The sequence below is a fragment of the Microcella indica genome (assembly GCF_013414345.1).
Taxonomy (GTDB): domain Bacteria; phylum Actinomycetota; class Actinomycetes; order Actinomycetales; family Microbacteriaceae; genus Microcella; species Microcella indica.
Map to the genome: position 1 here is coordinate 2,374,672 of NZ_CP058670.1, position 55,240 is coordinate 2,429,911.

55 protein-coding genes, 4 tRNA genes and 2 pseudogenes (2 of these 61 running past the window's edge) are annotated in these 55,240 nt (G+C 68.8%); 23 read left to right on the forward strand and 38 right to left on the reverse strand.

Annotation, left to right across the window (positions count from 1 at the left end; genetic code table 11):
• Positions 1 to 317 carry the beginning of an IS256 family transposase gene (locus tag HUJ41_RS11545; RefSeq protein ID WP_179872659.1) on the reverse strand. The gene continues 931 nt to the left of window position 1, outside the view, so only the first 317 of its 1,248 coding nucleotides appear in the window; the start codon lies at positions 315 to 317; its stop codon lies off the left edge, out of view.
• Between the two features lie 545 nt (positions 318 to 862).
• On the opposite strand from HUJ41_RS11545, the gene HUJ41_RS11550 reads away from it, so the two are divergent.
• Entirely contained in the window at positions 863 to 1,144 is a 282-nt protein-coding gene (locus HUJ41_RS11550; protein WP_179872660.1) for a hypothetical protein, read from the forward strand.
• A 4-nt stretch (positions 1,145 to 1,148) separates the two neighbouring features.
• Here HUJ41_RS11550 and HUJ41_RS11555 read toward each other — a convergent pair whose 3' ends face one another.
• Together HUJ41_RS11555 and HUJ41_RS11560 are read right to left on the reverse strand one after the other, a co-directional pair.
• Positions 1,149 to 2,039, reverse strand: a complete 891-nt coding sequence (locus tag HUJ41_RS11555; RefSeq protein ID WP_179872661.1) for a DUF2441 domain-containing protein — start codon at positions 2,037 to 2,039, stop codon at positions 1,149 to 1,151.
• Between the two features lie 35 nt (positions 2,040 to 2,074).
• On the reverse strand, positions 2,075 to 2,659 hold the full coding sequence (locus HUJ41_RS11560) for a hypothetical protein (RefSeq protein WP_179872662.1): 585 nt from the start codon (positions 2,657 to 2,659) through the stop codon (positions 2,075 to 2,077).
• 528 nt (positions 2,660 to 3,187) lie between these two features.
• On the opposite strand from HUJ41_RS11560, the pseudogene HUJ41_RS11565 reads away from it, so the two are divergent.
• A pseudogene (locus HUJ41_RS11565) lies at positions 3,188 to 3,448 on the forward strand (tyrosine-type recombinase/integrase); the annotation flags it as partial.
• Positions 3,449 to 3,494: 46 nt separating this feature from the next.
• On the opposite strand, the gene HUJ41_RS11570 reads toward HUJ41_RS11565, so the two are convergent.
• Positions 3,495 to 3,585, reverse strand: a tRNA-Ser gene (locus HUJ41_RS11570).
• Positions 3,586 to 3,671: 86 nt separating this feature from the next.
• On the opposite strand from HUJ41_RS11570, the gene HUJ41_RS11575 reads away from it, so the two are divergent.
• The 3 genes from HUJ41_RS11575 to radA are packed head-to-tail and all read left to right on the forward strand — an operon-like array spanning position 3,672 to position 7,098.
• On the forward strand, positions 3,672 to 4,343 hold the full coding sequence (locus HUJ41_RS11575; protein WP_179872663.1) for an SGNH/GDSL hydrolase family protein: 672 nt from the start codon (positions 3,672 to 3,674) through the stop codon (positions 4,341 to 4,343).
• A gap of 4 nt (positions 4,344 to 4,347) precedes the next feature.
• Positions 4,348 to 5,715, forward strand: a complete 1,368-nt coding sequence (locus HUJ41_RS11580; protein WP_179872664.1) for a chromate transporter — start codon at positions 4,348 to 4,350, stop codon at positions 5,713 to 5,715.
• A gap of 36 nt (positions 5,716 to 5,751) precedes the next feature.
• Positions 5,752 to 7,098: a DNA repair protein RadA gene (radA, locus tag HUJ41_RS11585; protein WP_179872665.1), complete on the forward strand. Its 1,347-nt coding sequence runs from the start codon at positions 5,752 to 5,754 to the stop codon at positions 7,096 to 7,098.
• Between the two features lie 53 nt (positions 7,099 to 7,151).
• Here the strand turns inward: radA and HUJ41_RS11590 are convergent, their stop codons facing one another.
• The 4 genes from HUJ41_RS11590 to HUJ41_RS11605 form a co-directional block, all read right to left on the reverse strand.
• The gene (locus HUJ41_RS11590; RefSeq protein ID WP_246299237.1) at positions 7,152 to 7,562 is read right to left on the reverse strand and encodes an SseB family protein; all 411 of its coding nucleotides are present in this window, start codon (positions 7,560 to 7,562) and stop codon (positions 7,152 to 7,154) included.
• A gap of 51 nt (positions 7,563 to 7,613) precedes the next feature.
• The gene (locus HUJ41_RS11595) at positions 7,614 to 8,246 is read right to left on the reverse strand and encodes a hypothetical protein (RefSeq protein ID WP_179872666.1); all 633 of its coding nucleotides are present in this window, start codon (positions 8,244 to 8,246) and stop codon (positions 7,614 to 7,616) included.
• A 135-nt stretch (positions 8,247 to 8,381) separates the two neighbouring features.
• Complete coding sequence (locus HUJ41_RS11600; RefSeq protein ID WP_246299239.1) at positions 8,382 to 8,915, reverse strand: amino-acid N-acetyltransferase; 534 nt, start codon at positions 8,913 to 8,915, stop codon at positions 8,382 to 8,384.
• A 93-nt stretch (positions 8,916 to 9,008) separates the two neighbouring features.
• Positions 9,009 to 11,507, reverse strand: coding sequence for an ATP-dependent Clp protease ATP-binding subunit (locus HUJ41_RS11605; RefSeq protein WP_179872667.1), 2,499 nt, complete (start codon positions 11,505 to 11,507; stop codon positions 9,009 to 9,011).
• Between the two features lie 202 nt (positions 11,508 to 11,709).
• On the opposite strand from HUJ41_RS11605, the gene HUJ41_RS11610 reads away from it, so the two are divergent.
• The 4 genes from HUJ41_RS11610 to HUJ41_RS11625 all read left to right on the forward strand — a co-directional run bounded on the left by HUJ41_RS11610 (position 11,710) and on the right by HUJ41_RS11625 (position 14,542).
• Positions 11,710 to 12,366, forward strand: coding sequence for a hypothetical protein (locus HUJ41_RS11610; RefSeq protein ID WP_179872668.1), 657 nt, complete (start codon positions 11,710 to 11,712; stop codon positions 12,364 to 12,366).
• Positions 12,366 to 13,082: a hypothetical protein gene (locus HUJ41_RS11615; RefSeq protein ID WP_179872669.1), complete on the forward strand. Its 717-nt coding sequence runs from the start codon at positions 12,366 to 12,368 to the stop codon at positions 13,080 to 13,082. Before HUJ41_RS11610 ends, HUJ41_RS11615 begins: the two co-directional genes overlap by 1 nt.
• Positions 13,082 to 13,318 (forward strand): helix-turn-helix domain-containing protein, encoded by a 237-nt coding sequence (locus HUJ41_RS11620; protein WP_179872670.1) that lies wholly within the window; start codon positions 13,082 to 13,084, stop codon positions 13,316 to 13,318. Before HUJ41_RS11615 ends, HUJ41_RS11620 begins: the two co-directional genes overlap by 1 nt.
• 225 nt (positions 13,319 to 13,543) lie before the next feature.
• Complete coding sequence (locus tag HUJ41_RS11625) at positions 13,544 to 14,542, forward strand: pirin family protein (protein WP_179872671.1); 999 nt, start codon at positions 13,544 to 13,546, stop codon at positions 14,540 to 14,542.
• A gap of 48 nt (positions 14,543 to 14,590) precedes the next feature.
• Here the strand turns inward: HUJ41_RS11625 and HUJ41_RS11630 are convergent, their stop codons facing one another.
• The 16 genes from HUJ41_RS11630 to tilS all read right to left on the reverse strand — a co-directional run bounded on the left by HUJ41_RS11630 (position 14,591) and on the right by tilS (position 28,148).
• A complete protein-coding gene (locus HUJ41_RS11630) occupies positions 14,591 to 14,776 on the reverse strand; it encodes a hypothetical protein (RefSeq protein ID WP_179872672.1) in 186 nt (61 codons plus the stop codon).
• A gap of 81 nt (positions 14,777 to 14,857) precedes the next feature.
• On the reverse strand, positions 14,858 to 15,445 hold the full coding sequence (locus tag HUJ41_RS11635; protein ID WP_179872673.1) for a hypothetical protein: 588 nt from the start codon (positions 15,443 to 15,445) through the stop codon (positions 14,858 to 14,860).
• A 255-nt stretch (positions 15,446 to 15,700) separates the two neighbouring features.
• Positions 15,701 to 15,847 (reverse strand): hypothetical protein, encoded by a 147-nt coding sequence (locus HUJ41_RS11640; protein ID WP_179872674.1) that lies wholly within the window; start codon positions 15,845 to 15,847, stop codon positions 15,701 to 15,703.
• A 57-nt stretch (positions 15,848 to 15,904) separates the two neighbouring features.
• Entirely contained in the window at positions 15,905 to 17,419 is a 1,515-nt protein-coding gene (gene lysS / locus HUJ41_RS11645; protein ID WP_179872675.1) for a lysine--tRNA ligase, read from the reverse strand.
• Between the two features lie 207 nt (positions 17,420 to 17,626).
• Complete coding sequence (gene panC / locus HUJ41_RS11650) at positions 17,627 to 18,493, reverse strand: pantoate--beta-alanine ligase (protein ID WP_179872676.1); 867 nt, start codon at positions 18,491 to 18,493, stop codon at positions 17,627 to 17,629.
• Positions 18,486 to 19,235 (reverse strand): Rossmann-like and DUF2520 domain-containing protein, encoded by a 750-nt coding sequence (locus HUJ41_RS11655; protein ID WP_179872677.1) that lies wholly within the window; start codon positions 19,233 to 19,235, stop codon positions 18,486 to 18,488. Before HUJ41_RS11655 ends, panC begins: the two co-directional genes overlap by 8 nt.
• Positions 19,232 to 20,917 carry a PH domain-containing protein gene (locus HUJ41_RS11660; protein WP_179872678.1) on the reverse strand — a complete coding sequence of 562 codons (1,686 nt, stop codon included), beginning with the start codon at positions 20,915 to 20,917 and terminating at the stop codon, positions 19,232 to 19,234. Before HUJ41_RS11660 ends, HUJ41_RS11655 begins: the two co-directional genes overlap by 4 nt.
• Entirely contained in the window at positions 20,914 to 21,432 is a 519-nt protein-coding gene (locus HUJ41_RS11665) for a PH domain-containing protein (RefSeq protein ID WP_246299240.1), read from the reverse strand. Before HUJ41_RS11665 ends, HUJ41_RS11660 begins: the two co-directional genes overlap by 4 nt.
• 28 nt (positions 21,433 to 21,460) lie before the next feature.
• Entirely contained in the window at positions 21,461 to 21,925 is a 465-nt protein-coding gene (locus tag HUJ41_RS11670) for a DUF3180 family protein (RefSeq protein WP_179872680.1), read from the reverse strand.
• Positions 21,922 to 22,479: a 2-amino-4-hydroxy-6-hydroxymethyldihydropteridine diphosphokinase gene (gene folK, locus HUJ41_RS11675; protein ID WP_179872681.1), complete on the reverse strand. Its 558-nt coding sequence runs from the start codon at positions 22,477 to 22,479 to the stop codon at positions 21,922 to 21,924. Before folK ends, HUJ41_RS11670 begins: the two co-directional genes overlap by 4 nt.
• A complete protein-coding gene (folB, locus tag HUJ41_RS11680; protein WP_179872682.1) occupies positions 22,476 to 22,850 on the reverse strand; it encodes a dihydroneopterin aldolase in 375 nt (124 codons plus the stop codon). The genes folK and folB overlap by 4 nt, the downstream gene beginning before the upstream one ends.
• Complete coding sequence (gene folP, locus HUJ41_RS11685) at positions 22,847 to 23,749, reverse strand: dihydropteroate synthase (RefSeq protein ID WP_179872683.1); 903 nt, start codon at positions 23,747 to 23,749, stop codon at positions 22,847 to 22,849. The genes folB and folP overlap by 4 nt, the downstream gene beginning before the upstream one ends.
• On the reverse strand, positions 23,746 to 24,330 hold the full coding sequence (gene folE / locus HUJ41_RS11690; protein ID WP_152584041.1) for a GTP cyclohydrolase I: 585 nt from the start codon (positions 24,328 to 24,330) through the stop codon (positions 23,746 to 23,748). Before folE ends, folP begins: the two co-directional genes overlap by 4 nt.
• Positions 24,331 to 24,339: 9 nt before the next feature.
• Positions 24,340 to 26,397, reverse strand: coding sequence for an ATP-dependent zinc metalloprotease FtsH (gene ftsH / locus HUJ41_RS11695; RefSeq protein WP_179872684.1), 2,058 nt, complete (start codon positions 26,395 to 26,397; stop codon positions 24,340 to 24,342).
• 123 nt (positions 26,398 to 26,520) lie between these two features.
• Entirely contained in the window at positions 26,521 to 27,078 is a 558-nt protein-coding gene (hpt, locus tag HUJ41_RS11700; protein WP_179872685.1) for a hypoxanthine phosphoribosyltransferase, read from the reverse strand.
• Positions 27,079 to 27,107: 29 nt separating this feature from the next.
• A complete protein-coding gene (gene tilS, locus HUJ41_RS11705) occupies positions 27,108 to 28,148 on the reverse strand; it encodes a tRNA lysidine(34) synthetase TilS (protein ID WP_179872686.1) in 1,041 nt (346 codons plus the stop codon).
• Between the two features lie 78 nt (positions 28,149 to 28,226).
• On the opposite strand from tilS, the gene HUJ41_RS11710 reads away from it, so the two are divergent.
• Complete coding sequence (locus HUJ41_RS11710; RefSeq protein ID WP_179872687.1) at positions 28,227 to 28,721, forward strand: inorganic diphosphatase; 495 nt, start codon at positions 28,227 to 28,229, stop codon at positions 28,719 to 28,721.
• A 137-nt stretch (positions 28,722 to 28,858) separates the two neighbouring features.
• Here HUJ41_RS11710 and HUJ41_RS11715 read toward each other — a convergent pair whose 3' ends face one another.
• On the reverse strand, positions 28,859 to 30,199 hold the full coding sequence (locus HUJ41_RS11715; RefSeq protein WP_179872688.1) for a C40 family peptidase: 1,341 nt from the start codon (positions 30,197 to 30,199) through the stop codon (positions 28,859 to 28,861).
• Between the two features lie 9 nt (positions 30,200 to 30,208).
• Positions 30,209 to 31,519 carry a M23 family metallopeptidase gene (locus HUJ41_RS11720; protein WP_179872689.1) on the reverse strand — a complete coding sequence of 437 codons (1,311 nt, stop codon included), beginning with the start codon at positions 31,517 to 31,519 and terminating at the stop codon, positions 30,209 to 30,211.
• Positions 31,520 to 31,887: 368 nt separating this feature from the next.
• Between HUJ41_RS11720 and HUJ41_RS11725 the strand changes: the two genes are divergently transcribed.
• The 3 genes from HUJ41_RS11725 (at position 31,888) to HUJ41_RS11735 (ending at position 32,214) form a co-directional block, all read left to right on the forward strand.
• Positions 31,888 to 31,960 (forward strand) — tRNA-Glu (locus HUJ41_RS11725).
• A 29-nt stretch (positions 31,961 to 31,989) separates the two neighbouring features.
• Positions 31,990 to 32,063, forward strand: a tRNA-Asp gene (locus HUJ41_RS11730).
• A 75-nt stretch (positions 32,064 to 32,138) separates the two neighbouring features.
• Positions 32,139 to 32,214: transfer RNA gene (locus HUJ41_RS11735), tRNA-Phe, on the forward strand.
• A gap of 310 nt (positions 32,215 to 32,524) precedes the next feature.
• Here HUJ41_RS11735 and HUJ41_RS12955 read toward each other — a convergent pair.
• Complete coding sequence (locus HUJ41_RS12955; protein WP_431356469.1) at positions 32,525 to 32,710, reverse strand: phosphoribosyltransferase-like protein; 186 nt, start codon at positions 32,708 to 32,710, stop codon at positions 32,525 to 32,527.
• Positions 32,711 to 32,834: 124 nt separating this feature from the next.
• Here HUJ41_RS12955 and HUJ41_RS12875 point away from each other — a divergent pair.
• Positions 32,835 to 34,132 (forward strand): annotated as a pseudogene (locus HUJ41_RS12875) (ISL3 family transposase).
• Here the strand turns inward: HUJ41_RS12875 and HUJ41_RS11745 are convergent.
• Together HUJ41_RS11745 and HUJ41_RS11750 are read right to left on the reverse strand one after the other, a co-directional pair.
• Positions 34,110 to 36,623, reverse strand: coding sequence for an HD domain-containing protein (locus HUJ41_RS11745; protein ID WP_348531835.1), 2,514 nt, complete (start codon positions 36,621 to 36,623; stop codon positions 34,110 to 34,112). The pseudogene HUJ41_RS12875 and the gene HUJ41_RS11745 overlap by 23 nt on opposite strands.
• 8 nt (positions 36,624 to 36,631) lie before the next feature.
• The gene (locus HUJ41_RS11750) at positions 36,632 to 37,066 is read right to left on the reverse strand and encodes a hypothetical protein (protein ID WP_179872691.1); all 435 of its coding nucleotides are present in this window, start codon (positions 37,064 to 37,066) and stop codon (positions 36,632 to 36,634) included.
• Between the two features lie 231 nt (positions 37,067 to 37,297).
• Between HUJ41_RS11750 and HUJ41_RS12960 the strand changes: the two genes are divergently transcribed.
• The 4 genes from HUJ41_RS12960 to HUJ41_RS11770 all read left to right on the forward strand — a co-directional run bounded on the left by HUJ41_RS12960 (position 37,298) and on the right by HUJ41_RS11770 (position 41,591).
• Positions 37,298 to 37,573, forward strand: a complete 276-nt coding sequence (locus HUJ41_RS12960; RefSeq protein ID WP_179872692.1) for a helix-turn-helix domain-containing protein — start codon at positions 37,298 to 37,300, stop codon at positions 37,571 to 37,573.
• Between the two features lie 206 nt (positions 37,574 to 37,779).
• Positions 37,780 to 38,175 carry a (deoxy)nucleoside triphosphate pyrophosphohydrolase gene (locus tag HUJ41_RS11760; RefSeq protein WP_179872693.1) on the forward strand — a complete coding sequence of 132 codons (396 nt, stop codon included), beginning with the start codon at positions 37,780 to 37,782 and terminating at the stop codon, positions 38,173 to 38,175.
• Entirely contained in the window at positions 38,168 to 41,086 is a 2,919-nt protein-coding gene (locus HUJ41_RS11765) for a DUF3427 domain-containing protein (RefSeq protein WP_179872694.1), read from the forward strand. Before HUJ41_RS11760 ends, HUJ41_RS11765 begins: the two co-directional genes overlap by 8 nt.
• A gap of 43 nt (positions 41,087 to 41,129) precedes the next feature.
• Complete coding sequence (locus HUJ41_RS11770; protein WP_179872695.1) at positions 41,130 to 41,591, forward strand: iron chaperone; 462 nt, start codon at positions 41,130 to 41,132, stop codon at positions 41,589 to 41,591.
• A 9-nt stretch (positions 41,592 to 41,600) separates the two neighbouring features.
• Here HUJ41_RS11770 and HUJ41_RS11775 read toward each other — a convergent pair whose 3' ends face one another.
• On the reverse strand, positions 41,601 to 42,329 hold the full coding sequence (locus HUJ41_RS11775; protein ID WP_179872696.1) for a dienelactone hydrolase family protein: 729 nt from the start codon (positions 42,327 to 42,329) through the stop codon (positions 41,601 to 41,603).
• A 44-nt stretch (positions 42,330 to 42,373) separates the two neighbouring features.
• Positions 42,374 to 42,880 carry a rhodanese-like domain-containing protein gene (locus HUJ41_RS11780; protein WP_179872697.1) on the reverse strand — a complete coding sequence of 169 codons (507 nt, stop codon included), beginning with the start codon at positions 42,878 to 42,880 and terminating at the stop codon, positions 42,374 to 42,376.
• A gap of 101 nt (positions 42,881 to 42,981) precedes the next feature.
• Between HUJ41_RS11780 and HUJ41_RS11785 the strand changes: the two genes are divergently transcribed.
• Positions 42,982 to 43,248: a glutaredoxin family protein gene (locus HUJ41_RS11785; protein WP_179872698.1), complete on the forward strand. Its 267-nt coding sequence runs from the start codon at positions 42,982 to 42,984 to the stop codon at positions 43,246 to 43,248.
• Positions 43,249 to 43,291: 43 nt separating this feature from the next.
• Here the strand turns inward: HUJ41_RS11785 and HUJ41_RS11790 are convergent, their stop codons facing one another.
• Complete coding sequence (locus HUJ41_RS11790; RefSeq protein WP_179872699.1) at positions 43,292 to 43,765, reverse strand: methyltransferase family protein; 474 nt, start codon at positions 43,763 to 43,765, stop codon at positions 43,292 to 43,294.
• A gap of 94 nt (positions 43,766 to 43,859) precedes the next feature.
• On the opposite strand from HUJ41_RS11790, the gene HUJ41_RS11795 reads away from it, so the two are divergent.
• Positions 43,860 to 44,006, forward strand: a complete 147-nt coding sequence (locus tag HUJ41_RS11795) for a hypothetical protein (RefSeq protein WP_179872700.1) — start codon at positions 43,860 to 43,862, stop codon at positions 44,004 to 44,006.
• 10 nt (positions 44,007 to 44,016) lie between these two features.
• Here the strand turns inward: HUJ41_RS11795 and HUJ41_RS11800 are convergent, their stop codons facing one another.
• Positions 44,017 to 46,179 (reverse strand): acyl-CoA dehydrogenase family protein, encoded by a 2,163-nt coding sequence (locus tag HUJ41_RS11800; RefSeq protein ID WP_179872701.1) that lies wholly within the window; start codon positions 46,177 to 46,179, stop codon positions 44,017 to 44,019.
• A gap of 201 nt (positions 46,180 to 46,380) precedes the next feature.
• Here HUJ41_RS11800 and trxA point away from each other — a divergent pair, with 201 nt between their 5' ends.
• A complete protein-coding gene (trxA, locus tag HUJ41_RS11805) occupies positions 46,381 to 46,764 on the forward strand; it encodes a thioredoxin (RefSeq protein WP_179872702.1) in 384 nt (127 codons plus the stop codon).
• Positions 46,765 to 46,773: 9 nt separating this feature from the next.
• On the opposite strand, the gene recQ is transcribed toward trxA, so the two are convergent.
• The 3 genes from recQ to cysK are packed head-to-tail and all read right to left on the reverse strand — an operon-like array spanning position 46,774 to position 50,309.
• Entirely contained in the window at positions 46,774 to 48,744 is a 1,971-nt protein-coding gene (gene recQ, locus HUJ41_RS11810) for a DNA helicase RecQ (RefSeq protein ID WP_179872703.1), read from the reverse strand.
• Between the two features lie 59 nt (positions 48,745 to 48,803).
• On the reverse strand, positions 48,804 to 49,373 hold the full coding sequence (epsC, locus tag HUJ41_RS11815) for a serine O-acetyltransferase EpsC (RefSeq protein WP_179872704.1): 570 nt from the start codon (positions 49,371 to 49,373) through the stop codon (positions 48,804 to 48,806).
• Complete coding sequence (cysK, locus tag HUJ41_RS11820; RefSeq protein WP_179872705.1) at positions 49,374 to 50,309, reverse strand: cysteine synthase A; 936 nt, start codon at positions 50,307 to 50,309, stop codon at positions 49,374 to 49,376.
• A gap of 219 nt (positions 50,310 to 50,528) precedes the next feature.
• On the opposite strand from cysK, the gene HUJ41_RS11825 reads away from it, so the two are divergent.
• Entirely contained in the window at positions 50,529 to 51,545 is a 1,017-nt protein-coding gene (locus HUJ41_RS11825) for an EamA family transporter (protein ID WP_246299244.1), read from the forward strand.
• 201 nt (positions 51,546 to 51,746) lie between these two features.
• Here HUJ41_RS11825 and HUJ41_RS11830 read toward each other — a convergent pair whose 3' ends face one another.
• Positions 51,747 to 53,690: a DEAD/DEAH box helicase gene (locus HUJ41_RS11830; protein WP_179872706.1), complete on the reverse strand. Its 1,944-nt coding sequence runs from the start codon at positions 53,688 to 53,690 to the stop codon at positions 51,747 to 51,749.
• Positions 53,691 to 53,956: 266 nt separating this feature from the next.
• Between HUJ41_RS11830 and HUJ41_RS11835 the strand changes: the two genes are divergently transcribed.
• Positions 53,957 to 54,433 carry a GNAT family N-acetyltransferase gene (locus HUJ41_RS11835; protein WP_179872707.1) on the forward strand — a complete coding sequence of 159 codons (477 nt, stop codon included), beginning with the start codon at positions 53,957 to 53,959 and terminating at the stop codon, positions 54,431 to 54,433.
• Between the two features lie 10 nt (positions 54,434 to 54,443).
• On the opposite strand, the gene HUJ41_RS11840 is transcribed toward HUJ41_RS11835, so the two are convergent.
• Positions 54,444 to 55,240 carry the 3' portion of an ion transporter gene (locus HUJ41_RS11840; RefSeq protein WP_179872708.1) on the reverse strand. The gene runs 124 nt beyond the window's last position, so 797 of the gene's 921 nt are visible here — the last part of the coding sequence; the start codon falls outside the window, past its right edge; it ends in the stop codon at positions 54,444 to 54,446.

The following is a 55,240-nucleotide window of genomic DNA, read 5'->3' on the forward strand; positions in this document are numbered from 1 at the left end:
ACGGTGATCAGAGCCGCCTCGGAGCGTTTCCTGCGCTCCAGCAGCCACTCCGGAAAGTAGGTGCCCGATCGTAGTTTCGGGATCGCGACATCGATCGTGCCGATGCGAGTGTCCAGGTCACGGTGCCGGTAGCCGTTGCGGTGCGTCACCCGATCAGGGCTGGGCTTGCCCCACTCGGCGCCGACCACAGCGTCGGCATCAGCGGACAGCAGGGCGTTGATCATGGTCTGCAGCAAATGCCTCATCAAATCCGGCGACGCCTCCGAGAGGGCTTCACCCAGAACGGTCGCAGGGTCGACAATGTGTGGAGCGGTCATCGTGTTGATGCCTTTCGAGTGGAGGTAAGAGACTTCTCGAAGGATCACACGGTGACCGCGTCCACGTCAGCAACGACGTGCGCGACCACCGTGCGTTACACCACTATGTGGGACTCCACTACGCGCACAACGTCATCGCGGAACTCTTTCGGATAGGGCTTAGGCACGATGGCATCCTTCCAGGCCCACCCCCTCGGGCAAGCCATGTCAGATGTCACCTATCCGTGCAGCAGACCCAACCGGCGCTCGAACGTCGGCAAGTAGTCCCTGCCGAAGCAAGGCTGTGAAGTAGTGCACCCGGACAACCTCGAATTCGGGAAGTAGTTCCTTCGCTAGTTCGAAGAGGTCGAGCCACTTGAGGCTCGGAGCAGAGTCGAGGCACCTCCGATACAGGTTGAAGCCATCGACGTAAACTAGCGCGGTCGGCTTCGCTGTCATTCCCTCATCATGACGCACAATGCAGGCCCGCGTTCAAGCGGGCTGACGGAGCGCGGTTGTACATTTGCCCACGCGCGGGCCGGTGCGCTCCACCACTCAGGAGCATCATGGCCCGCCACTGGCACCCCATCCTTGCCGCGCACGAATTCGCGCCCGGTGAATGGATCATGGTCGACCCCGCCGCCAGGCCCTACGCGGTAGTCCGCGCGCTCGAGGTCGGCGGGGAACACGGCTACCGGGTCGTGACCTGGGCGGAACGGTCAGAGGATCGCCAGCTCGTCGGCTACTGGCAGACACTCAGAGCGGCATGTGCGGCCGCGCACCGGCACTATCTCACAGCGCACGGCCCCGGCGAGTTCGTCGGCTACCCGGATCTCAGGAACGGTTAGTGGTTCATGAACGACTATTCCGAGGGGGCCCGAAGAGTGAGGTCCAAATGCTCGCGGGAACATCAAAGTCAATCGGTGACCAATCTGGCAATACGATGTCGTTTGGCTGACCGTCCCTGCGAAAGGCGCGTCCCAGTATCTCTGTTGGCGGTGTGTCTTTGAAGAACTGCTCGACACGCGCCGCGTATCCAGGGTCTTTGAGCGCCTCGGCAACCGTGATCCACCTAATTCTGATGAGGTCGTTATCGACGAGGTGTGCGAATCCTCCGACGTAGCCGAGATCATTGCCGAGGAGGGCCGCGATCCGCGCTTGCTCCAGTAGCCATAGGCTCTGCGGCCACCGAGACTCGATCTCATGGAGCGCGCGGAGACGAACGGCTGTGCCCACGATCCTCGCTTCACCGTCGACCAAGAGTTCCCATTTGGGCGTGGAATTGAACGCATCTCCCCGCGCATAGGACTCGGCCTGCTGAATCGCTGGGCTAGCACCCATTTCGTCGATCCATTGCGAGTCGTGACGCGAGAGGGTCGATCCGTTCTGAATACGAATCTCAACGAGGTTCTCAGCTCGCCAACCCCAAGCCCGAGCGCGATCGATTGCGATGTCGTAGTCGTCGAATGCGAAGAAGGACGTGAGTCTGGAATTGGCGTCGGGACTGACGCGTGCCCTGGTTTTCTCAAGCAGAAGTTCGCGCTGAAAGCGCTGCTCGCGGAGCTGTCGAGTGCTTGCGTGCAGGAAGTCAACGAGCCATGGAGACAAGAGCTCTCGCTTCACTCGATGAGGAGTCTTGATGACACCCCGGTATGCGTGCCAAGCCGCCATCGGGTGATCGAGGTTCAGGTGAACCCACGCGTTTCGCATGGTGCCGAAGTTTCTCCCGCCGTCACTTTGCACGTAATGATCTTGACACGGTGGCGGTCAGTGCCGACCTATAGGCGCAGATTGAGCGCCGACACTAGCGAGTCAATCCGCTCGTTTGTCGCCGTCAACCGTGCGTCGAGATCCGACCCGACCACCAGAGCAGCCACCGCGCCGAACAGTTCATAGTGAACGCCGCGCGGTTTGCCTTCCTCGTCAAACATGACGAACAACTCCAACCCTGCCGCGATCAGATCCTCAGCGATCAGCCCCACCTCATCCGGCACTTCGTAGTCGGGGTTGTATGCCGGGTTCTCCGGGTTGTCTCGAATGTCGAGCTGCCCCCGATACTCGAAGATTCGCGGGGCGACCTTCAGCATGTCCGCAGCCGAGAACGGCACCGGGCGCACATTCCGCTTCTCAGCCAACGTCGACGGCGCGTAACCGTACCGACCAGACGCAATGTGCTGCCATGCCGGCTGTCGAGGCCCAGCGATCGTCGACAGATCCAATAGGGCCGCACCGGTCGACCGCAGACCAGCGTCGAACACACCATCACCCGACGTGCTGACCGGCCCCTCCCACTCCACACCAGACGCCGCGAGCTCATTCACCGTCTCCGCGAGGCCATCGACGAGAGTCTTGATCTGAGCCACCGCCTGCGCCGTCTGCGTTCCCGTAGGCATCTCCAACTCACGCACGCGCCGCTCAAGATCACCAATCGTGCGCGTGAACTCATCCAGTCAGCCCATCGACGGCACCGTGTAACCACCAGCCATGTCTATCCTCCAAATCGATTCGCCCCGAGAGTCGGGACACCTGCCGTCATCGACGGCCCTCCATACCCATGTGCCTCATCCACTCCGACACCTCAGCGCCGTCCGAACCCGGCACCCCCGCGTCCCGCAGTCGCTTCAAGTCCACCGAGGGGAAACCGCCCCCAATCTGCCGCGTGAACCCGTTGGCTCGCGCCCACGCATGCGTCGCGTACTCGTGCCGATTCAGCGGCCGCGCCTGCATACGGTCATGCCACTCGAGCCCATGAGCGTCCAGCCACCGCCGCGTCGACTCCTCCGACCTCCACACAGGGTCAGCCTTCGACAGCAACTCAGCCGGCACGACCTCCGACCCCGGCACGTAACTACGACGCCGAGCCATGGTCACCCTCCAAAGGCTGAACGTCCGCCGTACGTCGCGCCCAGGCGATCGACCCTGACTTCCCGAAGGTGACTCTGCACGACCTCCGCCACACGGCCGCGGGCCTCGCAGTGAGCGCTGGCGCGCACGTCAAGGCTGTGCAGAGGATGCTCGGGCACGCCTCCGCAGCGATGACCCTCGACACCTACGCCGACCTGTTCGACGCCGACTTCGACGCCGTTTCGGATGCCCTCGACGAGCTGCGCGCTCGGACAGTTGTGGGGGATTCGTGGGGGAAACAGGTCTAGAACGAAGAAAGAGCCCCGGAATTCCGCGGAATCTCGGGGCTCTCGCTGGCGGTGACGGTGGGATTTGAACCCACGGTAGGGGGTTACCCTACACAACTTTTCGAGAGTTGCACCTTCGGCCGCTCGGACACGTCACCGCGGGAGAGTGTAGTACAGGGGCCTGCGCGGGTCGAACTGAGCGCGGGGTGCGGGCGGGCATCCGGTGATCGATACGATTCGTATCGTGACCGCCTCTCTGCGCACGCCGTGGCTGGAAGCGCGCCGTGCCGCGTGGCGGCGGCGCGCGCAGCAGCCGGGCGAGTTGCTGTACGTGGCGCTCGGCGATTCGGCCGCGCAGGGCGTGGGCACGAGCGACCTCGACGCGAGCTATGTCGGGCTACTCGCGGCCCGGCTGCAACGGAACACCGGACGCAGCGTGCGCATCGTCAACCTCAGCCGCTACGGCGCGCGAGTGCGCAACGTCAACGCCGAGCAGCTCCCCCTCCTCGCGGACCTGAGACCCGACCTCGTGACCCTGGGCGTGGGGGCCAACGACATGCGTCGCTTCGATCGCGACGAGTTCGGTGCCGCCTTCGAGGCCCTGTTGGGCGCACTCCCCTCGCACGCGATCGTCTCCGACATCCCCTGCTTCTACAGCGGCGCCCGAGAGTTGGATGCCGTCATCGCCTCCCGTCTGATCGCCAACCTCGTGCGCGCCCAGGGACAGGCGCTCGCGCCCTTGCACCGAGTCACCGAGGTTCGTCGCGGCTGGGGCAGCGTGCCCGACTTCTCGTGGGATCAATTCCATCCGAGTGCGCGCGGCTATCGCGTGTGGGAGTCGGCATTCGCGGGGGCGGTCACTCGCCGTGCCTCCCGCCTGCCCCCCGTCAACCCGTCTCACGATCCGACAGGGTGACGTAATGAGAGGCGACGACACCCCCAGATCTGAACCCGCCCCCCGCCGCCGCACGCCGCTGACGCACATGCTCTCGATGGCGAAGGTCGGCGTCATCGGCTTCGGCGGCGGCAGTGCGCTCATTCCCGTTATGGAGCGCGAACTCGTCCACCCTAAGAAGCTGACGACTCGCGAGTTCACGCAAGACACGGTGATCGCCAACGTCACCCCTGGAGCTCTCCCCGTCAAGATCGCGACTGTCTCGGGAACGCAGTTGAGCGGCACCGCGGCCGCGACGGGCGGCGCCGTCGCCGTCGCCATGCCGGGGGCACTGGCCACGGTCGCCCTTCTCGCACTGTTCTCGGCGCTCGGCCCCGGCGCGATCAGCGTCGTGGAGTTCGCCTCCCTCGGCATCTCGGCGTTCATCCTGTACCTGCTCGGGCACTACACCCTCAAGGTGCTGGCCCCCGGAGGCCGCGTGCAGTGGACGGGCGTGGCCATCGCCGTGATCGCTTTCCTGCTGTCGGGCGCGGGTCGCGCAGTCACGCTCATCGTCGATGCGGCCGGCGGCGAGCAGCCCGTGAGCCTGCCCGAACTCTCGGCGCTCGGCCTCGTGCTCATCTCTCTGGCCGGCATCGCGATCGTCTCCGTCTGGCAGCTGCTGCGCGGGGGCCGGGCCGTCGTTTCCGACGTGCAGGAGGGCGAAGCGGTGCCCGTCGGAGCTCGTCGTGCCCTGCGGGCGGCCCTCGTCATGAGTATCCTCACCGCCGTGGGATTCGTGGCCGCCTTCGTCGTCGTGCCTGCTCCATCGACGCTGTCGTTCCTGGGTCTCATCCTCGTCTCGACCGTGTCGTCGTTCGGCGGTGGCGAAGCCTACGTGGGGGTCGCCGACGGCTTCTTCGTCGCCACCGGGCTCGTCGATTCAACGCTGTTCTACGGTCAGATCGTTCCCGTCGCCAATGCCCTGCCCGGGCCGATCCTCGTCAAGATCGCGGCAGGGGTGGCCTACGGGGTGGGGGCCGCCACCGGGTCGGTGCTCGCGGGAGTCGTGTTCGCGATCGCGGCCTTCCTCATCACGGTCGGCAGCTGCTCGGCAATCGCCCTGCTCGTGCTCGCCGGCTACGACCGCGCGCGAAACTCGCTCTTCGTGCGCAACACCTCGGCCTACATCCTCCCGGTGATCTGCGGGCTGCTCGCCGCCACAGCGCTGTCGCTGCTGCACGCCTCGGCGGGCATCGCCGAGGGCGCGGGTGTGCCAGCCGTCGCCGCCATCGTCGGCAGCGTGGCCCTCGCTCTCCTCGTGCCCCTCGTGCACAAGCTCGCGCGCGTGCCCGACATCGTGCTCATCATCGCCTTCGGTGCGCTGTCGCTCACCGTGCTCAGCCTCGTCTGAGCGGCCGACGTCGGCGCTCGGCCGTACTCTGGTGCCATGGCCCGACCGACCGCGAACTTCGTCTGCACGGAGTGCGGCTGGACGACCCTCAAGTGGGCGGGCCGCTGCGGCGAGTGCCAGCAGTGGGGCACCGTGATCGAGAAGGATGCGCCGACGCGGCACACCGCGCCGGCCCGGGTCGCCGAGGGCCGGGCTGCCCGCCCCATCACCGACATCGCTCCTCGGGATGAGAGTCACACGCCCACGGGCATCCTCGAACTCGACCGGGTGCTCGGCGGCGGCATCGTGCCGGGCGCCGCCATCCTGCTCTCCGGTGAGCCCGGCGTCGGCAAGTCGACGCTGCTGCTCGAGGTCGCCGCTCGCGCGGCGAAGCGGGGTCAGCGGGTGCTGTACGTGAGCGCGGAGGAGTCGGTGGCCCAGGTGCGCTTGCGGGCGGGTCGCACGGGCGCGCTCAGCCCCGAACTGTTCCTGGCGGCGGAGACCGACCTGGCCACGATCCTCGGCCAGCTCGACGAGGTACGGCCCGAGCTGCTCATCGTCGACTCCGTGCAGACGGTCGCGTCCTCCCTCGTGGACGGGCTCGCCGGAGGTGTCTCGCAGGTGCGGGAGGTCGCGGCGACGCTCATCCGCGTCGCGAAGGACCGCGACCTGCCCGTCGTGCTCGTCGGGCACGTGACGAAGGACGGCACGATCGCCGGGCCGCGCCTGCTCGAGCACCTCGTCGACGTCGTGTGCCAGTTCGAGGGCGACCGCCAGACGGCGCTGCGCTTCGTGCGCGCGCTCAAGAACCGCTACGGACCGACCGACGAGGTGGGCTGCTTCGAGATGACGGGCGACGGCATCGCGGAGGTCGCCGACCCGTCGATCCTGTTCCGCTCGGGGTCGACCACACCGGTGAGCGGCACGTGCGTCGCGATCGCGATGGAGGGGCGCCGCGCCCTGCCCGTCGAAGTGCAGGCGCTCATCGTCGCCTCGAACGCTCCGCAGCCGCGGCGGGTCGTCAACGGCGTCGACTCCTCGCGCGTCGCCATGCTGCTCGCCGTGCTCGAGCGCCGCTGCGGCATGCCGCTCAGCGGCTTCGACGTGTACGTGTCCACCGTCGGCGGCATTCGCCTCACCGAGCCCGGCGCCGACCTTGCGATCGCTCTCGCCATCGCGAGCGCCCGCCGCGAGAAGGCGCTCGACCCGCACCTCGCCGCGATCGGCGAGATCAGCCTCGCGGGCGAGATCCGCGCGGTCGCCGGGGCACCGCAGCGCGCCGCCGAAGGCGCACGGCTCGGCTACACGAGCATCGTCGACGCGAGCGCCGTGCACGTGCGCGAAGCTGTGCGGCTCGCGTTCGCGAGCGCCGCCGACGAGCCCGCGGACATCCCCGAGTTCTGAGGGCCCGCTCAGTCCTGCTCGGCTCAGTCCTGCTCGGCTCAGTCACAGTAGGCTCAGACGCGCAGCGCGTCGAGCACGTCCTGCGGCTCGGCCTGCATTGCGTGCGGGCCGGCCACGTCGAACCACACGGCTTCGAGCACGCCGAGGTTCTGCTCGAGAAACTCGAGAAGCGTCGCCGCGTCGTACGGCAGCACCCGGTGGTCGGTCTCCTGCGGCACCATCGCCACGTACGTCTCGGGGCTCGAGAACAGCAGCAGCATGTACTTGTCGCTCTCCCCGCGCCGAAAGACGCGCACCTGCGGCGGCCCGTCGACGGGCAGCAGCGGCACGATGACGTGATCGTTGCGCAGCGCGAAGGCGACGGCCGCGGCATCCTGCTTCTCGAGGGCGGCGGCGAGCTGCTGCTCGGGCGGCAGGCTCGAGGGCGGCAGGGCGGGCTGAGCGGGGCGCTTCTTCTTCGACATCGCTACCAGCCTACGCAGGCGATGCGGGCGCTGCGATGCGGATGCTCCGCTCTAGTTGAGCAGGAAGGGCACGTCGCCCTCGCTCTCGAACTCGCCGACGCTCACACTCAAGCGGTAGGTCGCGCCTCCAGCGGTGACCTGCTCGCGGTCGGCGTCGCAGTCGCCGGGGCTCGAGCGGGTGCGGCTCCACGAGAAGGGCGTCGTCGACTTCTCTTCGCCGGGTTCGAGCACGGTCGGCGCCGCGACACCCGGGTCTTGGCAGTCGGTCGATGCCCAGATGCGGTCGGGCCCGGAGACGATCACATATTCCTGCACGTCGCTGCCCGCCTCCATCGTGCACGGAGCCGCGCCCGTGTTGAGGAGGGTGAGGGAGAGCATCGGCTGCTGCTCGGGCCCGTAGCTGTTCGAGTCGGTCACGGGCGTGACGACCACCTGATCGGGCGTGCACGGTGCTGGCCCACCACCGGTGCCCTGCGCGTCGGGGTCGGTCTCGGCCTCGTCGGTCTCGCTCACCTCGGGGTCAGCGCCCGCACCGGGGTCGGTCGCGGGGTCGCCCGTGCCGGGCCGCACGACGATGAGGATGATGATGACGATGACGGCGAGCAGGCCGAGGCCCACGACGAGGCGCCGCCGCCAGTACACCTGCGGCGGCTGCGGGCCCACAGGGTGACGCAGCGTCGACATGCGCTCAGAGTAGGGCCGTCACGGGCGCCGGGCGTGTCGCCACCCGGCGTGTGCGCAGAACTCCCAGCCCGGCCGCGCCGGACGAGGCGCCCCGCCGTGCCCCACCGCGCCGTGCCCCACCCCGCCGCGCGCGGCCTACAGCTCCTTGAGCAATCGGCTGTTGCCGAGCGTGTTCGGCTTGACGCGCGAGAGGTCGAGGAACTCGGCGACACCCTCGTCGGGCGAGCGCACGAGCTCGCTGTACACCTCGGGGTCGACGAGCAGCTCCTCCCCGATGGAGACGAAGCCGTGCCGGCCGAAGAACTCGGTCTCGAAGGTGAGGCAGAACAGTCGCCGCAGGCCGAGCTCGCGCGCCTGCTGCTCGAGCCGCTCGTAGATCTCATGGCCGACGCCCGTGCCGCGCCAGCGCTCCTGCACGGCCAGGGTGCGCACTTCGCCGAGGTCCTCCCACAGCACGTGCAGCGCCCCGCAGCCGATGACCTCGCCGCTGTCGTCGTCGATGGCGACGGAGAACTCCTGCACCGACTCGAAGAACACGACGAGCTCCTTGCCGAGCAGAATGCGCTCCTGCACGAGCGGCTCGACCAGTGCGTGGATGCCGCGCACGTCGGCGGTGCGCGCCTGCCGCACGCTGAACCCCCGGCGCCCCAGAGAACCCTGTTCCGTCACTCCCTCAGCCTAGAGCCGACCCGCCCGCTCAGAACGACGGCCGGGCCCGCCCCGAAGGGCAGACCCGGCCATGAGCGGGATGCTCGAGCGCTGCTACTCGCCGGCGGGCAGCTCCCCGGCCGACGGTGCGGGGCCCGCGTCGACCGCGGCGAGCTCCTTCTGCGTGGTCGTGAAGGTGAACTGGCCATCGACGAAGTCGACCGCGACGTGGTCGCCGCCGTTGAGTTCTCCGTGCAGGATGCGCTCGCTCAGCGCATCCTCGATCTCGTGCTGCACGGCGCGACGCAGCGGCCTGGCGCCGAGCGTCGGGTCCCAGCCGATCTTGATGAGTTGCGCCTTCGCGGCTTCGCTCACCTCGAGCGTCATGTCCTGATCCATCAGGCGCTCGCGCAGGCGCCTGATGAAGAGCGCCACGACCTGCATGAGCTCTTCCTGGCTCAGCTGCGGGAAGACGATGGTCTCGTCGACGCGGTTGAGGAACTCGGGCTTGAAGTGCTTCTTGAGCTCCTCGACCACCTTCGAGCGCATCGCCGTGTAGGACGCGGCGGAGTCGCCCTCGATCGTGAAGCCGACCGGGCCGCCCGTGATGTCCTTCGTGCCGAGGTTGGTCGTCATGATGATGACCGTGTTCTTGAAGTCGACCACGCGACCCTGACCGTCGGTCAGGCGACCCTCTTCGAGCACCTGCAGCAGCGAGTTGAAGATGTCGGGGTGCGCCTTCTCGATCTCGTCGAAGAGCACGACGCTGAACGGCTTGCGGCGCACCTTCTCGGTGAGCTGGCCGCCCTCCTCGAAGCCGACGAAGCCGGGAGGGGCTCCGAACAGGCGCGAGACGGTGTGCTTCTCGCCGTACTCCGACATGTCGAGGGAGATCAGTGCGCCCTCGTCGTCGAAGAGGAATTCGGCGAGCGCCTTGGCGAGCTCGGTCTTTCCCACACCGGTCGGGCCGGCGAAGATGAACGAGCCGCTGGGGCGCTTCGGGTCTTTGAGGCCGGCGCGCGTGCGGCGGATCGTCTTCGCGAGCACGCTGATGGCCTCTTCCTGGCCGATGACGCGCTCGTGCAGCGCCTTCTCCATGAAGATGAGGCGGCTGGATTCTTCTTCCGTGAGCTTGAAGACGGGGATGCCGGTCGCCTGCGCGAGCACTTCGGCGATGACGCCCTCGTCGACGGTGCCGCCCGCGGCGACCTCGCCGGCGCGCCACTGCTTCTCGAGACGCAGACGCTCACCGAGCAACTTCTTCTCGTCATCACGCAGGGAGGCGGCCTTCTCGAAGTCCTGGTTCTCGATCGCGAGCTCCTTGTCGGCGCGCACGGAGGCGATCTTCTCGTCGAACTCGCGCAACTCGGGCGGTGCCGAGAGGATCGAGAGGCGCAGGCGGGCGCCGGCCTCGTCGATCAGGTCGATCGCCTTGTCGGGCAGGAAGCGGTCCTGCACGTAGCGGTCGGCGAGATTGACGGCCGAGACGATCGCACCGTCGGTGATCGACACCTTGTGGAAGGCCTCGTACTTGTCGCGCAGCCCCTTCAGGATGTTGATGGAGTGCGGCAGCGAGGGCTCGTTGACCATGACGGGCTGGAAACGGCGCTCGAGCGCGGCATCCTTCTCGAAGTGCTTGCGGTACTCGTCGAGCGTCGTGGCACCGATCGTCTGCAGCTCGCCGCGAGCGAGGAGCGGCTTGAGGATGCTCGCGGCATCTATGGCGCCCTCGGCAGCTCCCGCCCCCACGAGCGTGTGGATCTCGTCGATGAAGACGATGATGTCGCCGCGAGTGCGAATCTCTTTGGTGACCTTCTTGAGGCGCTCTTCGAAGTCGCCGCGGTAGCGGCTGCCGGCGATGAGCGAGCCGAGGTCGAGCGAGTACAGCTGCTTGTCCTTGAGCGTCTCGGGCACTTCGCCCTTCACGATCGCCTGGGCGAGGCCCTCGACGACGGCGGTCTTGCCGACGCCGGGCTCGCCGATGAGGACGGGGTTGTTCTTGGAGCGGCGGGAGAGGATCTGCATGACCCGCTCCGCCTCCTTCTCGCGCCCGATGACGGGGTCGAGCTTGCCCTCGCGCGCGGCGGCGGTGAGGTTGCGGCCGAACTGGTCGAGCACCTGCGAGCCCTTGTCGGGGTTGGGGCTGTCGCCGCCGACGGCGACGGCCTCCTTGCCCTGGTAGCCGGAGAGCAGCTGGATGACCTGCTGGCGCACGCGGTTGAGGTCGGCGCCGAGCTTGACGAGCACCTGCGCGGCGACGCCTTCGCCCTCGCGGATGAGGCCGAGCAGGATGTGCTCGGTGCCGATGTAGTTGTGGCCGAGCTGGAGCGCCTCGCGCAGCGAGAGCTCGAGCACCTTCTTGGCGCGCGGCGTGAACGGGATGTGCCCGGTCGGCTGCTGCTGCCCCTGGCCGATGATGTCCTGCACCTGCTCGCGCACGGCATCGAGCGAGATGTTGAGCGACTCGAGCGCCTTCGCGGCGACCCCTTCGCCCTCGTGGATGAGGCCGAGCAGGATGTGCTCTGTGCCGATGTAGTTGTGGTTGAGCATCTTGGCCTCTTCCTGGGCCAGCACCACCACACGACGGGCACGGTCGGTGAACCGTTCGAACATCTCGCACTCTCCTCACGACAGCGGGTCGAATCGCTACCAGTACATCGAGGGTAACCAGCGCACCCTGGGTTAACTGCCCCTGTTCGCCCTAGGCGTGACCCCGATTCTCACGCGTCCCGCTGTCGGGGCAGGGCTTGCGCTCGGCGGCGCGCATCCGTACGTTAACGATGTTCAATAATAACGATCAACGATAAGGATGCTCGTGCCCTCGTCACCCACCCCTCCCACCCGCACCGAGCGCGTCGTGCTGCGCATCATCGCGGGCGGCGCGCTGCTCGTCGCCGCGCTCGCCCTCGTCGGAGCCGTTCTCGGCACGGTGTCACTCGCGACCGACGAGCGCGTCGCCGTGCCCGGCATGCTCATCGGCAACGCCGAGACGCCGGAGTTCACCGAGAAGAGTGACGCGATCGCCGAGGCGCGGTACGACAGCGTCAGCATCGAGGTCACCGAACTCAGCGGCGAGGCCCGCGCGTGGCTCGTGACCGAGCACCTCTCCGCGGCGCTGCTGACCGTCGGCCTCGGCCTCGTCGTCGCGTGGGTCGCGACCCGTCTCGCCGCGGGGCGCCCGTTCGTGCGATCGGCGACGATCGCCCTCGGCAGTTCGGCGATCCTCGTCACCGCCAGCGGACTGCTCGAGCAGGCCGCGGCGGCGATCGCGCGCGCTGAAGTCGTCGACTTCCTCGGCAGCCGCGAGATCACCGCCGGGGGGAACGCAGACAACCCGAGCTACGAGGGCTTCGTGGGCTTCGGCCTCAACCTCGATCTCGCGCCCTTCGCGTGGGGCATGGCCCTCATCGTCGTCGCCGGGGCCTTCGAGCTCGGCCAGCGCCTGCAGCGCGACACGGAAGGGCTCGTCTGATGGATCCGTTCACGATCGTCCTCCTGGCCATGCTCGGCTTCGCGGTGCTGCTCGTCGCGGGCATCGGCAGGCGCAGGCTGCCGGGTGCCGACCGACCTCCCCTACTGCCGAGACTCGTCGCGGGCGCGGCGTTGCTGGGAGCAGCGATCACCGCGCTCGTCGCCATCGTTGCCATCGTGCTGACCTTCGTCGGGGATCGGGTGACCCTCTCCGTTCCGGTAGTCGCCGCCACCGAGACAGTGCCGATCGACCTTCGAGCCTCGACGGAGGCGAGTGTCGTGAGCGGTGCGACGCAGCAGACGTCGCTCCACCTCGCGGTCTCGGGGCTCGACACGTTCACGCTCGTGCTCGTGGCACTGCAGAGCGCATTGACCGCGGCCGTGGTGATCACGGTGCTCATCATGATCGCCAAGCTCGCTCGTCAGTCGATTTCGCACACTCCTTTCGCCTCGAAGCTCAGCCCGCTCTTCCTGGTGAGTGGAGGCGCTGTCGCAATCGGGGCGATGGCCGCCCAGTTCGCCGGCCTTCTCGCCGGAGTGCGTGCGCATGAGCAGCTGTACTTTCTGCGCGACGGCGCGATCGAGGGAGTCGCGAACACTCCGCCCACCTGGATGATTGAGGTGTGGCCGATCGGCGTCGGTCTCGTGCTCATCGTGATCGCTCGGCTGATGCGAGGCGGCGAGCGCCTGCAGCGCGACACCGCGGGGCTGGTCTGATGCCGCCGGCGGCCTCCGACGAGGAGGAGTCGGGCATCCACTGCAGGCTCGACGAGCTGCTCGCCGACCGCGGCATGACGCTCACCCGGTTGAGCGAGCTCGTCGGCGTGAGCCTCGTCAACCTCTCGGTGCTCAAGAACGACCGGGCGCGGGCCGTTCGCTTCTCGACGTTGCGCGCGATCTGCGAGGTGCTCGACTGCGAGGTCGGCGACCTCCTCGTGCTCGACCGCTCCTGACCGCGCTGCACCCCCACCCGCCGGCCGACCCCGACTGTTGCGCGTTCAGGAGAACGTGCATCGACACCCTCGGGCACCGGTGTGTCGCGGTCCATCGAGCACCCGCCGGGCATCGCATCCTGAACGCGCAACGGGGGGCGGGTAGCAGCGGCCTCGGCGGATGCGGGTGGCGAGGTGGGCACCGCACGACGGATGCTCGGCGCGCGCCCGACGTAGGGTGATCGTGTGAGCAACCTCGAGACCGAGCCCGACGAGCTCGTGTGCGACGAACGGCCCGGCGCCGGCACCGCGCACGACAACGGCGTCTTCGAACTGCTCGAACCGCGCGAGGTGCCGCTCGGCGGCCCGCGCGCGATGACCGTGCGCCGCACCCTCCCCCAGCGGGCCCGCAGCCTCATCGGCGCGTGGTGCTTCGTCGACCACTACGGCCCCGACGACGTGACCGACCGCGAGGCCGGCATGGTCGTGCCGCCGCATCCGCACACGGGCCTGCAGACCGTCAGCTGGCTGTTCGAGGGCGAGGTCGAGCACCGCGACTCGAGCGGGGCCCACGCCATGGTGCGGCCGGGCGAGGTGAATCTCATGACCGCGGGCTCGGGCATCCAGCATTCGGAGGTGTCGACGGCCGCCACCCGCCGCCTGCACGGCGCCCAGCTGTGGGTCGCCCTGCCCGACAGCGACCGCCACACGGCGCCGTTCTTCGAGCACGCGCCCGCCGAGCCGCGCACCATCGGCGACGCGACCGTGCGGGTGTTCATGGGAGCGCTCGGCAAGGACGCCGCGAGCCCCCTGCGCCTGTTCAGCCCCCTGCTCGGCGCGCAGCTCGACCTGCCCGCGGGCGGCGTCGTCGAGCTACCGGTCGACCCCGAGTTCGAGCACGGCCTGCTCGTCGACGCCGGCCCGGCCACGCTCGACGGCCATGACGTGCCCGTCGCGCACCTCGGTTACCGCGGCCCCGGTCGTACGACCCTGCGCGTGACGGCGGGTGAGCACCCCGTGCGGGCGCTGCTGCTCGGCGGCGTGCCCCTCGGCGAGCCGATCGTCATGTGGTGGAACTTCATCGGCCGCAGCCACGACGAGATCGAGGCGTACCGCGCGCAGTGGCAGGGCGACGTCATCGAGGGCGGCACGGCCACCGGCCGGTTCGGCCGCGTCGAGGGCTACGACGGCGCGCCGCTGCCCGCGCCCGACCTGCCAGGCGTGCGGCTCAAGCCCCGCGAGTAGGTCACCCTCGCGACCCCGCGAGACGGGGGCGGGATGCTCGTCCCCGCGCTACTCGTGCGGGTCCGCGGTGAGCTTCTCGAGCCTGGCGCGCTCCTCGGCCTCGACCTTCGAGTAGGCGCTGCGCTCGGCGCGATCGGCGCGGATGATCGCGCGCATGACGAGCCAGAAGATCAGGCCGAGCAGGATCGTCGGCGTGACCGAGAAGAGCGCGTTGCTCCAGAATTCTTCCGGCATGGCTCCAGGATACGTCGCCTCACCCTTCGAGGTCGCCGCGAGCGCCCGTGGGCCCGCTCGACTGACTCGATGAGCAGGCGGCTACTCGATGAGCCGGCGGCGTGCGACGTAGAGGAACACGAGCACGAGCATCCCGAGTGCCGCCGTCGCGGCGAACACGACCGGAGCGAGCGCGGAGATGCCCGCGAAGGGTCCGCCCGCCTCGACGACCTCCTCCTCAGCGGGGGTCTCCTCGGAGTCGGACCCCAGGGTCGGCAGTTGCAGGTCGCCGAAGTCGTCGATCCCGTTGACGAGGGTCACGTCGCCGACGACGTGCGAGAGCGCCCCGTCGGCGGCGAGCGCGATGACGCAGTAGACGCCGTCGGAGAAACGCTGGGTCGGCACCGTGAACGAGAACGCCGTCGACGCGGCGACCGTCGTGCTGCGCTCGATGACGAACGGGCCGCACTCGCCCAGCCGCTGCTCGGCGAGGCCCACCGTCAGATCGGTGGGGCCGCTCGTCGTGATCGACCCTTCGATGAGCAGCTCGCCGCTGACGACCTCGCCCGACAGCGGCGACAGGATGCGCATCGAGTCGACGGCGAAGCTCGGTGCCGCGGCGGCGAGCGCGATCGTCAGGGCGACGAAGGGCACAGCCGGGAGGAGGCGGCGCAGGCGGGTGCTGAGCATGGGGTTCGCCGTTCGGGTCGGGCGAACGCGCGACCGGGCCGGGGCTCGATCGACGTCGTACGGGTATCGGGTGACGTGCGTGTTCGGGTGCGGTCCTCGCCGCCGGCGCGGGTTTCCGGCGGGGTGGGCCGGTCGCAGACTGCGGGAACTGTCTTGAGAATAGGCGCGCCGGGGCGGCGCGCATCAGTCCCCAGTGTGGGGGGATAGAAAGGCGGGTCTATCCCCTCCGTGATGCCGGGTGACGGGAGGGGCGGCTCAGGCCCGGCCGAGCATCCCGAAGATGCCGGAGAGCAGCAGGTACGCGCCGAACGCGCCCACGACGATCCACAGCGCGAGGCGGTTCATCGTGTACGCGGGCTTCTTGTCGCCCGGCAGCGAGAGGTCCTCGTCGTCCTTCTTCATGCGCTCAGACTACGTGACCGCGCCGCACGACCCGCGCCGCATGCCCGCGCCCGCTCGTCACTTGACGAGCGGGAAGAGGATCGTCTCGCGAATGCCGAGGCCGGTGAGCGCCATGAGTAGACGGTCGATGCCCATGCCCATGCCGCCCGACGGCGGCATGCCGTGCTCGAGCGCCGTGAGGAACGCCTCGTCGAGCCGCATCGCCTCGAGGTCTCCGCCAGCGGCGAGCTTCGCCTGCTCGACGAAGCGCTCGCGCTGCACCACCGGGTCGACGAGCTCGGAGTACGCCGTGGCGAGCTCGAAGCCGCGCACGTACAGGTCCCACTTCTCGACCATGCCGGGCCGGCTGCGGTGCTCGCGCACGAGCGGGCTCGTGTCGACCGGGAAGTCCATGACGAAGGTCGGCCGCACGAGGTCGCCCTTGACGTGGTGCTCCCACAGCTCCTCGACGTACTTGCCGGGCAGGGGGTGCGTGATCTCGATGTCGACGGCGTCGGCGAGCTTCTTCAGCTCGGCCATGGGTGTCTGCGGCGTGATCTCGACGCCGATAGCGGCGCTGAGCGAGTCGTACATGCTCAGGCGGTCCCACGTGCCGCCGAGGTCGTACTCGGTGCCGTCGGCCCACGTGACGACGTGCGACCCCGACACGGCGACGGCAGCCTTCTGGATCATCTCCTGCGTCAGGTCGGCCATCTGGTGGTAGTCGCCGTACGCCTGGTACGCCTCGAGCATCGCGAACTCGGGGCTGTGCGTGGAGTCGGCGCCCTCGTTGCGGAAGTTGCGGTTGATCTCGAAGACGCGGTCGATGCCGCCGACGACGGCGCGCTTGAGGAACAGCTCGGGCGCGATGCGCAGGAACAGCTCCATGTCGAAGGCATTGGAGTGGGTGATGAAGGGGCGAGCGGATGCTCCGCCGTGCATCGTCTGCAGCATGGGCGTCTCGACCTCGAGGTATCCGTGCTCGGCGAAGGTCGCCCGCAGGCTCGCGACGGCGGCGGCGCGGGCGCGCACCGTGCGCCGCGCCTGCTCGCGCACGATGAGGTCGAGGTAGCGCTGGCGTACGCGCGTCTCCTCGTTGAGGTCCTTGTGCAGCGTCGGCAGCGGCAGGATCGCCTTCGCCGCGATCGCCCACGTCGACACCATGATGCTCAGCTCGCCCCGGCGGCTCGTGATGACCTCGCCCGTCACGTGCACGTGGTCGCCGAGGTCGACGAACTCCTTCCACCGGTCGAGGCTCTCCTCGCCGACGACGGCGAGGCTCAGCATGACCTGCAGCCGCTCCCCGTCACCAGACTGCAGGGTGGCGAAGCACAGCTTTCCCGTGTTGCGGGAGAGCACGACGCGGCCCGCGAGGGCCACATGCTCGCCCGTGGCGATGTCGGGGTCGAGCTCGCCATGGCGCGCGCGCACCGCCGGGATCGAATCGGTGATCTCGAGACCGATCGCGTACGGGTCCAGGCCGGCCGCGAGCATCCTCGCCCGCTTGTCGAGGCGCACCTGCTTCTGCTCGGCGATCTCCTCGATCGTCGGCTCGGCGCTCTCGGCGCTGTCGGAAGCGGGGGTCTCGCTCATCTGCTGGTCTCCTCGTGTGTGGCCGCTCAAGCCTAACGGCGGCCCGAGCACGCCCCGCGCGAGCCCTGTTCGCTCATTCGGGCGCATGACCCTGGAACGGCGTGTCGCCGGTCGACGCGCCGTGTGAAACGGCGGTGCGTCCGAATGAGCGAACGCAGGTGGTGCTCGTCTGCTGGTGCAGACCACGGGCGGGATGCTCGGCGCGCGCTACCCGAGGGTGAGCAGCTCGGTGTCGATGAGCCGGGTGTCGCCCAGGCGCGCGGCGATGAGCGCGCGGGCTGGCCCGTGGTGCTCGTCGGGCACGGGCTCGAAGGTGCTCGGGTCGACGACCGCGAAGTAGTCGAGCTCGACGCCGGTGGCTCCCGAGAGCACGCTCTGCGCGGCGGCGACGACCGCGTCGATGCCGAGGTCGGCGGCCGACTGGGCGGCTTCGAGCGCACGAGGCAGGGCACGCGCAGCCTCACGATTGCGCTCGTCGAGGAAGACGTTGCGGCTCGAGAGTGCCAGCCCGTCGTCGTCGCGCACGGTCTCGACGACCTCGACGCGCGTGCGGATGTCGAGGTCGCGCACCATCCGCTGCACGAGGAAGACCTGCTGGGCGTCCTTCTGCCCGAAGAGCACGTGGTGGGGCTGGGCGATGCCGAGCAGCTTGGCGACGACGGTGAGCACGCCGTCGAAGTGCCCGGGCCGCGACCGTCCTTCGAAGAGCCCGCCGACCGCGCCCGCCGTGACGGTCGTCGCGGATGCTCCGCTCGGGTACATCTCGTCGACGGCGGGGGCGAACACGACGTCGACCCCGTGGCCGGCGAGCGCCGCGCGGTCGTCGTCGAGCGTGCGCGGGTACTGCTCGAAGTCTTCACTCGGCCCGAACTGCAGCGGGTTGACGAAGATCGACACCACGACGACGTCGGCGAGCTCCCTCGCCCGGTCGACGAGCGCGAGGTGGCCGTCGTGCAGCGAGCCCATGGTCGGCACGAGGGCGACGCCCCGGCCGTCGGCGCGCGCGGCGTCGAGTCGCGCACGCAGCCCCGCGATGCTCGTGACGAGGTCGGGCACGGTCGTCGTGTCAGTCACCGTTCTCCTTGCGCGGGGCCGACGTCGTGTCGTCGAGCCCTGCGAGGTCGATGCTATCGGCGCCTGCACCGCGCAGCGCGTTGTCGACGGCGGAGCGCACGACGGCGCTCAGCACGCGCCCCGGCTCGTCGATGCCGATGTCGCGCAAGGCCTCGATGGCCTGCCCGACGATCGCGGTGGAGAACTCGCTCGCGGCGCCGATCGCGTCAGCGTAGGCCTCGCGGTGCTCTTCGGCGACGACGACGGGCTCGGCGCCCATCTCGACGATGAGCGCTTGCGCGATGGGAAGCACGGGGCCGGGGGCGGTGACAGCGCACCACGCCTCGCGCAGGCGGGCGAGGTCGAGGGAGGTGCCCGTGAAGGTGAGAGCGGGATGCACGGCGAGCGGAATGATGCCCGCGGGTCGCGCGGGGTCGAGCACGCGCACGCCGTACCGGGCCGAGGTGTGCAGCACGAGCTGGCCGGGCAGCCACGCGTCGACGGCCGCGAGGCCGCTCACGAGGTCGGGCAGCTGGTCGTCGGGCACGGCGATGATGACGAGTTCGCTGCGTTCGACGACCTGCGGCACCTCGAGCACGGGCACACCGGGCAGCATCGAATCGACCCGGTCACGGGCATCCTCGGAGTGGGCGGAGATGCCGACGATCGCGTGACCCGCACCGGCGAGGGCGGCGGCGAGGACGGGGCCGACGCGACCCGCCCCGATGACGCCGATGCCGAGGCGGCCGTCCTTCTGCGTCACTCCCCGGCCCCGCCCGAACTTGAGGCTTCGCCCGAGCCGGAGCGCCAGCGGTGCGTGCGGTCGGACTGCGCGCTGCGGATCGCGGCGCCCGCCACGGTGTCGAAGAGCTCCATCGCCTGCGTCACGTCGAGAGCTCCGAGGCTCGGGGTGATGGGTCCGGCGACAGTGTGCACCTGGATCGCGGCGAGGCGCAGCGAGCGCAGGAGCGGGCCCTGGCGCACCGAGACCGACTGCATGCGCGGGAAGGGCACGATGGTGAGGTCGCGCCAGATCGCGCCGCGGCGCAGCATGACGGCGCCGTCGCTCACCGCGAACCCGTTGCGGGGCTGCGAGAACCAGCGCAGGATGCGCGCGCGCGGCGGCGAGTTCACGAATCCGTCGGGAGCGGCGCCCTCTTCGTTGCGGCCGCTCGAGGTGAGGCCGCGCTCGAGCACGGGCATGACGTCGTCGGTCGCGACGTCGGGCAGCAGCAGCCGCAGCACGGTGCGCACGTCGTCTAGGTTGCCGACGGGCAGGATCGTGGTCTGCTGCTGGCCGGCCGCGCCGCTCTGCGAGGAGCGCGCAGCGCGGTTGACGGCGATCTGCCACCAGCCCGACGGCCGCCACAGCAGGGGCTGGCTGACGCGCACCGAGTGGATGCGCCCGGGCGGCAGCGTCTCGTTCGTCGTCGAGAGCAGCCCGAAGCCGACGCGCACGCCGTCGGGCGTCGAGGCGATCGAGTAGCGCAGCGAGCGCGTGATGCGCGAGACGAGGTAGCCGCCGAGACCGAGGATCGCGGGCAGGAAGCCGACGAAGAGGAAGAGCTCGCCGCTCACCGCGATGCCAACCGAGAGGCCGATGATGAGCAGCACGAAGACGATCGTCGTCTCGCTCAGCACCGTCGAGCCGACGAGGCGACCCGGGTTCATGCGCAGCACGGCCTCCGGCTCGGCGAGTGCCGGGTCGAGCTCGGGGGCCAGGAACTCCGAGACGCGCTCGTCGAGCATCCCGCCCAGATCGTGCGCGCCCGCCGAGCCCGCACCGCCCGCCGTACCCGCACCGCCCGAGGCCTCGCGGCGCGCGCCGGATGCGAGGCGCAGGATGTCGGCGCGCAGTGCGTCCGCCGTGCGCGAGTGCAGGTACGAGAGCTGCACGTTCGCGTCGTTGCCGGCGACCGACACTTCGAGCTTCGCCGCGCCGAACACCCGCGGAACGAACGGGCGCCCCACGTTGACGCCCTGAATGCGGTCGAGGCGGCCCTTGCGATTGGTGCGGAACAGGATGCCCGACCGCACCTCCACGACCTCGTCGGTGATGCGGAAGGTGTGCATGCGCCAGGACAGCCAGAAGCCGGCGATGAACAGCAGCAGCACGCCGATGAGCGCGAGCAGGGCGACGAGCACGAGCTCCTGCTCGACGATGAAGTCGATCGGGTCGCCCTCGCCGTCGAAGTCGCCGTCGCCGCCGAAGAAGAAGTCGATCGCGCGGTCGCGGAAGTTCGAGATCACGATGCCGAGCACGACGATGAAGGCGATGCCGCCGCGGAACAGCGGCGTCGCGGGGTGCAGCCGGTGCCACTCGCCGTCGGCGAGGTCGGTGCTCGTGGAGATGCCGTGGGTGGCGGCGGGCGCGGCCTCGGGATCGGTCGTCGGGTCAGGCTGCGAGCCCGGCTCGCCCTGGTGCTCGTCGCGCTGCTCGCTCACAGGCCCGCTCGGCGCGTCTCGGCGACCGCGACGAGGTGGTCGCGCAGCTGCTCGGCTGTCTCGAGCGGCAGGCCGGGGATGAGCACGCCGCTCGAGGCGGCGGCGGTGACGAACTTGAGCTCGGCGAGGCCGAGCGCGCGGGCGACGGGGCCGCGCGTGATGTCGACGAGCTGCATGCGCCCGTAGGGCACCGCGACGAAGCGCTGGAACATGATGCCGCGGCGGAAGAGCAGGTCGTCCTCGCGCAGGAGGTATCCGATGGAGCGGACCCGGCGAGGGGTGAAGGCGATGACGAGGAGGAAGAGGACGGCCATACCGACGCCGAGAATCCACCCGTACTCCCAGCCCACCCAGAAGGGCACGAACGCGGCCGCGGTCATGAGGGCGCCGAAGATCACGTAGCCGACGACGTCGACGACGATGTACTTGGGCGAGACCCGCTGCCACTCGGTCTCGGCGCGCTCGAGGCGCCTGACCGGGGTGTCGGTGCTGTCGGTCTGATCCTGGACACTCACGGGTGCCTCCTCTCGATCCACGGTGCGCTCAGGTCGAAGACGCGGCGGCCTCGTCGAGCTCATCGTCCTGCGGCGGCAGCGAGCAGAGGTGCTCGGCCACGAGTGCGACGACCACGAGGATCACCGCCGCCACGAGCGTAGCCCCCGACGCCAGCGTCGAGCCTAACGGCACGACCGCACGGCTGAGCAGGTAGGCGAGGATGCCCGCGGCGGCTCCCGCAAGGATCGCCGCGGAGAGCGCACTCGCCTTCGCGAGCACGACCACGCGCGTGGCGTAGAACGGGTCGATGCGCTTCTCGCCCCGAGCTGCCGCGCGCACGGGCCACGCGAGCAGGAGGAGCACGGCCGCGATGAGGACGAGTGCGAGCGCGAGGGAGAGCGGAGGCACGACGACGGCCAAGCCTTGTGCCGCGAGCACCGTGTTGAGAAGAAAGCCGAGCACGAGCCCGAGTGCAGCGAGGGCTAGGAGCGGCAGTGGGCGCGTGCGCGTCACGGCCGGGCCCCACTGGCGGCGGTCACGCGGGCCAGGAGATCGGCGACCGCTCCCTTGCCCGGCAGGACGGCGTCGGGGCGCACCTCGAGCCACGGGCGCAGCACGAAGTCGCGCTCGTGCGCTCGGGGGTGGGGCAGCGTGAGCGCCGGAGTATCGAGGCGCGCGTCACCGTGCACGATGAGGTCGAGGTCGAGCGTGCGGTCGCCCCAGCGCGGCGCTGCTGCCGAGCGGTCGCGACCGTGCGCGAGCTCGAGCCGGCGCAGCTCGTGCAGCAGAGCGTGCGGTGCCAGGCGCGTGCGCAGCACGGCGACGCCGTTGAGGTACGGAGGCTTCTCGGGGTCGAGGCCCTCGGGCGTGAGGGCGACCGAGTCGTGCCAGCGCGAGGCGACGACGAGCGCGGTGTCGGGCAGCCCGTCGAGCTCGGCGACGGCGGTGTCGAGCGTGGCGGCGCGATCGCCGAGGTTCGCGCCGAGCGCGACGACGGCCTCGACCGTCTCCGCGTCCTCCTCACCCTCGCCATCGTCGCCGACGTCGCGCGCAGCGTCGACCCTCACGGTCGACCCCGCGTGATCGTGACGGCCACGTCGTCGAACGGCACCGGGATGGGCGCGTGCGGCTTGTGGACGGTCACGACGACCTCGTGCACCGCGACGTGCTCGAGCACGAGCGCGGCGATGCGCTCGGCGAGCGTCTCGATGAGGTCGACGGGGTCGCGCTCGATCGCGGCGACGATCGCCTCGGCCAGCTCGCCGTAGTGCACGGTGTCGGCGACGTCGTCACTCGCGGCAGCCCGTGCGAGGTCGAGAGTGAGCGCCACGTCGACGACGAACTCCTGCCCGTCGCGGCGCTCGTCGGCGAGCACGCCGTGGTGGCCGCGAGCACGCACCCCCGTGAGCGTGATGGTGTCGCGCGCTGCGCCGCTCATGCCGGCACCTCGCTGCGCGCCGGCTCCGCCGACGACGCCGACGACGCCGCCGCGCCCGCACCCCGCCACGCGGAGCGCGTCGCGAGCGCGAGCACGGTCGAGCGGGCGTCGTGCACGCGCACGGCTGCGGCGCCGCCCTCGGCGGCGAGCACGCTCACGACGGCGGTCGGCAGGTCGCGCTCCTCGACGTCGTGGTCGGGCGGCAGCAGCTCGCCGAGGAACCTCTTGCGCGAGGCGCCCACAAGCACGCGGCAGCCAAGGTCTGCCAGTGCGGGCAGCGCGCGCAGGAGCGCCCAGGAGTCGTCGTGCCGCTTGGCGAAGCCGAGCCCCGGGTCGAGCCAGAGCCGCTCGGCCGGGATGCCGGCCGCGAGCGCGGCCTCGAGCCGCGATTGCAGCTCGTTGCGCACCTCGGTGACGACGTCGCGGTAGTCGCTCACGGCATCCCAGACGGCGGCCGGGCCGCGCCAGTGCATCGCCACATAGTCGACGTCGAGCCCCGCGACGGTCTCGAGCATGGCCGGGTCGGCGAGGCCCCCGCTCACGTCGTTGACGGTCGCGGCGCCCGCCTCGACGCTCGCCGCGGCCGTGGAGGCGTGCATGGTGTCGATCGAGACGCGCAGTCCGTCGGCGGCGAGCGCCGCGATGACGGGCAGCACGCGGCTCTGCTCGACGGCGGGCGTCACAGGCTGCGACCCGGGGCGCGTCGATTCGCCCCCGACGTCGATCACGTGGGCGCCGTCGGCGGCGAGGCTGCGCGCGCGGTCGACGGCGCGCTGCGGGTCGAGGTACGCGCCGCCGTCGCTGAAGGAGTCGGGGGTGACATTGAGGATGCCCCACACCTCCGGTGCCGCGGGCAACGACTGCGCGCCGCTCGCGTCGTGCGCCGTCGCCGCGCTCATGCCGTGCCCCGCCCGAGGAGCGCCATCACCTCGGCGCGGCGTACGGGGTCGGCGAGGGCGCCGCGGGAGGCGACGGTGACGGTCGTGCTGCCGCTCTGCCGCGTGCCGCGGGCGGTCACGCAGCCGTGCTGGGCGTCGACGACGACGAGCACGCCGTGCGGCGCGAGGGCGCTCTCGAGCGTGGCGGCGACGTCCTCGCCGAGGCGCTCCTGCAGCTGCGGCCGGGAGGCCACCGTCTCGACGACGCGGGCGATGCTGCCGAGGCCGGTCAGGCGCTCGGCGGGCAGGTAGGCGACGTGCGCGACGCCCGTGAAAGGCAGCAGGTGGTGCTCGCACATGGAGCGCAGGGCGATGTCGCGCAGCAGCACGATCTCGCCGCGCTCACCCGGGTCTGACTGCAGTTCGACATCGTCGTGCAGGTGCGGTGCAGGGTCGACGCCGACGCCCGCGAAGAACTCGCCGTAGGACTCGGCGACGCGCTGCGGCGTGGTCGCGAGGCCCGGGCGCGAGGGGTCTTCTCCGATCGCGACGAGCAGTTCGGCGACCGCGGCCTCGATGCGGCGGGAGTCGATGGGCGGCACGACGGGAGCCTACTCGCGCCGCGGCGACTGCTCGGGGTCGCTCGACGCGGAACCCTCGCCCGCCCGAGCCGAGGCGTCGTGCGCCTGCGAGCGGGCCGACCCGGCTCCCGCGCCGACGGGCTCGCTGGCTCCCGTGTCGAGGTCCTCGATCGCGGGCTTGGCCGGCATCGGCACGGGCGGCAGGTCGGGCAGCGGGCGGTCCTCGCTCGAGAGCCACTGGGGGCGCTCGGGCAGCTTGTCCACGTCCTGGAAGATCTCGGCGAGCGCCACGTGGTCGAGGGTCTCCTTCTCGAGCAGCTCGGTCGCGAGCCGGTCGAGAATGTCGCGGTTGTCGTTGAGCACGCGCCAGGCCTCGTCGTGAGCCTGCTCGATGAGCGCGCGCACCTCCTGGTCGACCTTCTCGGCGAGCCGCTCCGAGTAGTCGCGCTGGTGGCCCATGTCGCGGCCGAGGAAGACCTCGCCGCTCGACTGGCCGAGCTTGATGGCGCCGACGGTCGCGCTCATGCCGTACTCGGTGACCATGCGGCGCGCGATGCTCGTGGCCTTCTCGATGTCGTTGGAGGCGCCCGTGGTGGGGTCGTGGAAGACGATCTCCTCGGCGACACGGCCGCCCATCGCGTAGGTGAGCTGGTCGAGCAGCTCATTGCGCGTGACCGAGTAGCGGTCGTCTAGCGGCAGCACCATCGTGTAGCCGAGGGCGCGGCCGCGCGGGAGGATCGTCACCTTCGTCACCGGGTCGGTGTTGCGCATGGCCGCGGCCGCGAGCGCGTGCCCGCCCTCGTGGTAGGCGGTGATGAGCTTCTCGTGGTCGCGCATGACGCGCGTGCGCCGCTGCGGCCCGGCCATCACGCGGTCGACGGCCTCGTCGAGTGTCACGTCGGTAAGCTGCTCGCCTCCCTGGCGCGCGGTGAGCAGTGCGGCCTCGTTGAGCACATTGGCGAGGTCGGCACCCGTGAAGCCCGGAGTCTTGCGGGCGAGGACGGCGAAGTCGACACCCTCGGCCATGGGCTTGCCCTTGGCGTGCACCTGCAGAATCTTCTCGCGGCCCTTCATGTCGGGCGCATCGACCTGAATCTGCCGGTCGAAGCGGCCGGGGCGCAGCAGCGCGGGGTCGAGGATGTCGGGGCGGTTGGTGGCCGCGATCATGATGACGTTCGTGTTGGGGTCGAAGCCGTCCATCTCGACGAGCATCTGGTTGAGGGTCTGCTCGCGCTCGTCGTGGCCGCCGCCCATGCCGGCGCCGCGGTGGCGGCCGACGGCGTCGATCTCGTCGACGAAGATGATGGCAGGCGAGTTCTCCTTGGCCTGCGTGAAGAGGTCGCGCACGCGGCTCGCGCCGACGCCGACGAACATCTCGACGAAGTCGGAGCCGGAGATCGAGTAGAACGGCACGCCCGCCTCGCCGGCGACGGAGCGCGCGAGGAGGGTCTTGCCGGTGCCGGGAGGGCCGTACAGCAGCACCCCCTTGGGAATGCGCGCCCCGACCGCCTGGAACTTGGTCGGGTCCTGCAGGAAGTCCTTGATCTCGTGCAGCTCCTCGATGGCCTCCTCGGCACCGGCGACGTCGTCGAAGGTGACCTGCGGGGCCTCCTTGTTGACGAGCTTCGCCTTCGACTTGCCGAACTGCATAACCCGACCGCCACCGCCCTGCAGGCGCGTGAGGATGAAGTAGAAGATGACGCCGATGATGAGGAACGGGATGATGAGCCCGAGGATGCTCACGAAGAAGTTCGTCTGCGGCACCTCGTCGTCGAACGACTCCAGGTCGGCGGCGTTGAGCGCCGCGATGACCTCGTCGCCGCGCGGCGTCACGTAGTAGAACTGCACTTGCGTGCCGAACTCCTCGGCCTGCTCGGTCTCGGCCTCGAGCACGAGGTCGACGCGCTGCTCGCCGTCGACGATCTTCGCCGAGACGACGGGGCCGCTCTCGAGCAGCTCGAGCCCCTCCTGCGTGCTGATGGGGCGGAAGCCGCCGAGGCCCGCGAGCAGGGTGAAGCCGATCCAGAGCACGATCGCTCCGGCGATGATGTAGAGGAAGGGCCCGCGGAGGAGTTTCTTAACGTTCATGGTGTGGGCGTGCGCCCGCGCCTTTCTGCCGGTGAGACGTCCCCACAGGCTACCCCGCGGCGCCTTCGCAGCCCCCCGATGTTCGCCCCGGGCGCACCGTCTGACGGGAGGCGACGCCGGTTTCTACTCGCCCTGGTAGACGTGCGGCGCGAGCACTCCGATGGCGCGCAGGTTGCGGTACTTCTCGGCGTAGTCGAGGCCGTAGCCGACGACGAAGGCGGGAGGGATCTCGAAGCCGACGTACTCGACCTCGACCTCGACCTTGGCGGCCTCGGGCTTGCGCAGCAGGGTGAGAATCTTCACGCTCTTCGCCCCGCGCGATTCGAGGTTGCCGCGCAACCAGGAGAGCGTGAGCCCCGAGTCGATGATGTCTTCGACGATGAGCACGTCGCGCCCGGCGATCTCGGTGTCGAGATCCTTGAGGATGCGCACGACGCCGCTCGACTGCGTGCTCGCGCCGTACGAGCTCACGGCCATCCAGTCCATCTCGACGTGGATGCGCAGCTCGCGCGCGAAGTCGGCCATGACCATGACGGCGCCCTTGAGCACGCCGACGAGCAGCGGCGGCTCGTCGGGGTAGTCGGCCTCGACCCGTCGCGCGAGCTCGGCGAGCTTGGCGTGGATCTCCTCCTCGGTGATGAGCACCTCGGTGAGGTCGGAGCGAATGTCCTCGACGTCCAAGAGTTCTCCTCGGTCCTGGTGGGCCTGTGCTAGTCAGACTGCGGGTCGGCCGGCGGCTCTGGCGCGCTCGAGCGGAACACGATGCGACCACCTTCGCGCTCCACCCTAATGCCGCTCAGGTGCACGGCGCCCTGCCCGTGCCAGTCGGTCGCGAGCCGCGCGATCTCGAGGGTCTGCGCGCGGCTGAGGGCGAGCCCGAACTCGGCGTCGGCGACGAGTCGGATGAGTCGGTGGCGCAGTGCGGGCGGGTTGGCGAGCAGCGCGGCGACGGGCAGCGAGCATCCCCCCTCCGCGAGGTCGACGAGCTCCTCCGCGATCTCGTCCACCATATGGTCGAGCGCGTCGGAGTCTTCGCGCGCGATCTCGGCGGTGCGGGCGAGGGCGTCGACGACGCCCGCATCCAGCTGGGATTCCATGAGGGGCAGGATGCTCGACCGCACCCGCACGCGCGCGAACGCCGCGTCGCCGTTGTGGGGGTCGTGCCACGGCTCGAGGCCCTGGTCGGTGCAGGCTGCGGCGAGCGTCGCGCGGCGCAGCCCGAGCAGGGGTCGGCGGTAGCGGCCGACGACGGGCGCCATGCCGGCGAGGCTCGCCGTGCCGCTGCCGCGCGCGAGCCCGAGCAGCACGGTCTCGGCCTGGTCGTCGCGCGAGTGGCCGAGCAGCACGGCAGCGGCCTGCAGCTCGTCGGCGATCGCGTCGAGCGCGGCGTAGCGCGCCGTGCGCGCCGCGGCTTCAGGGCCGCCCGCCGCGCCGACGTCGACCCGCCGCACGACGACGGGCTCGAGGCCGAGGGCGCGCGCCGCGTCGGCAGCCCGTTCGGCGACGGCGGCCGAGTCGCCCTGCAGGCCATGGTCGATGACTGCGGCACCTGCGCGCAGCCCCGCCCGGGGCGCCTCGAAGGCTGCGGCCGCGGCGAGCGCGAGCGAGTCGGGGCCCCCGCTGAGGGCCACGAGCACGAGCGAGCCCTCGGGCAGGCCGGCGAGGCTCTCGCGCACAGCACGGCGCGCGTCGGCGACCGCCGGGGTGAGGCGCGGTCGACGCTCGGGCGCCCCGGGCGGTGTGGTGGGCATCCACTAAGGTTAAGGCCGGCCTGGAGCACGACCGCCAGCAGATTTCTCGACTCTCTTCGCATCTTTCAAGGAGCACCCATGGGCGCCTACCCCGTCGTCATCGAAGTTCCCCGCGGCAGCCGGAACAAGTACGAGATCGACCACGAGACGGGCCGCGTCTTTCTCGACCGCGTGCTCTTCACGCCCTTCGTGTACCCGACCGACTACGGCTTCTTCGAGCACACGCTCGGCCTGGACGGCGACCCGGTGGACGCTCTCGTGCTGCTCGAGTTCCCGCTCTACCCGGGCGTGGGCCTCGACGTGCGCCCCGTGGGCGTCTTCAACATGACCGATGACGGCGGCAGCGACGCGAAGGTCGTGTGCGTGCCCGCGAAGGACCCTCGTTGGGCGCACATCCAGGACCTCGAGGATGTTCCCGAGCACACGCGCAAGGAGATCGAGTTCTTCTTCGAGAACTACAAGGCGCTCGAGCCCGGCAAGTGGGTCAAGACGGAGGGCTGGGGCTCTGCCGCCGACGCCGAGGCCGTCATCCAGGCCGGCATCGCGGCGTACGTCCCGCCCGCCGACCACTAGCCGGGCGCTGACGCCCGGCGCCGCAACTGTGCCCTTCAGTCGCAAGTGCGCGCGCTCGGGCGAGCACAGTTACCACTAGCGGGCACAGTCACGGCCCTGTGCCCGCACCTGGCACTCGGGCGCCCCGCGCGCCGGCCCTACGGGGTCGGCCGCGCGACGTACGGCACGCGGTCGTAGCTGCGCACGGCGACGATGCGCACCGTCTTGCCCGGGTACGGCGCCTCGATCATCTGGCCGCCGCCGATGTAGAGGGTCACGTGGTACTTCGACCCTGAGGTCGCCCCGCCGGTGGAGTAGAAGATGAGGTCGCCGGGCTGCGCCTGCGCGTAGGGCACGAGCCGGTCGCGCTGCGCCGCCGTCGAGTACTGCCGGGTCGCGGAGTGCCCGCCGATGGCGACGCCCGCGGCCGCGTAGGCCTGCATGGTGAGGCCCGAGCAGTCCCACACGTTCGGGCCGCGGCCGCCAAACTGGTACGGCTCGCCGACCTGTGCACTTGCGAAGGAGATCGCGGTCGCGACGGCCCCCGCGTTCGGGGCGGGCACCGAGGGCGGGTTCGGTGAGGACGGCTGGCTCGGCGACGGGCTGGGTGACGGGGGCGGGATGCTCGGGCTGGGCCCCGGTGCGGGCGGCGGGCTGCTCGGGCTCGGCGCGGGGCCGCTCGGCGGAGCGCTCGGGCTCGGGGCGGGGCCGCCGGGCGCAGGGCTGCCCGGCGCTGGGATGCCCGGCGCGGGCTCGTCGCCGCCGAGGCCGGCGAGGTAGTCCCGCTCGAGCTGCTCGCTGCGGCCGGTGAGGCTCGCGAGCTGCGCGGCGAGCTCGCCCATCATGGTCTGCTGCGCGGTGAGGCGTTGCTCGGCGCGGTCGGCGGCGGTGATCGCCTCGGCGAGTGAGTCGGCCGCCTCCGCAGCGAGGCGCTCCCGCTCGGCGAGGGCGAGCTCGGCCTGGGCGGTGAGCGCTTCTGCGGTGTTCTTGTCCTGCATCGCTCGCGCCATGACGGCCTGGCTGCGCGCGCCGACGGAGCTCATCGCGCCGAGCCGGTAGAGCAGGTCGTCGGCGTCGTCGGCGTCGCCCGTGAGCAGCGCCGTGGTGAGGTCGCCACTGCCGGATCGTGCGAGCTGAGCCGCGAGCTGAGCAGCGCGCGCTCCCGACTCGGCGGCTCGGTCGAGGGCGGCGTCGCGCCGCTGCTCGAGCCGGCCGGCGGCGGCTTCGGCCTGCTCGAGGGCGAGCTCGGCGAGGTGGTACTCCTCGCCGAGTAGCACGGCGCTGCGCGCCGCCTCGAGGTACGTCTGCTCGGCGGCTCGGGCGGCGTCTTCGATGCGCGCGATGGCGAGCTGGGTGGCCTGGACGTCGCCGCGCGCCTGCTCGACGTCGTCCCAGCTGGGCGGGGCGGGCGCCGCGGTGGCTGCGGTCACCCCGAGGGCAACGGTGAGAGCCGTCACGAGGGTGACGGCTGCGATACCGCGGCGCCCGGGGCGTCGCATCGTCAGCCGCTACCCAAGCTGAATCCCGATGTTGCTGAAGAACGTCACGGGGTTCTCCGTTACTCCATTACGGCGCACTTCGATGTGGGTGTGGCACCCCGTGGATGCGCCGGTCGAGCCGACCTTGGCGATGTTCTGGCCGACGACGATGGTCTGCCCCATCTGCACGAGGATGCCGCCGTTCTGAATGTGCGCGTAGGCGGTGGTGAGGCCGCCTCCGTGGTCGATGCGCACGAAGTTGCCGAACGTTCCGTTGGGGCCCGCGTAAGTGACGGTGCCGCTCGAGGCCGCGTACATGTTGGTGCCGCAGCCTGCGGCGATGTCGGTGCCGGTGTGGAGGCGCACGTATCCGTAGATGGGGTGGACGCGGTAGCCGTAGTGGGAGGTGATCCACCCGTTGACAGGGTTGGCCCAGCCGTTGACGATCTGACCGGCGTCGAGGCTGCCGCCCGCGCCGTACTGCGCCTCGATGCCGGCCTGGTAGTCCTCCTCGGTGGCTTCGCGGTTCTCGATGAGCACGGCGAGCTGCGCTTCCAGGCGCGCCTGGTTCTCCTGCTGCGCGAAGAGAGCGTCCTGCGCCTCCTGCGCGGCGGCCTGCGCGGTCTCGAAGGCGGCCTGGGCTTCGAGGCGCAGTTCGTCGCGAATCTCCTTGGCGACGTTCGCCTGGTCGGTGAGGGCCTGGGCGGCGTTCTTGTCCTGCAGGGCTGCGGCGTAGATGCCTTCGGCCTGCTGCGTGATCTTGCTGGCGAATCCGAGACGCGAGAGCAGAGCATCCGCCTGCCCCGGATTGGTGAGGAGGGAGGCGGAGAGGTCGCCGCCGCCGCTGCGCGAGAGCTCGGCGACGAACTGCCCGGCGCGCAGGCGCGACTCCTCGGCGCTCGCCTGGGCCTCGTCGGCCTGGGCCTGCAGCTGGTCGGCGGTGTAGGCGGCCTCGTCGAATGCGGTCTGAGCCTCGAAGTAAGCGGCGCCGGCCTCTTCGGCGATGACCTGCGTGCGCTCGACCTCGGCGGTGATGGCGGCGATCGCGGCACGAATCTGCTTGACCTGCGTCTGCGCGGCGGCGACGCTGCGGCGCGCGTCGAGCACGTCGTCCCACGAGGGGTAGTCGACGGCGTAGGCGGGGCGCTCGGTCGCGGCGACGACGCCGCTGACGAGCATGACGATGGTGGCGAGGCCGCCGACGGCGGAGAGAAGGCGACGACGCAGGGATGCTCGGCGCGGGCGCGCTGCCGGCAGCGGTGCACTGGCACGCGGTGTCGCAGGGTGCTGGTCGTCGCACGGTACGGCGCTGGTCAGCGTCGTACCGTGCGACGACCTCATTGCTGCTCCCCCCGAGCCCCGTGCTGTTTCGCTTCGTGCACTCCTGTGGCTGTCCCCGTGCCGTGGTGTACCGCGCATGTTCTCGAACCCATTCCGGTGTACGTGCGTTATGTCACATCTTCCACACGAACACCATTGACCACACTACCAACGGTTTGCGCGCATGCCTAGAGGTGCGACGGCGTGCGCGGTGAGCGCACCGTCGCCGGCGCGCCCTGCGTTCCTGGTGCGACGCTAACCGGGGCTGCCCCGCGCGGCGGGGAGGCCGGGCGGATCGGCGGCGAATAGGCCCCTGCCGCGCGTTTGGCATTTGCGGCATCCGACCCGTATGCTTGTGCCTCGGTTGCTGCAGAGTTCCTTCCGGTCACGGCCCCATCGTTTAGCGGCCTAGGACACCGCCCTTTCACGGCGGCAGCACGGGTTCGAATCCCGTTGGGGTCACTCAGCTACCGACACAACTGAATACGCAAGGCCCTGTAGCGCAGTTGGTTAGCGCGCCGCCCTGTCACGGCGGAGGTCGCCGGTTCAAGTCCGGTCAGGGTCGCGGTGAGAGCCTCGCTGAAGTACCGAGCATGTGGGTACGAGGTGGGGCTTTTTCGCTAGGGTCATGTACCCGCACGGCTCTGTAGCTCAGTTGGTAGAGCGCACGACTGAAAATCGTGAGGTCACGGGATCGACGCCCGTCGGAGCCACCACTGCATCACCTGGCATCGAAATGCGCAACACGCTCAGAGCGTCGGTTTACCTCTCAACTAGGCGCCGAGGAGCTGGGGAGCATCAATTTCGCCTGCACCCTGGCGGGCCCCTTGTGGCGCGAGACGGACTTCATTTCCGACAGCAGATCGTGGCCAAGCGCACGCAATGAGCCTGGTCCGACGATGAAGTCGCAAAGTGGCAACACACGTGTTCTCGAGCTCAACAGCCATATAGACACGAATCATCAGCCACGTTGAAGCCGGGACGGCTTGCTCAGGGCGAGCGACCCGGTCCTGGCTGATTGTTTGGCTACAACTTTTTTCGACGGGCGAAGAGTGGCCGCCACTCGGCATCGTTCACGAGTCCGCTGCCCCACAGAGCGGTCAGTGTCATCGTCGGCGTGTTGAATGAAGAAATCACGAGGAATCCCTCATTTCCATAGCCGAGCGCTCGCTCTTGAGAGTGCTCGCTGTCACTGGTTAAGGCGAGTCCCACCCCACGGCAATATGGCTCTTCGCAGTTGAGGGGGTAGGTCGGTAGCGCGTCGGGGTCTGGAGACAGGGTCGAGGTCTTCCAGGATGGAAGTTCTTCAGGCTCACCATCCGAGAAAGACCTCGACGTGCTCAACGCTACCTTCGACCCCGCCGATCTGACTGTCTTCTGCCGTCTCGAGGAGCTCGGACTCGTGGTCGCCGGGCAGCGGATCGAGGCACATCGGGCGGTGTTGGAGTGCCGGATCGTGGAGCCGGACCAGTGGTGCCGGTGGTGCGGGGCGGAGGGTGTCTCGCGCGGCACCGAGGCGAGACGGCTCGCGCATGTCCCGTTCGGCGAGCGGCCGACGACGTTGCTGGTGCGGGTGCGCCGCTACCGGTGCTCGGGATGCGGCAGGTCGTGGCGGCAGGACAGCACCGCGGCGGCTGAGCCGAGGTCGAAGCTGTCCCGTGGAGCGCTCACCTGGGCGCTCACCGCGCTCGTCGTGGACCATCTCACGATCAGCCGAGTCGCAGCTCGGCTCGGGGTGTCCTGGCACACGGCCAACAGTGCTGTTTTGGAGGAAGGCCGTCGGAGGCTGATCGGCGATCCGGCCCGCTTCGATGGGGTCACCGTGATCGGTGTCGATGAACACGTCTGGCGGCACACGAGGTTCGGGGACCGCTACGTGACCGTGGTCATCGACCTCCCCGGTGCGTGACGGGACGGGTCCGGCGCGGCTGCTGGACATGGTCGAGGGCCGATCGAAGCCGGTGTTCAAGACCTGGCTCGAGCAGCAGTCCCCGGCGTTCCGGGCCGGGATCGAGGTGGTCGCGATGGATGGGTTCACCGGCTTCAAGACCGCCGCCGCCGAAGCCCTCCCCGACGCGATCGAGGTGATGGACCCGTTCCACGTCGTCCAGCTCGCCGGCGACGCCCTCGACCGCACCCGGCAACGCGTCCAACAGCACCCTCGGCCACCGCGGCCACGCCGGCGATCCGCTCTATGGTGTTCGCCGCGCCCTGCACACCGGGGAAGCGTTCCTCACCGACCGACAGCGCGCCCGCATCGAGGCGGTGTTCGCCATCGACGAGCATGTCGAGGTCGAGACCACCTGGGCCGTCTACCAGAGCATCGTCGCCGCCTACCGGCACCCCGACCGAGCCGCCGGGCGCCGAGCCCTGCAAGCGGTGATCGACTCGCTGCGTCACGGCGTTCCCGAAGTCCTCGTCGAGCTGGGCAAGCTCGGCCGCACCCTGCATCGCCGCGCCGGCGACGTGCTGGCCTATTTCGACCTGCCCGGCACCTCGAACGGTCCAACCGAGGCGATCAACGGCCGACTCGAACACCTCCGCGGCAGTGCGCTCGGCTTCCGCAACCTCAGCAACTACATCGCCCGCAGCCTGCTCGAAAGCGGCGGATTCAGACCCCACCTACCCGCTTGATTGCGAAGAGCCGGCAATATTCGATGAACTCATCCAGTTCGGTGACTCCATCCAGCTGGGAAACCCGAGGAAGGTCCGAGTCGCTCACAAGCGTAAATGTCGTCACGTCCATCCCAAGAGAAGTGAGCTCGACATTGATGCGCTCTAGACCACTGCGTCGCCCAGCGGCTGCGACGATCGCAATCTTCTTGCCACTCGCGAGCCTTTCCTGTAGCTCGGGGGCGATCGGGTGACGAGCTTCGCCAAGTCCCTCAGCATCCTCACCTCCAAAGTACGACCTGAAGATACTGATAATCGATGACCCTCTGCCAACGATGTCATCGATGAACACGATCGGCTTGTCGTCGAGAACGGCCTGATGGAGAGGCGCAGGTTCGGAGCCATGTCTCCGGCCCGCGTCCCCTGCGAAGTACGTGTGAAGTGCAGATCCATCCTTTGGATCCCCAATCGGCACGAGCCCGGCCCCTGCGAATTCCGGGTTCTCGGAGAAAAACCGTTCAAGGGTCTGGTTAATTCGCTGACGATCAAGCACTAGAACGCTCTCGACTACCGCTAACGCCGCCGCCTGATACTTCTCCGGAAACTGAGCAACCCAATTCTGGATTCTCGTCGGATTCATAATTCCTGTCTCGACTTTGCCGGCTGCGTCGGCCCGGCTTGGTCCCATGTATCCGGCCAGCGCCTTCGCTGAGTCTTCGATTCTCTTCTTCGCACCTGCAGTCAAGAGAAAATCAGACACTGGGCGCAAGTCTGCTGGGTAGTCGTCATATAGTCCGGCAGCCACCAACCGCTTGTGTAGCTCGCGGATAGGTTCGTTGTCGATCTTGGCGTACGAGCGCATCCGCTCGGGAATCATGATCCGGCGCGAGGTTCTTAGTACTACTTGCGTCGCTAGATGCACGAAGGCCGCAATCTCGCGCGGCGCGAATACGAACCCCACATCGCGCGTGTTGATGTAAGCGTCGGCCCACCCTCGCGTCTCTGCGCTGACTTGCCCAAGGGTCACCAGTTCACGTTCGTCATCAATAATGTATGCGCGACTCTGATCGGTCATGGAGTCGTCGGTGAAGATCTTCGGCGGATCAAACTGAATGTAGTGGTGGAGCATATCTGGGGATGACGGCAAAGCCAGCCCGGGCTCAACTTTGGATACCCAATCTGCAACAAGACCTGCAACTTGCTTCGCGAGTTGCACACGCCCGGCCAACTTGTCGGCATCGCGGATCAGCTCTTCGATGCCCTCTCGTTGCTGCTTCTCATCTCTGTATGCGTCAAAAGGCATCTTCTGGGCGAACGCGAACGACCGCACAAACAAGTCGCGCGTGCGAAATCGGTTTACGATATCGGCCGCGACGGTGAGTTCGGCCGACGGGGCGTCATTGGCTGCGGCCAGAACTTCCAGATCCGAAAGCGTAAGTCCGAGAAATCGATCGTCGTGGATCATCAACGGCATGATCGTCGAAGCCTTCGAAATCGCTGACTTGGCCGTGTCCGTGAAGGCTCGAAGCATGCTCTCTGCTGCGCGCACCTTGTGGTGGCGATAGATCTTGTCGTGCATCAGGCTTCGGCTCAGTGCTACCTCATGAAGTGTGCTAGCCCCGGATCGTGCGATCGCTACGATCTTGTGGGTGCCGCCACTGTCTTGAAGTACGTCCATGAGCTCTTGGGGCAGCCGATCAGTTCGAACCTCGAGCACACGTGCCTTTTGGGTGAGACGAGTGACATCGGTTACCACCGGCACCCCTGACATCATCGCGTCTCGCGTCATGTAGTCGAGCTTGTCGCAGTCGAACGGCCCGCTGATCATCTCGTGAATCAGTGGATATGACTGGTCATCGGACCTTCCCACGATGCAGTTGGCTATGCGTCTAGCGATATCTGTCGGCACAGCCTCCCCAGCAAGTCGAAACGCTTGGTCGAAAAGCTCGCTGACCGCCGGCGAGAGCAGCATGTAGTGCGCAGCAATTTCAGAGAGCTGCGGGTCACCATCGCTGCCAATTGTCTCGGTGAACTCGAGTATCAGTGTTGTGATGTCGCGGTCATGCTTGAGCGCGTTCTCGACAGCATGAGACATAAGGCCGTGGCCGACATCATGACAAAGGCCTGCCATACGCAATGTTTTCGCCCAGTCGTCATCTATGCGTCCGAAGTCGGCACCGTCTTCATGCCGGTTGATCGACTCGGTCAACACAGACACCTGCTGACATGTGCCTAGACTGTGCTCGAGTCGCGTGTGATTCGTGCCTGGATACACATAGTGAGCGACGCCGAGTTGACGGATCCTACGAAGACGCTGGAGCAGTGGGCTGTCAAGCACAACGACTTCCGCTGGGGAGAGGGAGATCGTTCCCCAAACGGGATCGTTGAACTCCTTGCCGCTGGCCGATCGACCGGCGCGAGTTGACAGTCCCTTGATGTAGTCGCCTAGGAGTTCATCACACCACGAGTTGATCTCTTGGACATACCTTGCCAGGATCTCACCCAAGGACACCTACCAGATCATGAGTACGCGGGATATGACGCCAGGAATTTCGCAGCAGATGCGCGGTAGAGATCTGGCGTTCCTGGAAGCTTACTCAGGTACGGCTCGGCATCCGACCTTGAAAGCTTGAGTCGCATGTCAACGTACTCGGGATTGTCCAGGCTGATGAGGTCACGCTGTACTGCCCGAGTAAGGGCGTCGCGAACCGCAGGCGAGTCTCCGTACACACGATTCACTCTCAACGCGAACCTAGGCTCGACGTTTGCCGACGCGGCAAGCTCCCTAAATATCTCGAACGCGGTCACCACAGCTTCGTAGAACACCCGGCCCCGGATGTTGACGACTGACACTCCAATCTCTGCAAGCGCTGCAACGAGACCGGTGGTGAAGTCATCAACGGAGGCTTCCTCGACGTCGTTGGCTGAAGCGGGGTTGTCAAGTACTGATCGCACGGTATCCTCCGAGCCGGCCCAGAGGCCGAGCAAAACATCAAGAGTTTATATCAGCATCGATCGATGGCTGTTTGGACGCACCGCCCTGCAGTCCGGGGTGACGAAGCGTTCCAGAAGTTTCATTCTGGGGTTGTTCTGATTCAACTCGGAGCGTCATCTGACACTCATACTACGCGCAAACCGTAGCTTGCTGCTATTTTTTTAGCGCTAAATTATTGCTATGTTGTCGCGATGCCTGGTCGCCGCTCAAGAGAGAACAGTGAGTGGCGCGACGAGTCGATCAAGATAGCCCAAACTCTGAGGCAGGCACGGAAAGGTCGGGGCCTCACACAGGAGGATCTAGCCGTGCAATCGGGCGTCAAGCTCTCTTCTCTGCGGGCTATAGAGGACGGCCGAGTGACTGAACCTGGCATCTTCAAGGTGGTCCTCCTCGCAAAGGCTCTCTCTATCGACCTGAATGATCTACTGAGGAATGTGCACCCTCCTCACTCACGGCTAGACGCCTGAGCGATCGTGGCAACATCTAGCGTGAGTTAACGCGACTCAGGGCCTCAACGAGTCGTCGCCAAAGGTGTCGTGCGGCTATGAACGGCGCGCCGGCCGGGACAACTCGAGGGTCAACTAGTTATTGGCGAACATGAGCGTCCTCCACCGTGAAACGCGATGTCACTCCTATCGTCGAGACTGAGACACGCGACGACGAAAGTGAGCTCATGAAGAAGCACTTCACCGTGGTCGGCGCCGTGATTGTTCGCGACGAGCTCGTGTACTGCGCTCGTCGCGGGCTCAACGGAACCTTGCCGGGCTTGTGGGAGTTTCCTGGTGGAAAAGTTGAGGCCGGTGAGTCCTTTGAACAAGCCTTGGTCCGAGAGATCGATGAGGAGCTGGGCTGCGACATCTCCATCATCGAGCCTGTCGAGACAACCACGCACGAGTACGACTTCGCCGTCATCACTCTCGCCACCTACTTGTGCGAGCTGGTGTCAGGAGAGCCACGGTCCAATGAGCACGCTGAAGAGACTTGGCTGCCGATGGGAGAACTACAGAAACTGGATTGGGCTCCTGCCGACATACCTGCGGTAGAGACGTTGCGAGCCCGAGGTGCCTGAGGACCCCACCGAGTTCTGGAGATCCCCACTCGGCCGAGAAACCGAATTCGGATACCTGCTTGAGTCCTCACTCATCCCGCACAACCTCAACCCTGAAGTTGTTCTCAACAACGAGAACTCATCGGTCTTGCGCGTTCTGCGTCGAGAACTAAAGCAGGCCGAACGGTTCCTCTTCTCCGTGGCCTTCGTCACCCCGAGAGCGCTCGCGCTGCTCAAGCAGGAGCTGGTGGACTTCGACGGCACAGGAACGATCGTGACCTCTGACTACTTGGGCTTCAACACTCCCGGTGTGTTCAAGGAGCTCAAGGCGCTTGAGAAGATCGGGGTCTCGGCACGCATCCACAAGAGCGCCGCGTTCCACGCAAAGGGCTACATCTTCCACCGTCCGGATCGCTCTATCGCGCTGTTCGGAAGCGCAAACCTCACGGAGTCAGCGCTGGTTGCCAACCTGGAGTGGAACATCAAGGTCTCTGGCCTGCCGCAGAGCAACCTCTCTCGCCAGCTGGAGGCATTGGAGATCGAGCAGCTGCAGAACTCTCTTGACCTGTCGAGCGACTGGATTGAGGAGTACGCGGCGCGTCCCAGACCGACCACCGTCTGGAAGGCCCGCGAGGCACCTCCATCGAACGAAACCACGCCACCGCTCGCGCTTGAGCCGCACTTCACCCCGAACGCCATGCAACGCGAAGCGCTCGCCGCAATCGAAAAGATGCGTAGCAAGGGAGCTCGCCGCGTCCTCGTGATTTCCGCAACCGGCACCGGCAAGACTGCCCTCGCGGCATTCCATGTTGGCCTCGTCGATCCGCCACGCTTCCTCTTCATCGTTCATCGTGAGCAGATCCTGGATCGAGCGATCGAAGAGTTTCGAACGATTCTGGGTCTCGACGACAAAGATGTCGGCAAGCTCGCGGGCGGAACGAAAGAATCCGGCAAGCGTTTCGTCTTCGCGACGATTCAGAGCCTCTCTCAGCCCGACGTCTTGAACCACGTGCGGCCGGATGAGTTCGCCTACGTGGTCGTCGATGAGTCGCACCACATCGGGGCTCCGACGTACCGGCGGGTGATGGACCACCTCACGCCGGAGTTCACCATCGGGCTCACCGCGACGCCGGAACGCTCAGACGAGTCCGACGTCTTCGAGCTCTTCGACTACAACGTCGCCTACGAGATCCGCCTTCAAGCGGCACTCGAGGCCGACATGTTGGCGCCCTTCCACTACTACGGCATTGCAGATGTCGAGTTCGAAGACGGCACGACAACGGATGACGCCACCAGCGTTGAACGGCTGACATCACGACTGCGTGCGGAACACATCGTGAAGAATCTGGAGCTCTACGGGCAGGTCGGAACCCCTCCGAAGGGGCTGATCTTCTGCAGCCGGGTCGAGGAAGCTCGCGAACTTTCGTCCCAACTGAACGAGCTCACCCTTCACGGCCGGCCACTCAAGACCGTGGCACTTTCCGGGATGGACTCTGTCGAGAGCCGACTGGAAATCGTTACCCAACTCGACCGAGGAGAGATCGACTACATCCTCACAGTTGACATCTTCAACGAGGGCGTGGACATCCCTTCGGTCAATCAGGTCGTCATGCTGCGACAGACGAAGTCCGCCATCGTCTTCGTTCAGCAGCTGGGTCGAGGACTACGGAAACACTCGGTGAAGGAATACACGGTCGTCATTGACTTCATCGGCAACTACGCCAATAACTACCTGATACCGATCGCGCTGTTCGGGGATCACTCCCAAGACAAGGAGTCGTTGCGCCGGAGACTCATCGAGGCAGAAGAACGCGGAGTGCTCGCGAACATCTCCAGTATCCGCTTCGACAAGATTGCTCAGAAGCGAGTTCTCGATTCGGTGGCGGTAACAAAGCTCAACAGCGCTGCTCTCTTGAAGCCGGCGATTGAAGCGATGCGATCACGACTCGGCCGAACTCCGCGACTCATGGACTTTGCCGAATCAGACTCCACTGATCCGGTGGTGCTCGCGACAAGCTATCGCCACTTCCCGGAACTACTGAGAAGAACGCTCAAGCTAGAGAACTCGATCACGAGCCGCCAGGGGAAATCACTGGACTTCCTCGGGAACGAAGTGCTCGCGGCCAAGAGACCGGCGGAAGCGGAAATCCTCTTACAGCTCCTAGGCGGCACACCCGTATCTCTGTTGGACCTCGAAACGGCCATCGCGGATCCGGAACAGGAGTCGGATCGCAGCCTGACCCTCAGCGCCCTTCGTACCCTCACCTTCGAGTTCCTCACCGAAGCCGAAGGAACACGCTACGGAGACCCACTCGTTCGTGAAGACGCAGGCGGAATGTACCGCTTGAGCGACGAGTTCCGAGAGGCGATCGCCACAAGTCAAGACTTCGCGAACGAAGTCAACGACCTGCTCTGGACTGCCCTCTCGGTCATCCCTCGAAAGTACGGCGGCTCCGCACCATTCGCGATTGGCCGTCAGTACTCGCGGAAGGACGCTTCCCGACTTCTCCGCTGGCGGTCGAACATGCAAGGCACGATCTTCGGTTACAAGGTCGACTCGGCCACGAAAACGTGCCCCATCTTCATCACCTACCACAAGGCCGATGACGTGATCGCGAGCACCCAATACGAGGATGAGCTGCTAGATACAAGGACGCTCACGTGGTTCACGCGAAGTCGCCGCACGCTAGAGAGCGCAGAGGTCAAGGCCATCGTGAACAACGCGGTGACGATCGACGTCTTCGCCAAGAAGGACGACAGCGATGGGACTGACTTCTTCTATCTCGGCCGAGCACGAGCTGACCAGCACTTCCAGACCGACATGCTCGACAAGGACGGAAAGCCGATCCCCGTAGTGCGGGTCACCCTCCGGTTCGACGAGCCGATTCCGCAAGGAATCTTCGACTACTTTCAGCCGACCATTACGGAGTAACGCACTAGCGCTGCAATACGCCAGCAGGTCTACCCTGGGTCGCATGAGCAGCGAGAGCCGAGCATCCACCAGCACCGACGGCTTCACCGCCGAGGAGCGCGCCGCCATGAAGGAGCGCGCCGAAGAGCTGCGCGCGCAGAAGGGTCGCACGAAGGGCGCCGCGAAGGCGGCCGCCGAGCTGCAGGACCTGCTCGACGCGATCGCGAAGCTGCCCGACGACGCCGATCGCTCCCTCGCCGAGCGCCTGCACGTCGTCATCACCGAGGCGGCCCCGCAGCTCGCCCCGCGCACCTGGTACGGCATGCCCGCCTACGCGCTCGACGGCAAAGTGCTGTGCTTCGTACAGCCGGCCAGCAAGTTCGACACCCGCTACACGACCCTCGGATTCAACGACACGGCCCAGCTCGACGACGGCGCCATGTGGCCGGCGTCGTTCGCCGTCACCTCGCTGGGCCCCGCCGAGCAGAAGGCGATCACCGAGCTCGTGCAGCGCGCCATCGGCTGAGCCCAGCCCCTACGCGAGGGTGCGCCGGAAGAACGCGTCGATGCGCTGCCACGCGTCCTCCGCCTCGGCCGGCCCCTGGCCGGGCCCCATGATGGGCCGCAACATGACGCGCAGGAGCGCCGGGCCTGTCGGTCGCTCGTTGAGGAACGCGTGCCCGACACCCGGGTACTCCACCACGTCGTGCTCGATGCCGCGGTCGGTGAGGGCGGCATCCAGCTTCTGGGCGGCGCCGCGCAGAGTGCGGTCACGTCCACCGAAAGTGCCGACGATGGGGCATGCACCGTCGAGCGTGTCGTCGAGGTCGGCCGGGAGCATCCCGTAGTTCACGGATGCTGCGCCGAAGCCCCCGCGACCCGCGAGCAGCAGGGCGAAGCCGCCGCCCATGCAGAACCCCACCACCCCCACGTGCTCGGTCGTGTCGGCGCGCGCCCGCAGCATCGCCCGGGCCGACTCGATGTCGTCGAACGCTGCACCCGTGCCGCGTCTCAGCGCTCGAAACGTGGCGATCAGGCACCGCCGGGCGCCGCCGCGGCTGTACAGGTCGGGCATGAGCACCAGGTAGCCGAGGCGCGTGAGGCGCTCGAGATGGTCGCGCATCGCGTCGTCGACGCCGAAGGCCTCGTGCAGCACGACGAGCGGCACGAACGGGCCCTCGCCGTCGGGAACGCCGAGCACCCCGCGCAGCTCACCCGCACGCCGGTCGCCCGGCTGCGGGATCGCGACGTCGCTGAGGGTCATGACGGCACTGTAGCCCGCGCGGCCACGCGCTCAGCAGAGGCGGCTCAGCAGTCGCAGCGGATCCCCTCCACCGCCGCTGCGGCGGCCGGCACCGGCGCCGTGAGCGGGTCGACCGCGCGGTGCACGTGCCCCTCCGCCGACTCGACGGGCAGTCCTTCGCGCGCCCAGTACTCGAAGCCGCCGAGCAGCTCCTTGACCGGCCAGCCCGCACTCGCGAGGGCGTGGGCGGCTTTCGCGCCGCCGTTGCAGGCCGGCCCCCAGCACATGACGACGATGGGCAGGGCGGGGTCGAGCTCGTCGAGCCGGTCGAGCAGCTCGGCGCGGGGAATGTGCACGGCGCTCGCGGCGTGGCCCTGGTTCCAGGCGGCCCGGCCCCGAACATCCACGAGCTGCACCCGCTCGCCCGCCTCGATCGCCGCCGCCACGTCGCTCGGGTCGGTCTCGACGGCGAGGCGCGCCGCGAAGTGCGCGGCGGTCGCCGACGGCTCGGCGAACGGCCCCAGCAGGGACGATGTCGGGATGCCCGGGGCGAGGTCTGCACTCGTGCTCATGCCGCCAGGCTAGAGCCGGCGAGCCCCGCGCGGCCGGGGTTGGCGCGAAGGCGCGCACGCGTGGCGGGAACAGAACGGCACCAGACGCTGTTGACCCGCACATGACTGACACGACTGCTCCCGACCGCGTGACCATGTACGGCGCCGACTGGTGCCGCGACTGCCGCCGCACCGAGGCCCTGCTCAACGACCTCGGCGTCGAGTGGACGAAGATCGACGTCGAAGCCTCCGCCGAGGCGGCCGCGCAGGCGCAGGCCATCAGCGGGCGCATGAACATCCCCGTCGTGCACTTCACCGACGGCAGCCACCAGGTGGAGCCGAGCGACGCCGCCGTGCGCGACAAGCTCGCCGCCCTCGGCGCCCTCTAGACCGCCGCAGCCTCATCGCTCGGGCGTGCGGCGCGCATCCCTTCTACCGGATGCGCCCCACGCCCGGTACCAAACGCCCCACGCGCGCGGCGTACTGCGCGTACGCCTCGTAGCGCTCGAGCAGCAGGCGCTCCTCGAACCGCGACTTCACCATGAGCGTGATGAGCAGCGCGGCCCACGCGCCGAGGTGCCACGGTGACGCCCCGATGACGGCGAGACCCGCGCCGAGCACGAGCAGCCCCGAGTAGATGGGGTGCCGGGTGAGCACGAAGGCACCCGTCGTGACGAGCTCCGCCTCGGCGCGCGGCACGGGGCTCGGCGTGAGGGCGCGCCCGAGGCCGACGCCGGCGATGACCGCGATCACGAGGCCGACGACGACGAGCGCCCCGCCCACGAGGAACGTCACGCCGTCCCGCACCCACAGCGACCCGGGCGGCACGACCACGAGCACCGCGAGCAGGGCGAACTGGATCGCCACGAGTGTCCAAGCGGCGGTCGATCGCGCAGCGGGAGTCATGCGCGCTGGCTACTCCGCCACTCGTGCATCGCGCGAGGGCGTACGCTCAGCACGACGGAGTCATCGAGGCTCCCGACACGAGACGAGCGAGCACATGGGCGAGAAGTCCGCACGCAAGAACACCGCCAAGACCGCAGCATCGAAGACGCTCAAGGAGAAGCGCGTCGCCAAGGCCGACAAGAAGGCCGCGAGCAACCGCATGGAGAGCTCTGACGCCGTCTCGAAGGCCGCGAAGCGCTAGTGCCGCGACACTAGCCGGCGCGCTTCTTCTTCGCCGCGAGCAGATCCTTCTCGTCGATCGGCGCGAGACCGCGTGCTCGCAGCGAGGCGTAGTACTCGCGCGCCTCCTCCTGCCGAGCCCGCTCCTCGCCCGTCGCGATGTCAGCGCGAATGTGCTCGTCGCGCAGCTCGAACGCGTCCGTCAGCTCGAGAGCGTGCGGGCGCAGGCGCGGCAGCAGCCGGTCGTCGATGTAGTCGGTGATCGCTTGCGCGCGGTGGTCGCTCAACCGGCCGTGGATGACGTACCAGGCGAGGTTCTTCTCGATGAGCCCCAGGCCGAACAGGTCGCGCAGCCACGTGAGGACTTGGCGGTTGCCCTCGTGCTCGACGCGGGCGAGCGCCTCCGTGAACGCCTCCCACTGCAGCAGCTCGCCGTGCGCCTTCGCCGTCTCGATGAGCGCGTTCTGGTGGCGGTTGAAGAGCGCCGCGGCGTCCTTCTTCGGCAGCTTGGATGCACTGCGCAGCTTGCCCGCGAGCTCAGCCACCATCGTCTCGACCCGGTCGGTCAGCAGCTGCCGCTGCGACGCCGTGTCGCGCACGTAGCCCACCGATCGAGCCGTCGAGCCGAAGTCGGCCACCGACTGCACGAGGCGACGCAGCCCCGAGCGGTGCACGACGGCCTCGTTGACCTGGTCGGCGACGTAGTGCGCCATGACGCCAGCATCGGCCTTCGCGAAGGTGCGCGAGTAGTCGGTCAGCAGGCGCTTGGCCACGAGCTGCAGCAGCACATTGTTGTCGCCCTCGAAGGTCGCGTAGATGTCGAGGTCGGCGCGCAGCTGCGTGAGGCGGTTGGCGGCGAGGAAGCCCTGGCCGCCGCAGGCCTCACGCGCCTCCTGGATGATGTCGAGCGCCGCCCACGTGCTCAACGGCTTGAGCGCCGCCGCGAGCGTCTCGAGGTCCTCCCGGTCGCTGTCGGTGTCGGTGCGACCCGAGAACACGCCGTCGAACTTCTCGAGGAAGACCTCGTGCGCGAACGACATCGCGTAGGTCTGCGCAAGACGCGGCAGCAGGCGGCGCTGGTGCCGCTGGTAGTCCAGCAGCACGACCTCGTTGTCGTCGCCGTCGTCGAACTGGCGACGCTCCGAGCCGTAGCGCACCGCGATGGTCGTCGCGAGCTTGCTCGCCACGACGCACGCGCCGTCGAGCGACACGCGGCCCTGCACGAGCGTGCCGAGCATCGTGAAGAAGCGGCGCCCCGGGCTCGTGATGGGCGAGGTGTACACACCGTTCTCGTCGACCGAGCCGTAGCGGTTGAGCAGGTTCGTGCGGGGCACGCGCACCTGCGTGAAGTGCAGGCGGCCGTTGTCGATGCCGTTCAGGCCACCCTTGAGACCGTCATCCTCGCCACCGATCCCGGGCAGGAAGGTGCCGCTCTCGTCGCGCAGCGGAACGTAGAACGCGTGCACGCCGTGGTTGACGCCGCGGGTGATGAGCTGGGCGAAGACCACGGCGGCGCGGCCGTGCAGGGCCGCGTTGCCGAGGTAGTCCTTCCACGCGGCGCGGAACGGCGTGTGGATGATCCACTCATCGCTCGACTCGTCGTAGGTCGCCGTCGTGCCGACCGCCGAGACGTCGCTGCCGTGCCCGGTCTCCGTCATGGCGAACGCGCCAGGCGTCGAGAGGTCGAGGGCGTCGGGGAGCCAGGCCCGGTGGTGCGGCTGGGTGCCGAGGTGCAGGATGGCCGAGGCGTAGAGGCCCCACTGCACGCCCGACTTGATCTGCATGCTCGGGTCGCCGAGCAGCAGTTCTTCGAAGCTCGCGATGAACCCGCCGTGGTCGTCCTCGCCTCCGAACTCCTTCGGGAACGCGCGGTGCACGGAACCCTGGTCGACGAGCAGGCCGAGCTGGCCGAGAACGCGCTCACGCTGAGCGTCCATGTCGTCGGTCGGGATGCGGTGGAACTCCTCCCGGCGCATGAGCTCGCGCGAGGCGCGGCGGCTCTCCGCCCACCGGCCCATGAGCTGCTCGCCGAGCGCGGCGACGTCGAGCTGCGGCGCCGACCCCTCCGTCTTCTCCTCTTCGACTCTTTGCGCGGAGACGGGAGCAGCGGGGGCGGGCTGGGCGGGTTCGGTGTGCTCGGCGACGGGAGCGTCGCCGGTGCGCGGTTCACGAACGGAGGATTCACGAGTGGCCATGATTCGACGGTAGGGCGGCTGACGCACGAGCAGCAGTTCATGGTGAGCAGGCGACGAACGCCGGCCCGGGCATCCCGCCCCCGATTGTGGACTCTCGCACATTGCTGAGCGTTCGCCCTGTGCGGAACCTCTCTAATCGACGCCGCTTCGCTCTGCGCGAATACCCTATGGGGTATAGCGCTCTTCTGGCACAATGGGGTGATGCCTACCGTGAACCTGACCACAGCAGACTTCGAGCAGACCGTCACCGCCGAGGGGATCACCCTCGTCGACTTCTGGGCCGAGTGGTGCGGGCCGTGCCGCCAGTTCGCTCCCGTCTACGAGCAGGCGAGCGAGACGCACCCGGATGTGACGTTCGGGAAGGTGGACACGGAGGCCGAGCAGGCGATCGCGTCGGCCGCCAACATCCGCTCCATCCCCACACTCATGGCGTTCCGCGACGGCGTGCTCGTCTTCGCGCAGCCCGGAGCGCTGCCCGCGCCCGCGCTCGAGCAGGTCATCACGGCGGTGAAGGACCTCGATATGGACGACGTGCGCAAGCAGCTCGCCGAGCAGCAGGCGCAGCAGGGCGCGGCCGAAGCGTAGAGTCCGCCTCTAGTAGTACTCGGGCGGCGGCTCGTCATCGGGAGGCGGCTCGTCGAAGAACGGGATGCCCGGCTCAGGCTGCGCCGAACTCACGGGCCCGTGCGCCGCACCCTCGGCGTCACTCGCCTGAGCAACAGCAGCCTGAGCGGCGGCGGGTGCGGGCTCCTCGCCGCGCACGATCGCGAGCACGGCCTCGCCGTACTGCTCGAGCTTCTTCGCTCCCACGCCGCTGATCTCCCCGAGCTCTCCGAGCGAAGCCGGCTCGGTGAGGGCGATGCCGCGCAGGGTCGCGTCGCCGAACACGATGTACGCGGGCGCGCCCAGCTCGCGCGCCGTCGCGGCGCGCCAGGCACGCAAGCGCTCGAACAGCGGGGCCGCTTCGCTCGGCAGATCGGCGGGCGCCGAGCGGCGCGACGAGCGAGGCGCGCGCTTCGGCTCGCGGCGCAGCCGCACCTCCCGCTCGCCCTTCAGCACGGCGGCGCTCGCCTCGGTGATGACGAGCGTGCCGTAGCCGTCGCCGTGCACCGCGAGCAGCCCCTGGGCCAGCAGCTGCCGCACGACGCCGCGCCACTCTTGATCGCTCAGGTCGTCCCCGATGCCGAACGTCGAGAGCGAGTCGTGCCCCAGCTGCTCGACGCGCGGCGTGCGCTTGCCGGTGAGGATGTCGATGAGCTGCCCCGCGCCATAGCGCTGCCGACGCTCGCGGTCGAGCCGAACGACGGTCGAGAGCAGCTTCTGCGCCGGCACGGTGCCATCCCAGCTCTCCGGCGGTGCGAGGCACGTGTCGCAGTTGCCGCAGCGCTCAACCCCCAGCGACTGCCCGAAGTACGCGAGCAGCTGCACGCGCCGGCACTCGACCGTCTCGCACAGTGCGAGCATCGCGTCGAGCAGTTGCGACTGCCGGCGCTTGTGCGCGGCGTCACCCTCGTTGCGGTCGATCATCTGGCGCTGCTGCACGACATCCTGCAGGCCGTAGGCGAGCCACGCCGTCGACGGCAGGCCGTCGCGCCCGGCACGCCCCGTCTCCTGGTAGTAGCCCTCGACGCTTTTCGGCAGGTCGAGGTGGGCGACGAAGCGCACGTCGGGCTTGTCGATGCCCATGCCGAAGGCGATCGTCGCGACCATGACGATGCCCTCCTCGCGCAGGAACCGCGACTGGTGGTCGGCCCGCACGCGGGCGTCGAGCCCCGCGTGGTATGGAAGGGCTGGGATGCCCTGCTCGGCGAGCGCCGTCGCCGTCTTCTCCACGCTCGCGCGCGAGAGGCAGTACACGATGCCCGCGTCGCCCGGGTGCTCCGAGCGGATCAGCTGCAGCAGCTGCTGCACGGGCTGGTTCTTGCCCTCGATGCGGTACTGGATGTTCGGCCGGTCGAAGCTCGCCGTGAAGCGTCGTGCCGCCCCCAGGTCGAGCCGCGCGACGATCTCATCGGCGGTCGCCTGCGTCGCCGTCGCCGTCAGGGCGATGCGCGGGATGCTCGGCCACCGCTCGTGCAGCATCGACAGTGCAAGGTAGTCGGGCCGAAAGTCGTGCCCCCACTGCGACACGCAGTGCGCCTCGTCGATTGCGAACAGTGCGACGTTCAGGCGGTCGAGCAGCTGCCCCGTGGCGGGTACGGTCACGCGCTCGGGCGCGAGGTAGAGCAGATCCACCTCGCCCGCGAGCAGAGCCTGCTCGACACGGCGCCGCTCGTCAGGCGATTGCGTGGAGTTGAGGAACTCGGCGCGCGCGCCGACGGCGGCGAGAGCATCCACCTGGTCCTTCATGAGGGCGATGAGGGGCGAGATGACGACGCCGACGCCCTCGCGCACGAGAGCCGGAATCTGGTAGCAGAGGCTCTTGCCGCCGCCCGTGGGCATGAGCACGAGGGCGTCGCCGCCGCCGACGACGTGGTCGATGATCTGCTGCTGGTCGCCGCGGAAGGCGGGGTAGCCGAAGACCGTCTCGAGCACCTGCTGGGGGGTTCGGGTCGCGATGCTCACCCGCCCAGGCTAGTCGCGGCCGCCGACGTATCCGCCGTGCGCCCGCCACGTGTGGATGGCTAGATGTGGATGGCCGGGTCGATGAAGAAGCCGTCGGGCCCCGCGCCCGAGCCAGCGCCTCGGTCGAGCGGCCGCGAGGTCGCGGGAATGCCCGTCGCGACCGAGTTGGGCGGCACGTCCTTCGTCACGAGCGCGAGCGCGCCCACCTGCGAGCGGGCACCGATCGTGACCGGCCCGAGCACCGTCGCGTTCGCGCCGATGAGCACGCCGTCCTGCACCGTCGGGTGGCGCTTACCCGTCGACTGCGTGCGGCCGCCGAGGGTCACGCCGTGGTAGAGCATGACGTCGTCGCCGATCTCGGCCGTCTCCCCGATCACGACGCCCATGCCGTGGTCGATGAAGAAGCGTCGGCCGATCGTCGCCGCCGGGTGGATCTCGACGCCCGTCCACGCGCGCGCCGCTTGCGCGACCATGCGCGCGAGCAGCCGTAGCCGCCAGCGCCACAGCCGGTGCGCGATGCGGTGCCACCAGATGGCGTGCAGGCCCGCCGAGGTCAGGAAGACCTCGAGGCCGCTGCGCGCCGCCGGGTCGCGAAGTCGCGCCGTCGCGATGTCCTCCCGCAGCGGCATCTAGGAGCGCAGGTCCTCGTACAGGACGCTCGAGAGGTACCGCTCGCCGTAGCTCGCGAGTATCACCACGATCGTCTTCCCGGCGTTCTCGGGGCGCTTCGCAAGCTCGATCGCGGCGTACGCGGTCGCGCCGGACGAGATGCCGGCGAGGATGCCCTCTTCGGCGGCGAGGCGACGCGCCATCGCCACCGACTGGCCGATGTTGACGTCGATGATCTCGTCGTAGATCTCGCGGTCGAGAACCGCAGGGATGAAGTTGGCGCCGATGCCGGCGATCTTGTGCGGGCCGGGGTCGCCGCCATTGAGGATGGGGCTCTCCTCCGGCTCGACGCCGACGATCTTCACGCCGGGCTTGTTCTCCTTGAGGAACTGGCCGGTGCCCGTGAGCGTGCCGCCCGTGCCGATGCCGGAGACGAAGATGTCGACCGCGCCGTCGGTGTCGTTCCACACCTCGGGGCCGGTGGTGCGGCGGTGCACCTCGGCGTTCGCCTCGTTCTCGAACTGCTTCGCGAGCACGGCCCCTGGGGTGTTGGCGACGATCTCGGCCGCCTTCGATACGGCACCCTTCATGCCCTCCGAGCCGGGGGTGAGGACGAGTTCGGCGCCGTACGCCTTGAGCAGCATCTTGCGCTCCTCGCTCATCGTCTCGGGCATCGTGAGGATGACGTGGTAGCCGCGCGCCGCGCCGATCATCGCGAGGGCGATGCCCGTGTTGCCGCTCGTGCCCTCGACGATCGTGCCGCCCTTCGTGAGCTCTCCGCTCTTCTCGGCGGCCTCGACGATCGCGACGCCCAGGCGGTCTTTGACGCTCGCCGAGGGGTTGTAGAACTCGAGCTTGGCGAGCACGGTCGCCTCCGCACCGTCGGTAACGGCGTTGAGGGCGACGAGGGGCGTGTTGCCGAACGCCTCGGTGATGTCCTGGTAGATGCGAGCCATGATGGTCTCTCCTCGGTGGGTCGGCGGTGGAAGTCTGTAGGGGGCGGAGGCTGCGCGCTGCACAGGCCGCATACCCGCGGAGCTCAAGGCTACGAGAGTCGCACGTCTCGCGCGCGAACATGACGTTCGCCCCTCACGCCTCAACAGGCGCGTGCACCGAGGCATTCCCCCGGGGTGCGAGAATCGTCGACGGGCCGGACGACTGCGGGAGGTGCACGCGTGCTCACAGTGGTACTCGGCCTCGCCGGTGCGCTCGTCTACGGCGCCGCCGACTTCCTCGGCGGTCTCGCCTCCCGGCGCATCTCGGCACTGCGCGTCACCGCCCTCGCGGCACTCTCCGGCGTCGTGCTGCTCGCCGTCGCCGCGGTCGTCGTCGGTGGGGAGTGGAGCCGCGAGGCTCTGTTCTGGGGCGCACTCTCGGGCGTGACCGGTGCAGGGGCGATCGCCCTGCTGTACGCGTGCCTCGCGATCGGGCCCATGAGCATCCTCTCGCCCCTCACCGCCGTGATCTCGGCGATCGTGCCCATGACGTGGGGCCTCGTCACCGGCGAACGGCTCGGCGCGATCGCCTACCCCGCACTCGGCCTCGCCCTCATCGCCGTCGTGCTCGTCGGCTTCGTCCCCGAGAAGGGCGCGGTGCGGCCGAGCCTGCGCGGCCTGCTCATGGCGACCGGGTCGGGAGCCCTCATCGGCGCCTTCTACATCCTCATCGACCAGACCCCCGACGACTCGGGGCTCGTGCCGCTCGTCGCCAACCGCGTCGTCAACGCGACCCTCATGATCACGGTCATCGTCGTGCTGGCCGTCATCGCGGGGCGGCGCCACGTCTCCGCTCGGGATGCTCCGCTCGCGATCCTCGAAGGAACCCACGGCGCCCCGCACGCCCTCGGCGAGCCGGTCGGTGCCGGGCCCGCTGAGGCTCGACCGGCACCGTCGCCCGGCACCGCGCCTCCCGCCACCACTCTGCTGCGCGCGAGTGCGTCGGCCCTGCGCGGCGGGTGGCGCGCCGGGTTCTGGCTCGCCGTCGGGTGCGGAGTGCTCGACGCCGCCGCCAACGCGATCGTGCTCATCGGGCTGCGGCTCGGCGATCTCACCGTCGTCTCGGTGCTCACCGCGCTCTACCCGGCCGGCACGATCCTGCTCGCCGCGGTCGTGCTGCGTGAGCGCATCGCGCGGCTGCAGTGGGTCGGGCTCGTGCTGGCGCTCGCGGCGAGCGCGATGCTCTCACTCGCCTGAGCCGAGCATCCCGCACCGCGTCCCGCGCCCGCGCGGCTGTGCCCCAGCGCGACTGTGCCCCCGCGCCCCAGCGCGACTGTGCCGTTGAGTGGCAACTGTGCTCGGGCGCACGCGCACAGTTGCCATTACCGAGCACACTCGTTGACGCTGCACCCCACCGACCGTGACCCGGGCACCGTGCCGAGCGCGGTGTGAGCGCGGCTACAGCGCGGCGAGCTCGTCGAGCAGGGCGTCGCCGGCGCGCACCTCGTGCACGACGGCGTCGATCTCGGCGCGTCCCAGCAGCTCGTCGAGCCGACGACGGCGCTGGCGCGTGACGAGCGTCACGACCGTGCCGACCTTGCCCGCGCGGCCCGTGCGGCCCGAGCGGTGCAGGTACGCCTTGTACTCGTCGGGCGCGTCGGCCTGGATGACGAGCGAGATGTCATCGACGTGGATGCCCCGGGCCGCGACATCCGTGGCCACGAGCACGCTCACCCGGCCGCTCGTGAGCTTCTCGAGGTTGCGGCTGCGCCGCGCCTGGTTGAGATCACCGTGCAGGCTCACGGCGGGGATCCCCGCGTCGTCGAGCTGATCGGCGAGCTCCTCGGCGAAGGCTCGGGTGCGCGCGAAGACGAGCGTCTTGCCCGGGCCGGCGGAGAGCTGCTCGATGACGGCGCGCTTCTCGCGCTGCTCGACGAGCAGCACGCGGTGGTCGATCGTCGACGACTCCTGGTCCTCCCCCGCGACCTCGTAGACGCTCGGGCTCGACAGGAACTCCGTGACGAGGCTCGCGACGCCCGAGTCGAGGGTCGCCGAGAACAGGAGCTTCTGGTTGCCGGTGCGCGTGCGGCGGATGATGCGCTGCACGGGTTCGAGGAAGCCCAGCTCGCACATGTGGTCGGCCTCGTCGAGGACGACGATCTCGATGCGGCTCAGGTCGAGCCGCCCCTGCTCGACGAGGTCTTCGATGCGGCCGGGCGTGCCGATGATGATGTCGACACCTCGGCGCAGCGCGCCGACCTGGCGAGCCTGGGGCACGCCGCCGTAGATCTGCGTCGTGAAGAGGCCCACGCTGCGGGCGATGGGCTGCACGGTGCGGTCGATTTGCAGGGCGAGCTCGCGCGTCGGCGCGAGGATGAGGGCGCGCGGGGCGCGGCCCTCCTTGCGGTTCTTGCCGCCGCCGTTCTCCATGAGCCGCTCGACGAGGGGCGCCCCGAAGGCGATCGTCTTGCCGCTGCCGGTGCGACCGCGGCCGAGCACATCCTTGCCCGCGAGCACGTCGGGAATCGTCGCCGCCTGGATGGGGAACGGCGTCACGGCCCCGAGGTCCTCGAGCGTGCGCGTGATGTTGCCGCCGAGGCCGAGATCGGTGAAGGTCACGCCCTCGACGTCGCGAGCCTGCACGGCGTCGGCCGCGAGACGCTCGAGCACGACGTCGTTGACCGGTCCGGCGGCGGGCTTGCTCGGGTAGAAGCCCGCATCGCGGTTCTCGGAGCGGGGCGCGCGGTTCTCGGTGCGGGGTGCGCGGGCGGGGCGGTCATCCCGACGACGGGTGTCCGCTGCGCCGACACCTCGGCCGCCGTCGCGGCGCGTGCCGCGCGACTCGCCGCCGCGGTCGTCCAACTGTCGGTCCTGCGGACGCGTGTCGCGACCGAACCGGCGCGCGGGCCGCTCGTTGGCAGCATCCTTCTGCGGGCGCCACTCGGGGCGGTGCGCCGTGCGGCCCGTGCCCGTGCGCTGCACCGACACGTCCTGGCCGCGGGACGGGCGTCCGACGCGGTCATCGCGTGCGGGGCGGCCGGGGTGGCCGCGGTCGTCGCGAGCGGGCCGACCAGCGTCGTCGCGCGATGCGCGAGCCGGGCGCCCGCGATCGTCGCGAGCAGGACGACCGGCGTCGTCGCGGCCGCCGCGCGCCGCACGCTCGCCGCGCACCTCGCGGTCGCCGCGCGAGCGCTCCGGCGCGTGGCCGCGGTCGACGCGCTCCTCACGGCTCCAGCGCGCCTTCTTCGCGGGCGCGTCGGCCTCCTCGGGGCGGTAGCCGCGGTGACCGGGGCTGCGCGAACCGCTCGCGGCGGCGGCGCGGCCGCCGGAACGTCCGGCTCCCGAGGCGCCGCGGGCGGAGGTGCTGGCGCGCCCGGGGCGCGCCTTCTTGTTCTGAGGCATGGCTGTTCGTCTTTCGGATAGTGCAAGAAGCATCGTCGGCGCGCTCACGCGCCGCTATCCCAGGCAGTCTTCGACTGGGGCCGTCACAACTCGAGGTGTCATCGCACCGCCGATCGGCGGGGATGTACCGGCCCTGGAGACGCACACGTTCTGTGGCGAAGGTCTTCGCCCGTCTCAAGCCGACCCCTCACAGTACCGGACGACCCTGAACACCCCCGCAGACCGGCGCGTCGGTATTCTGAGCGCACCATGATCCTGAACCCGCCATGACCACGGCGCCCCTCGCCACGACCGTGCGCCCGGAGGACCCCCGCCAGCCGGAGGTCGAGGCGATGCTGCGCGCTGGTGAGGCGTTCGCGCGCGGTCTCTACAGCGCCGAGGAGTGCTTCCTGCTGCCGGTCGAGCATCTCGCGGCACCGGGCACGACCGTGCTCGTCGCCCGTGACGACTCCGGGGCCGCGCTCGGCATGGTCGCGCTCGTCGAGCAGGAAGCCGGCATGGGCGAGCTCAAGCGCCTGTTCGTGGACGATGCGGCACGCGGTCGGGGCGTCGCCGACCTGCTACTGGATGCCCTCGAGCAGGCCGCGCGCGAGTGCAGCATCCGCACCCTGCGTCTGGAGACCGGCACCCTAAGCGATGCCGCCCTGCGGTTCTATGCCCGGCGCGGGTACGAGCGCATTCCCGCGTTCGGGCCGTACGTGGGCAGCGCGACGAGCGTGTGCATGGCGCGCGACCTGGGGTGACGCGCCAGCACTACTGCTCGCGTCGGAGGGCGCTGAGCTCCGCCCGGAGCCGGGCGATGCGCTCGGCGCGCGCCTCGTGCACGGACTCGAGCTCCTCCAGTTCGGTCTGCAACGGGTCGAGCTCGGGGTCCGGATTGTCTCGCGCGTGCGCGCGCGCTTCGTCGCGCTGGTGCGCGACCTCCTCTTCGCGGGCTTGATCCATGGCGTTGAGCACGATGCCGATGAGGACGTTGAGCACCGTGAACACGATGAAGAACATGTACGTGAGGAAGTACACGAGCGCGAATGGTGTCACCCCGATGCCGCCCATGAACGCGTCGGGGAAGTTCTCGAGCGTGAGCAGCACCACGAGCGTCACCATCGCGGCGCCGAGGTCGCCCCACTGCTGCGGGTCGTCATCGCCGAAGAGGTAGACACCCGCCATCGCGTAGAGGAAGAGTAGGAACCCGATGAGGACGGAGATGCTCACGAGCGGTGCGACGCTCTTGAGGATCGAGACGCTCAGGATGCGCACTTCGGGCAGGAAGCGGAACAGCCGGATGAGGCGGAACAGCCGGATGAGGCGGAAGATGACGGCATTGCCGTCGACGAGCGGCACGGAGACGACGATGAGGAAGTCGAAGACGTTCCAGCCGGAGCGGAAGAACATCCACGGCTTCGAGCCGTAGGAGATGATGCGCAGGAGCACTTCCACGGCGTAGAAGACGACGGCGATGCCGTCGAAGCTGCGCGCGACCTCCCGCACGCCTTCCGGAACGCCATCGAAGGTCAGAATCGCGAGCGCCACGGCGTTGGCGATGATGACCG

Coding starts and splice junctions, on each gene's coding strand:
- trxA (WP_179872702.1), top strand. CDS start 46,381: ATGCCTACCGTGAACCTGACCACAGCAGACTTCGAGCAGACCGTCACC.
- cysK (WP_179872705.1), bottom strand. CDS start 50,309: ATGGCTCGCATCTACCAGGACATCACCGAGGCGTTCGGCAACACGCCC.
- epsC (WP_179872704.1), bottom strand. CDS start 49,373: ATGCCGCTGCGGGAGGACATCGCGACGGCGCGACTTCGCGACCCGGCG.
- HUJ41_RS11550 (WP_179872660.1), top strand. CDS start 863: ATGGCCCGCCACTGGCACCCCATCCTTGCCGCGCACGAATTCGCGCCC.
- HUJ41_RS11795 (WP_179872700.1), top strand. CDS start 43,860: ATGGGCGAGAAGTCCGCACGCAAGAACACCGCCAAGACCGCAGCATCG.
- folB (WP_179872682.1), bottom strand. CDS start 22,850: ATGAGCGGCGCAGCGCGCGACACCATCACGCTCACGGGGGTGCGTGCT.
- HUJ41_RS11615 (WP_179872669.1), top strand. CDS start 12,366: ATGGATCCGTTCACGATCGTCCTCCTGGCCATGCTCGGCTTCGCGGTG.
- HUJ41_RS11720 (WP_179872689.1), bottom strand. CDS start 31,519: ATGAGGTCGTCGCACGGTACGACGCTGACCAGCGCCGTACCGTGCGAC.
- lysS (WP_179872675.1), bottom strand. CDS start 17,419: ATGAGCGAGACCCCCGCTTCCGACAGCGCCGAGAGCGCCGAGCCGACG.
- HUJ41_RS11595 (WP_179872666.1), bottom strand. CDS start 8,246: ATGTCGACGCTGCGTCACCCTGTGGGCCCGCAGCCGCCGCAGGTGTAC.
- radA (WP_179872665.1), top strand. CDS start 5,752: ATGGCCCGACCGACCGCGAACTTCGTCTGCACGGAGTGCGGCTGGACG.
- ftsH (WP_179872684.1), bottom strand. CDS start 26,397: ATGAACGTTAAGAAACTCCTCCGCGGGCCCTTCCTCTACATCATCGCC.
- HUJ41_RS11770 (WP_179872695.1), top strand. CDS start 41,130: ATGAGCAGCGAGAGCCGAGCATCCACCAGCACCGACGGCTTCACCGCC.
- HUJ41_RS11635 (WP_179872673.1), bottom strand. CDS start 15,445: ATGCTCAGCACCCGCCTGCGCCGCCTCCTCCCGGCTGTGCCCTTCGTC.
- HUJ41_RS11760 (WP_179872693.1), top strand. CDS start 37,780: ATGAAGAAGCACTTCACCGTGGTCGGCGCCGTGATTGTTCGCGACGAG.
- HUJ41_RS11630 (WP_179872672.1), bottom strand. CDS start 14,776: ATGCCGGAAGAATTCTGGAGCAACGCGCTCTTCTCGGTCACGCCGACG.
- HUJ41_RS11620 (WP_179872670.1), top strand. CDS start 13,082: ATGCCGCCGGCGGCCTCCGACGAGGAGGAGTCGGGCATCCACTGCAGG.
- HUJ41_RS11780 (WP_179872697.1), bottom strand. CDS start 42,880: ATGAGCACGAGTGCAGACCTCGCCCCGGGCATCCCGACATCGTCCCTG.
- HUJ41_RS11785 (WP_179872698.1), top strand. CDS start 42,982: ATGACTGACACGACTGCTCCCGACCGCGTGACCATGTACGGCGCCGAC.
- folP (WP_179872683.1), bottom strand. CDS start 23,749: ATGAGCGCGGCGACGGCGCACGACGCGAGCGGCGCGCAGTCGTTGCCC.
- HUJ41_RS11580 (WP_179872664.1), top strand. CDS start 4,348: ATGAGAGGCGACGACACCCCCAGATCTGAACCCGCCCCCCGCCGCCGC.
- HUJ41_RS11830 (WP_179872706.1), bottom strand. CDS start 53,690: ATGCCTCAGAACAAGAAGGCGCGCCCCGGGCGCGCCAGCACCTCCGCC.
- tilS (WP_179872686.1), bottom strand. CDS start 28,148: ATGCCCACCACACCGCCCGGGGCGCCCGAGCGTCGACCGCGCCTCACC.
- HUJ41_RS11640 (WP_179872674.1), bottom strand. CDS start 15,847: ATGAAGAAGGACGACGAGGACCTCTCGCTGCCGGGCGACAAGAAGCCC.
- HUJ41_RS11710 (WP_179872687.1), top strand. CDS start 28,227: ATGGGCGCCTACCCCGTCGTCATCGAAGTTCCCCGCGGCAGCCGGAAC.
- HUJ41_RS11775 (WP_179872696.1), bottom strand. CDS start 42,329: ATGACCCTCAGCGACGTCGCGATCCCGCAGCCGGGCGACCGGCGTGCG.
- HUJ41_RS11790 (WP_179872699.1), bottom strand. CDS start 43,765: ATGACTCCCGCTGCGCGATCGACCGCCGCTTGGACACTCGTGGCGATC.
- HUJ41_RS11605 (WP_179872667.1), bottom strand. CDS start 11,507: ATGTTCGAACGGTTCACCGACCGTGCCCGTCGTGTGGTGGTGCTGGCC.
- HUJ41_RS11835 (WP_179872707.1), top strand. CDS start 53,957: ATGACCACGGCGCCCCTCGCCACGACCGTGCGCCCGGAGGACCCCCGC.
- HUJ41_RS11800 (WP_179872701.1), bottom strand. CDS start 46,179: ATGGCCACTCGTGAATCCTCCGTTCGTGAACCGCGCACCGGCGACGCT.
- HUJ41_RS11590 (WP_246299237.1), bottom strand. CDS start 7,562: ATGTCGAAGAAGAAGCGCCCCGCTCAGCCCGCCCTGCCGCCCTCGAGC.
- HUJ41_RS12960 (WP_179872692.1), top strand. CDS start 37,298: ATGCCTGGTCGCCGCTCAAGAGAGAACAGTGAGTGGCGCGACGAGTCG.
- HUJ41_RS11715 (WP_179872688.1), bottom strand. CDS start 30,199: ATGCGACGCCCCGGGCGCCGCGGTATCGCAGCCGTCACCCTCGTGACG.